Source organism: Streptomyces rectiviolaceus (genome assembly GCF_039533825.1).
Lineage (GTDB): Bacteria > Actinomycetota > Actinomycetes > Streptomycetales > Streptomycetaceae > Streptomyces > Streptomyces rectiviolaceus.
This window is the reverse complement of sequence record NZ_BAAAUG010000077.1, coordinates 71,496-129,166: the sequence shown is the minus strand read 5'-3', so window position 1 is coordinate 129,166 and position 57,671 is coordinate 71,496. Positions and strand designations below refer to the sequence as shown.

Here is a 57,671-nt window from a genome sequence, read left to right as displayed (position 1 = left end):
ACCCCGCGCAGTACCTCAAGGAGGACAAGCCGCGGATCGAGGGCCGTTCCGGAAAGCTGGAACTCCTCGACGAGCTGCTCGACACGATCCTCTCCGAAGACGCGAGCGTGCTCATCTTCACGCAGTACGTCCAGATGGCGCGCCTCATCGAGAAACACCTGGCAGCCCGCGGCACCCCGTCCCAGTTCCTGCACGGCGGGACGCCCATCGCGACGCGCGAGGCGATGGTGGAGCGCTTCCAGGACGGCGAAGTGCCCGTCTTCCTGCTGTCGTTGAAGGCGGCGGGGACCGGGCTGAATCTGACGCGGGCCGAGCACGTCGTGCACTACGACCGCTGGTGGAACCCCGCCGTCGAGGCGCAGGCCACCGACCGGGCGTACCGCATCGGGCAGACGCAGCCGGTACAGGTGCACCGGCTGATCGCGGAGGGGACGATCGAGGACCGCATCGCCGACATGCTGCTGCGCAAGCGGGAGTTGGCGGACGCGGTCCTCGGTTCCGGCGAGGCGGCACTGACGGAACTCACCGACGCCGAACTGTCGGATCTGGTGGAGCTGCGAGGGGGGACGCGATGAGCGACATGTACGACGAGTCGAACGGCGAGACACACACGGACGACGGTCACCGGGAGGGCGCGTACGAGCACGAGCGCACCTTCGCCGCGCTGCCGGCCACGCACGGGCGGGGGTTCGCGCAGAGCTGGTGGGGCCAGGCCTGGCTGAAAGCACTTGAGGACACGGCGCTGGACCTCCAGCAGTTGAAGGCCGGACGCAGGCTCGCGCGCGCGGGAGCCGTGGGCGCGGTCTCGGTGCGCCCCGGGCGGATCACCGCGGTCGTCCAGGACCGTGACGGCACCCCGCGCCGCTCCGACGTACTGCTGCAGCAGCTCAGCGAGGACGAGTGGGACCGCTTCCTGGGCATGGCCGTCGAGCGGGCCGGGCACATCGCGGCACTGCTCGACCGCGAGATGCCGCCGCACTTGGTGGAGGACGCGGCGGCAGCGGGTGTCGAACTCCTGCCCGGCATCGGAGACCTGGAGCCGGAGTGCGACTGCGACGCGTGGGACCACTGCGGGCACACCGCCGCGCTCTGCTACCAAGTGGCCCGGCTGCTCGACCAGGATCCTTTCGTGCTGTTCCTGATGCGTGGCCGTGCCGAGCGCGAACTGCTGGACGAGCTGCAAGTACGCAGCGTGACACAGGCGGAGGCCGAGGAGGCACCCGCGGAGGAGCAGGAGGGGCCCCAGGAGGGCGTGGACGCCGACGAGGCGTACGCGGAGGGAGCCATCCTGCCGCCGCTTCCCGGCCTCCCTCCGCTGCCGCCTGAGCCGGGCCTGCCGCCCTCCCTCGACACAGAGGCGGAGCCCGCGCCCGGTCTCGATGTGGCGGCACTCGAGTTCCTGGCAGCGCAGGCGGCCGTCGAGGCGCGCCGGATGCTGGCCGAGGCGCTCTCCCCCGGACACGAACGGCAGTCGGTCGAGCAGGAATTGACGCTGGACGAGGATGCCGTACGCCTGGCCGCCACGGCTCACGAGGCGGTGGCCGCGCGTCTCGCGACCGCCGCAGGCCGCGGCAGGGACGGGCTCGCGCTGGCCGTGCGGGCCTGGGAGTACGGAGGTCCGGCCGCGCTCTCCGTCCTGGAGGAGGAGTGGACTCCTGAGGCGGACGCGATGGCACGCGCGCGTGCGGCGTTGGACGCGGCATGGGACGAGGGCGAGCGGCCACGGCTGCGCGCCGCCCGCAATCGCTGGACGGTGGTCGGGAGCGATGCCCAGCTGCGGCACGGGACCGACGGCCGCTGGTGGCCCTACCGCAAGGAGCGCGGACGCTGGGCCCCGGCGGGCCCGCCGGCCCACGACCCCGCGACGGCACTGGCCGTCGTGACCAACGGCGAATAGGTCAGGCCGACTTGGTGCGGGCCGTTCCGCGCGCCCGCACCAAGCCAGAGGAGGCCCGGCCCCGACCGCGACCGCGACCGCGACCGCGCCCCGGAGGCGTTCACGCCCCATCGCGTTCACGCCACCCAGGCGCAGCCTCATGGCCCGAATGCGCTCGGCGGGCACCGGCGTATCCACGCCACTCGTACACACGCCGGGAACACTGGCGCGTGCACTCCCCCTGCCAAGCGATTGAGCGCGGGCATGACATCCGAGAGTGTGGATCACGCCGGTTCGAGTGTGGATCACGCCGGTTCAGGGGGCGCCGACCGCGACTGGCCACCCCCTCCCGCAGGGCCCCGGAGTCATCGACCGTCAGCGCGATCTACGCGAAGGGGGACGACAAGGGCAACGAGCCCAACTGCTGCTGACCGGCCTGCGGGTGACGGCGGCGCCTCCTGCCCCTCGCGGGAGGCGCCGTCAGCATGCCCCCTCACGTTCACCTTTCCGCCTCCCTGTGTTCGCGGCGACGGCAAAGTCTGATCGCTGTCACCGATCACTCGCGCCCCAGGAGGCACTCATGTCCCCGCACGCCGCCCGTCAGCGTCGCGTCCGCCGTTCCCTCGCCGTGGGTGTGCCGTTCGCCGTGCTCGCCGCGATCGCGGTGACCGGGACCGCCACGGGCGCTCAGACCGGCGGCAAGGAGAAGGCGCCCCGGATCACCTCGACCGCGACACTGGGCGACATCCCTCTGGGCACGTTCAGCGACTCCCTGCTGCCCGGGACGGTGGGCGACGACCGCGGTGTGGATCTCGGCGGCATCGGCAGCGACATCTATCCGGCTGGACGCAAGGGCGAGTTCTGGACGGTCACCGACCGCGGGCCCAACGGCCAGATCAAGGTGGACGGCAAGAAGCGGCGCACCTTCCCTGTGCCCGGTTTCGATCCGGCGATCGTGAAGGTCCGCGTCTCCGGTGACACCGTGAAGGTCATCGACGCGCGCCCGCTGACGACCTCCTCCGGGAAGCCCGTCACCGGACTGTCCAACCAGAAGGGGCGCGATGAGGCGCCGTACACCTACGACGCGAAGACGGCGCTGACGTACGACCCGAACGGCCTGGACACCGAGGGCATCGTGCGGGCGCCCGACGGCAGCTTCTGGCTGGTCGACGAGTACGGGCCCTCGCTCGTCCACGTCTCCGCGCGCGGGAAGGTGCTCAAGCGCTACGTCCCCCAGGGGCTGAAGCCGGCAGGCGCCGACTACCCGGTCGTCGAGTCGCTGCCGGGCATCCTGCTGCACCGCAAGGGCAATCGCGGCTTCGAAGGGCTCGCCCAACTCCCCGGCGGAGACCTGGTCATGGCGGTCCAGAGCCCGCTGTCCCTCCCTGACGAGGACGCGGGTGACGCATCGCGGACGACGCGGCTGCTGCGCTTCTCACCGAAGAAGCAGGCGGTCACCGCCGAGTACGCGTACCGCTTCGACGCGGTGGGGGTCGTCGACCCGGGCGAGGACGACACGTCCGAGCTGAAGATCTCCTCCGTGGTGGCCGTCGGCCGTGACCGGCTCCTCGTCGAGGAGCGCACCGACAAGGCCGCGCGCCTGCAGACGGTGAAGCTGGACCGCGGCGCCGACATCCTCGGCGAGCGGTGGGACGACGACGCCACGAAGCCCTCCTTGGAGCAGCTCGACGATCCGGCGGCCTCCGGAGTGCCCGTCCTGAAGAAGCGTCTCCTGGTCGACCTGGGCGGCATCGACGGCGTACCCGACAAGATCGAAGGCGTGGCCCGCGTGAACGGTCACACCCTCGCCCTGATCAACGACAACGACTTCGGGATGACGGACGGGGCGGAGGCGTTCGACAAGGACGGTCGGCTGGTGGACAGCGACGTGGAGACCACGGTGACGTACGTGCGGCTGCCGAAGGGCCTCTGATCCCGCACCCGACGCCGCCTCCGGCCCTTCAGGGCCGGGGCAGGTCGACGAGGTAGTAGGGCACTTCGTTGTAGTAGGGCACTCCATTGTCCGCGACTGACGGGACCAGGGAGTCCAAGTCGCTCGGCAGGTCACTGGGCAAGTCCGAGGGCAGACCGCTGGGCAGGTTCGACGGCACCTCCGTCGGAAGCTCGGAGGGGATCTCCGACGGGATGCTCAGCGACGGGGTGGGCTTGCCGTCCGAACTCTCACTGCTCTCGGACGGGCCCTTCTTGTCACCGGAGCCATCACCACTGGTGGCGACCAGGACCACCGCGACGACGGCTCCGATCGCGACGATCACGGCAAGCAGGATGAACAGCCCGCCCCGCCGCCCTGACGGCCCTCCTGGCGGCGGCTGAGGCGGCCACCCGCCTCCGCCAGGGGGCACACCGCCGCCGCCCGGTGGTGGTCCGTACCCGTCACCCGGAGGACCCGGAGGCGGGCCATACCCTCCTCCAGGCGGGCCGAAGCCGCCATCGCCCGGAGGGGGTGCGTCACCCGGCGGAGGGGGAGGCGGCGGCGGTACGGGCGGCATGGCCATACCGTCAAGAGTCGCCTCGAAAGGGTCAAGATGCGACCCCTGTGCGGAAGTTGATGCGTCCGGAGTTGGAGCTTCCGGTCAGCCCCGCGCCCCCAGGAGGTGATCCATGGCCAGCTGGTCGAGGTGCTCGAAGGCCATGCCACGGTCCGCGGCGGCCGCCACGTCGAAGTCCTCGAAGGCCCCACGGTCGGCGAGCAGACCGGAGAGACCGTCCTCCGCGGTCGGCAGGGCCAGCTCGTCCAGACGGGAAGCACGCAGGGCTTCCTGGACCTCCGGGTCGGCACGGAACGCGGCCGCACGCTCCCGAAGGATCAGATAGTTGCGCATGCATCCGGACGCCGACGCCCACACGCCCGCGTAGTCCTCCGTACGCGGCGGCTTGAAATCGAAGTGGCGCGGCCCCACATAACCGCCCCTCTCCAGGAGGTCGACCAGCCAGAAGGCGCTCCGCAGGTCGCCCGCCCCGAAGCGCAGGTCCTGGTCGTACTTGATGCCGGTCTGGCCATTGAGGTCGATGTGGAAGAGCTTGCCCGCCCACAGGGCTTGGGCGATGGAGTGCGGGAAGTTGAGGCCGGCCATCTGCTCATGGCCCACTTCGGGGTTGACGCCGAACAGTTCGGGGCGCTCCAGGCGCTCGATAAAGGCCAGGGCGTGCCCGACGGTGGGCAGCAGGATGTCTCCGCGCGGCTCGTTCGGCTTGGGCTCGATCGCGAAACGCAGGTCGTATCCCTGCTCCGTGACGTAGTCGCCGAGCAGGTCGAAGGCTTCCTTCATGCGGTCGAGAGCGACGCGTACATCCTTCGCCGCACCGGACTCCGCACCTTCCCTTCCGCCCCACGCGACGTAGGTGCGCGCGCCCAGTTCCACCGCGAGGTCGATGTTGCGGATCGTCTTGCGCAGCGCGTAGCGGCGCACGTCCCGGTCGTTGGCGGTGAACGCGCCGTCCTTGAAGACGGGGTGCGTGAAGAGGTTCGTGGTCGCCATCGGCACGACGAGGCCCGTCGCGTCGAGCGCCTGGCGGAAGCGCTTGATGTGCGACTCGCGCGCGGTGTCCGAGGCACCGAAGGGGATCAGGTCGTCGTCGTGGAAAGTCACTCCGTAGGCACCCAGTTCGGCCAGGTGGCGTACGGAGTCGGCCGGGTCGATGGCCGCCCTGGTCGCGTCGCCGAACGGGTCCCTTCCCTGCCAGCCGACGGTCCACAGGCCGAAGGTGAACTTGTCCTCAGGAGTGGGCTGGTACGTCATGTGCGGCTCCCTGGGTGACTGGTGCACGGCTGCGCGGCCGACCCGGGCACGGTCGTGTGCCCGTTGAGGTGCGACTGCCGCGACTATTTCGTCATGGCGCTTAACAAATTAGTATCCGGAGGCATCCCTGGGAAGGTCGGACGGAAAGAAGTCCGGGCGTGCCCGGAAAGAGCCGCGGGAACGGAGACCCCCGATGTCATCAGCGCCAGCAGCCGACGGACCCCTCGTCGTCGGCGTGGACAGCTCCACGCAGTCCACCAAGGTCCTGGTCGTCGACGCCGCCACGGGCAGAGTGGTGGCCAGCGGTCAGGCCCCGCACAGCGTCAGCTCGGGGGCCGCCCGCGAGAGCGACCCCGAGGAGTGGTGGAACGCGCTGCGCACGGCCCTCGACCAGTGCGGCGAAGCGGCACGCGAGGCCGCCGCGGTGTCGGTCGGCGGCCAGCAGCACGGGCTCGTCACGCTGGATGCGCAGTCCAGGCCGGTGCGGCCCGCGCTGCTGTGGAACGACGTCCGCTCGGCGACGCAGGCCCGCTCGCTGGTGGACCGCCTGGGGGGCCCAAAAGCGTGGGCCGAACGCGTCGGCATCGTGCCGGGGCCCTCCTTCACGGTGACCAAGTGGGCCTGGCTCAACGAGCACGAACCCGAGGCGGCCCGGGCCACAGCGGCCGTACGACTCCCCCACGACTACCTCACCGAACGCCTCACCGGATCCGGCACGACCGACCGGGGTGACGCCTCCGGTACGGGCTGGTGGGCGTCAGGGACGGAGGCGTACGACGAAGAGATCCTGGGACTCGTAGGCCTGGACCCCGAGCTCCTTCCACGCGTGGTCCGCCCCGGTGAGGTCGCCGGCACCGTGCGCGGAAGCGGCGAACTGCCCTTCTCCAAAGGCACGCTGGTCGCCCCCGGAACCGGCGACAACGCGGCGGCGGCGCTCGGGCTAGGGCTGCGCCCCGGCACCCCGGTGCTCAGCCTGGGCACGTCGGGCACCGTGTACGCGGTCTCCAGGCGGCGCCCAGCGGATCCGACGGGGACGGTGGCCGGCTTCGCCGACGCGCGCGGCGACTGGCTGCCGCTGGCCTGCACTCTCAACTGCACGCTGGCCGTGGACCGGGTGGCCGCCCTGTTGAGCCTCGATCGTGAGGCGGTGGAGCCGGGCGGCGCTGTCACCCTGCTGCCCTATCTGGACGGCGAGCGCACCCCTGACCTGCCGCACGCCTCGGGGCTGCTGCACGGGCTGCGGCACGACACGACTCCCGGGCAGCTGCTGCAGGCGGCCTACGACGGAGCCGTGCACTCGCTGCTCGGCGCCCTTGATCTGGTCCTGGACGCGGACGCGGACCGCTCGGTCCCACTTCTGCTCATCGGCGGCGGGGCGCGGGGCACGGCCTGGCAGGACACCGTGCGGCGACTGTCCGGACGTCCCGTTCAGGTGCCCGAGGCCCGGGAACTGGTCGCGCTCGGCGCCGCCGCACAGGCGGCGGGCCTCCTCACGGGCGAGGACCCGGCGGCTGTCGCGCGCCGCTGGGGTACGGCGGAGGGGCCCGTGCTGCCCCCTGTGGAGCGGGATGAATCGGCGCTCGCCCGCATCGCCGAGGTAGTCTCCGACGCGGCGCCGCTGCTCGGAAGCGCGGGCCACGAGGACGCACGGCCATGAGGACGGAAGAACGGGGGCTGGCGGCGGCATGACCGCACCACCGCACGATGCGCGCCGGGGCACGTCCGGAGCCCCGCTGCCCGACACCCAGCGGGGGATGCGCCGCCGCAACCTGTCGCGCGTCATGCACGCCGTAGCGGCGCACGGGCCACTGTCCCGTGCCGCCGTGGCCACCCGGATCGGTCTGACGCGGGCCGCCGTCTCCACCCTGGTGGACGAGTTGATCCGCTCCGGGCTCCTGGACGAGCTTGGCCCCGAGCGCCCCGGCAAGGTGGGACGCCCCGGCTCCGCGCTGGCGGTCAGCAGAAGCGGCCCGGCCGGCATCGGCGCCGAAGTGGGCGTGGACCATCTCTCGGTGTGCGCGGTCGACCTGCGCGGAGAGGTACGCGCGCGTGCCGTGCGACAGGGCGACAACCGGGGGCGCGCCCCCGAGCCGGTCCTCAAGGAACTCATCGCGCTGGTGCGGCAGGTGAGCAGCGAGGCCCGTCTGGCAGGACTCCGTCCGGCGGGACTGGCCGTCGCTGTCCCCGGGCTCGTCGCCCGCGGCACAGGGACAGTGGTCCGTGCTCCCAACCTCGACTGGAACGACGTCGACCTCAGTGCACTTCTGCCGGACAGGCTGCCGCTGACGGTGGACAACGAAGCCAACTTCGGCGCACTGGCCGAGCTGTGGCTCGGCGACGAGGTGCCGCAGGACTTCCTCCACGTCTCGGCGGAGATCGGCATCGGTGCGGCTCTGGTCGTCGACGGACGGCTGCTGCGCGGGACGCGTGGCTTCGCCGGCGAGCTGGGGCATGTGCCGGTGTGGCCGGACGGCCCTGCGTGCCCGTGTGGCGGCCGTGGCTGCCTGGAGCAGTACGCGGGCGAGGAGGCGGTGTTGCGCGCGGCCGGCCTTGACCCTGGTGCGGACCGCGTCGGACTGCTCGCGGAGCGCGCCGCGCAGGCCGACGAGCACGTACGAAGGGCGCTGCACGGCGCCGGGGCCGCCCTGGGCATCGCGCTCACCGGTGCGGTGAATCTGCTGGATCCGCGCTCGGTGGTGCTCGGCGGCGCCCTGTCGCGGCTCGCGCCGTGGCTGCTCCCGTCACTGGAAGTCGAGTTGGGGCGCCGCACGGCGGGCACGGGGTGCGATGTCGCTGCCTCCGGGCTGGGGTCCGACGGCCCCTTGCTGGGGGCCGCGCACTCGGTCGTACGGGCGGTGCTCGATGATCCTGCGGGTGCGGCCGCGTAGCGTCGGCCTTCCACTCGGAGCGCACTACGTAGCTGCTCGGCCGCCTCCTTGCGGCCCGTTTTCGTGCGGCCCGTCCTCTTGCAGCACCTCCTTCCGGACCGACTCTTCCCGGCCATACGGACCGACTCTTCCCGGCCGCCTCCTTGTCAGCGCCACTGGGGTCCCCCGACGAAATGCACGTCGTACCTCTCGTGCAGCGCATCCATGCTGTCCCACCCCGCCTCACCTCGCGCAATGCGCCCCAACTGCCGGAAGTACCCGAACCGTTCAATCCCCGGGGTGAGCACGGCGAAGAACTCCGCCGGGCCGTCGGCCACCGCCCCGAAACCGTGCACCACGCCGGGCGGCACCACGATCAGACCGCCCTTGCCGACGGCCGTCAGGGTTCCGTCGAGCAGGAACTCCATCGTGCCGCCGAGCACGTAGAAGAGCTCGGTGGACAGGCGGTGGTGGTGCGGGCGCGTGCCGTCGGCGCCGGCGGGCAGGACGAGCCTGTTGGCCCCCAGGAGTCCGCAGGTCGCTCGGCTGTCCTCGAGCAACCGGAACTGGCCGCCTCCGGGGAGGGGCACTTCCTCCGCGTCTCGTTCGTGGACGATCAATGCTTGCGGGCTGCTGGGCACGTCGTACTCCTTCGGGCGCCGTGGTGGTCGTGAGCATCAGTTCATCGCGGGAACACGGCGCGTCCAAGAAGACGTTCATGAAGGCATTGATCACTTGCGCTGATGAATGCGCGGGGTCTGGTCCGGGTGTGGGAGGGGCGGGGACGACTGTGGAGCTACGGCAGCTCGAGTACTTCGTAGCGGTCGCGGACGAGGGCGGCTTCGGCCGGGCGGCCGCGCGGCTGCACGTCGTACAGGCTTCGGTGAGCCAGCAGATCGCCCGTCTCGAGCGGGAGTTGTGCGTACGCCTCTTCGATCGGACCACCCGTCGAGTGGGTCTGACAGCGGCCGGGGAGCGGCTGCTGCCGGAGGCGCGGGCCGCGCTCGCAGCCGCTGCCCACGTGGGTCACGTGGCCGCGGAGATCGTCTCCGGTGGGGAGGGTGTGCTGCGGCTTGGCACTGCCCGGGCGTTCGCGGAGCGCGTGCACCCGGCCCTCGACGTGCTGGCGGAGCGCGTTCCGAGCCTTCGGGTCCGGTTGGTCCAGGATGCCCGGGAGCGGCGTATCGAAGCACTACGGAGCGGCGAGTTGGATGCCGCGCTCGTCCGGGGCGACGGACCGATCCCGGGCCTTGCGGTGGTGCCGGTTTGGGACGATCCGCTGTTCGTTGCGTTGCCCGCGACGCATTCGCTGGCAACTCTCCCCCGACTCAAGTCGGCCGATCTCGCGGGCCTACCGCTGCGGTTGGCGCCGCGAGAGCGCAATCCCGCGTTTCACGACCTGGTGACGGGGTTGCTGCGGGACTCCGGCATCGATATCCCGGCCGGTCCGCACTTCACCACCTTGCAGGAGACTCTGACGGCGATCGCTACGGACTCCGCGAGCGGCGCGGAGTCCTGGACCGTCTTCGACCTCGTGGGTGAGCTGCCCCCGGCCCGCCGCATCGCCTTCCGGCCGCTGCTCGGCGCGCGCTCGACCGTCAGCCTCGCCATGCGGCCGGGGCCGCTGTCCCCCGCGATCCGGCAACTGCTCACGGCCCTGGAGCCCGCGCCGCGTGCCCAGTAGATCCTGCACTCCGTCCCCGTGGGTGACGGGGCTTGAGTCTCCAGTAGGGGGAGACGTGAAGGTGGGGGCATGAACGGCGACACGCTCTACTCGATCGGTGATCTGGCGCGGCGGACCGGACTGACGGTCAAGACCGTCCGGTTCTATTCCGACGCGGGGATCGTGCCGCCCGCCGACCGCAGCCCGGCCGGCTACCGCCTGTACGGCACCGATGCCGTCGCCCGCCTTGATCTCGTACGCACCCTGCGCGAACTGGGTCTTGACCTCTCCACGATCCGAAAGGTCGTGAACCGGGAGGTCTCGCTCCCCGAAGTCGCCGCTGCGCACGCGGACGCACTGGAGGTGCAGATCCGTGTGCTGCGCCTGAGGCGCGCGGTCCTGACGGCGGTGGCCAAGCGCGGGTCCACACCTGAGGAGTTGGATCTCATGCACAAACTGGCCAAGCTCTCCGAGGACGAACGTCAACATCTGATCGACGACTTCCTGGGCACCGTCTTCGACGTCCTGCATGACCACCCTGCCTTCGCGGCGGTCACGCGCTCCCTCACCCCCGAGCTCCCCGACGACCCCGACGCCGAGCAGGTCGAGGCATGGGTGGAGCTGGCCGAGCTGTTCCAGGATCCGGGGTTCCGCTCCACCATGCACGGCATGGCCAGAGATCTGGCGGCCGACCGCGCCCCGGACGACAGCACCGGTCTGCCCCGCACCCTCGCCGAGGCCTTCCGCGCGCAGGTCACCCCGGCCCTGGCGGCAGGCACCAGCCCCGGGTCGCCCGAAGCCGAGCGCATCGTCACAGCGCTCGCGACGCACTACGCACACATCCTCGGCCTCCCCGACGATGCCGACCTCCGGCGACGCCTGGTGACCCGCCTGGAGACCATGGACGACCCACGAAGAGACCGCTACCTGACGCTGCTCGCGGTGATCAACGGGTGGCCCGCGCCGGAGAGTCTGGCGCCGGTGCTCCACTGGACCATCCGGGCTCTGCACGCCCGAATGCCTCAGTAGCGGGCCGGTCAAGCCCGACCCGCTCCGCCGACCTCACCGAACCGACCGATGCCGTTCCGCGTCGATTTCTCTCCAGCTACGTGTTCCGGTATGTCGTTCCGGTGAACCGAGGGTCGCGATCGTGTGCCGCGGGCAGAATCGCGAGACTGTTCAGACCGGACAGAAACGACGGGAGAGGGGACAGCGATGGAGATGGACCGGCATGCCCACGTCCTGAGTGGCACCAGCGACGAAGCCGCGCGCCACTACGAGCAGGCGCTCGACGCGCTGTTGTTCTTCCGTGCGGAGGTTGCCGACGAGACGCAGGCGATGGTGGCGGCCTCACCGGATTCGGCGATGGCGCACATCTTCAGCGCCTATCTCGGGCTTCTCGGCACCGAGGAGAAGGACGCGGCCGACGCCCGGCGGTCCTTCGGGGCATTCCGGAGCGCTGTCGATCTTGCCGGGCTCTCACCGCGCGAGAAGATGCACGCGGCGGCTGCCGAGGCGTGGCTGGATGGGGACATGCTGCGTGCCGGCGGCATCCTCGGCGACATCAACACCGAGTTCCCTCGCGACGCCCTCGCCCTGGCCGTCGGTCACCAGATCGACTTCTTCACGGGCGACGCGCAGCGGCTGCGCGATCGGGTCGGTGGCGCGCTCTCCGCTTGGGACAGCGACGACCCGCACTTCGGCCCGCTCCTTGGGATGTACGCCTTCGGGCTTGAAGAGGCCGGGCACTACGGCCAGGCCGAGGAGATCGGGCTGAGGGCGGTCGAACGCCATCCGCGGGACGTGTGGGGCATCCATGCGGTCGTCCACACGTACGAGATGCGGGGGCTGTTCGGCGAGGGGATCCGCTATCTGGACGCGCGGACCGAGGACTGGGCCGACGGCAACTACCTGTCCGTGCACAACGCGTGGCACTACGCCCTGTACGCGTTGGAGGCGGGAAGCATCGAACGGGTCCTCGGCGTCTACGACAACACCCTCCACAACGAGGCGTCGCAGGCAATCGCCATGGAACTACTGGATGCCTCCGCCCTGTTGTGGCGGCTGCTCCTGTCCGACGTCGACGTCGAGCTCCGCTGGGCGGCGCTCGCCCAGGCGTGGGCCGGGCGCGAGGACGGCGCCCACTACGCTTTCAACGACGTCCATGCCGTGATGGCGTACGCCGGGGCCGGGCGACTCTCCGACGCCGAACGGCTGGTGAAGGACCGCGAGCAATGGCTCACCCGGACCGACCCCGCCGTGTCGAACCACGCCATGACACGCGACATCGGGATCCCGGTGTGCCGCGCCCTCATCGCCTACCGGCAGCGGCGGTACGCCCGCGTGGTCGAGTTGCTCGCCCCGATCCGGTACCACCTCAACTCCTTCGGCGGAAGCCACGCACAGCGCGACGCCATCCAGCGCACGCTGGTGGAGGCGGCCATCCGCTCCGGCCGGCACGACCTCGCGCGCACCTTGCTCAGCGAACGCATCAACCTGCGTCCCATCTGCCCCTACAACTGGCGGGCCCGCTCCCGACTGGCGGACCGGCTCGGAGACACGGCACAGGCTGCGACCGCCCGTGCCCGCGCCGAGGAACAGGCGGCTGTGGGTGCGGCTGCGTTGGAGGGCTGAGTACGGCTCGGCCGCCATTCCGACGTCCCCCACGCCCACGCCCCACACCCCACGCCACCCCCCGGGTCCCCCTCAAGGGTGGCCGCGTTATCCACAGTCACGGTGCTGTACACAGATTCAGCTCGCACCCTTCCGACTCAACCTGCCGTAGCCGTAACGTAATTGAGGCGGGACACCACCGCCCCGGCGGCGGTTTCGTGTCCACGTGGATCGGGGGATTCAGGTGTCGGGGGCAAGCCGTCCTGGGCTGCGTCGTGGGCGCGGGGCCTCCGGTCGCCATCGGGCCGCAAAGGCCCCCAAGTTCCCCATGGAGCGACAGAGGAGAGCAGTCCTGCCATGAACCAGCCTCGGATCCTGATCGTGCGGCCCGAACCGGGCGAGTACGCCTGGACGTTCGGCGGTGCGCCACCCGTGGCGCGGATCGCTCCGGGTACGGTCCTCGACCTGTACACGGAGGACTGTTTCGCGGGGAACGTGCGCTCCGAGAAGGATCTGGTCTCCGAGGTCTGCCAGTTCCCGTTCCTCAATCCGCAGACCGGCCCCTTCCATGTCGAGGGTGCGGAGCCTGGCGACACCGTCGCCGTGCACTTCGTGTCGATCGAACCGGCCCGCGACTGGGCGGCGTCCACCACAGTCCCCCTCTTCGGAGCGCTCACCTCTACCCACACCACCGCATCGCTCCAGCCGCCGCTGCCCGAGACCGTGTGGATATGGCAACTCGACAGGGACCGGCGGACGGCCCAATTCAGCGCCCATGACGGTGACTTCGAGATCGCACTGCCGATGGACCCGATGCACGGCACGGTCGGCGTCGCACCGGCCAATCTTGAGGTGCGCTCGGCACTCGTGCCCGACGCGCACGGCGGCAATATGGACACCCCTGAGATGAGGGCCGGGGTCACCTGTTACCTCGGGGTGAATGTGGAGGGCGCGCTCCTCAGCCTGGGCGACGGACACGCACGGCAGGGGGAGGGAGAGACCTGCGGAGTCGCCGTCGAGTGCGCCATGAACACAGTCGTGATCGTCGAACTCCTGAAGGGGATCACAACGCCCTGGCCTCGCCTGGAGTCCGACACCCACATCATCTCCACCGGCTCGGCACGCCCCCTTGAGGACGCCTTCCGAATATCCCAACTCGACCTCGTGCACTGGCTGGTACGCGATTACGGCTTCAGCGAGCTCGACGCCTACCAGTTCGCGACGCAGACCGTCGAGTCGCCGCTCGCCAACGTCTGCGACACCAACTACACGTGCGTGGCCAAGATCCGCAAGGAGTGGTTGCCCGCGAGCGAGACTCACCGGGGGCTGCACACGCGGCTGCGAGAGACGGCCAAGGTGCTGCCCCACTGAGAAAGCCCAGCTGTTCCCCCCCCCACCGAGAGGTAGGCCGGCCATGGATCGAGCAAGACGGTTCCCCAGCAGGCGCAGGCTGTTGCAGGGAGCGGCCCTCGCCGCCCTCCCTGCCGCGCTCCTCCCCGCCACCCGCGCCTCTGCCCGGCCTCGGGCGGTCGACTATCCGCTCGCCGAGTGGGTTCCGGCAAGCACCTCCAACTACACGGCCGCCAACCGCCCCAGCACCTACCCCGTCGACTACGTGATCGTCCACGTCACCCAGGAGACCTACGCCGACACGCTCGCCATCTTCCAGAATCCGGCGAAGAAGGTGTCGGCCCACTATGTGGTGCGCTCCGAGGACGGTCACATCGCCCAGTGCGTCCGCGAGCGCAACGTCGGCTGGCACGCGGGCAACTGGAACTACAACACCCGCAGCATCGGCATCGAGCACGAAGGATGGGTGGATCAGCCCGAGTATTTCACCGACGCGATGTACGAACAGTCCGCACTGCTGACCTCGGCCATCTGCGAAACGTACGACATCCCCAAGGACCGCAAGCACATCATTGGGCACGTCGAAGTGCCCGGGACCGACCACACCGATCCAGGGCCGCACTGGGACTGGCCGCGCTACATCCGCCTGGTCAACTCTGCCTGACGTCGGGCGGCTCATGCTGTAACACGCCTGTCGCGGCGCTTGTCGGGGCACGCTCGCGGGGCGACGATGGCAGCACCGCATCGCCGTCCCGGGAGGCCGAGTTGACCGAACCATGGGTGGCGCTGGAGGCCGGTGCCGATCCTGCCGAGCGGGTGCGGGTGTTGCGGCGCGCCCATGAGAGGTTCACCGAGGCGGGCACGGTTACGCGGCCGGTGCGTTCCGTGGTGGCCGACTCTTGGCGGCGTTCGGCGAGGGCCAGGGTCAGCCCGGAGGACACCGGCGCGGCGGTGGAGCTCACCGACGGGGACCTCGGCTCGTATCGGTCCGAGCATCCGCTGGCCGGGGTGATGCCGCTGTTCCGTGAGCTGATGGGCACGTTCGCGATGGACGGTGAGCATCTCCTCGCGGTGTGCGACGCGCACGGCAGGCTGCTGTGGGTCGAGGGTCACTCCGCGACCCGGCAGCAGGCGGGGCGGATGAACTTCGTGCCGGGCGCGCGGTGGGCGGAGTCCGCGATGGGGACGAATGCTCCCGGTACGGCGGTGGCGTTGGACCGTCCGGTGCAGGTGTTCGCCGCCGAGCATTTCATCCGACGCGTCCAGCCGTGGACGTGCGCGGCGGCTCCAGTGCATGATCCGCGGACCGGGCGGTTGCTCGGGGCGGTGGACATCACCGGGGGTGACGGTCTCGCGCATCCACACAGCCTGGCTTTCGTGCAGGCGGTCGCACGGGCGGCGGAGTCCCAGCTGGCGCTGCTGGCAGCGCCCGTGGAGTCCAAGGACACGGTGGGTCTCACCGCGCTCGGCCGTGACGAGGCGCTGCTGCTTACCGGCGGTCGCAAGGTGCGGCTGAGCCGGAGGCACAGCGAGATCCTCGTCCTGCTCGCCCGCCACCCGGAGGGGCTGACCGGCGACGAGCTGCAGTGCGCGTTGTACGAGGACGAGACGGTGACGCCAGTGACACTGCGGGCCGAACTGGCCCGACTACGAAGGCTTCTGGGGCCGGAGCTGCTGAGGTCGCGCCCGTATCGGCTCGCGGTGCCGGTCGAGTCGGATGTCGACGCCGTCGAGCGACGGCTCGGTTCGGGGGCGGTCACCGCGGCGGCCGCCGCGTACGCGGGTCCGCTCCTGCCCGCTTCGCAGGCACCTGCCGTGGCGCGGCTGCGGCGCAGGCTCGCCGATCAGCTGCGGGCAGCGCTCATCGCACGCCGTGACCCCGATCTCCTGGCCGACTGGGTGCACGCCCCGTGGGGCGAGGAGGACCTTGCAGTGTGGCGCGCGCTGGCGCAGGTACGGGCGACCCCACCGGTGCTGGCACGCCTCCGCGAGCTGGACGCGGAGCTGGCTGACGCGAGGTAGGAGAGCTGAACCCGCCGTGCGCGCTTGCGCCATGCCCGGGCTGAACGCAGCATCGCCGCCCAAGTGCAGGCGCGGATGCCGGCCAGCTGCCGGCCAGCTGCCGGCCAGCTGCCGCAACGTACCTGCAACGTCCGCCCTCCTAGCCTCCGGGCGAGAGCTGCCCAACGGCGGGCAGCCTTCCCCGGGAGGCCACCAAGATGACCCGTTACGCAGCGCCCGGCACCGACGGCGCAGTTGTCTCCTACCAGGCACGCTACGACCACTTCATCGGCGGCGAGTACGTCCCGCCCGCCCGCGGCCAGTACTTCGAGAACCCGAGCCCGGTCAACGGGCAGCCCTTCACGGAGATCGCCCGCGGCACGGCCGAGGACGTGGAGCGCGCCCTGGACGCGGCGCACGCCGCCGCGCCCGCCTGGGGCCGCACCTCCGTGACCGAACGTGCAGACGTCCTACGGAAGATCGCCGACCGTATGGAGGCGAACCTCGAAAGCCTCGCGGTGGCCGAGAGCTGGGAGAACGGCAAGCCGGTCCGAGAGACGCTGGCCGCCGACATCCCGCTCGCCATCGACCACTTCCGCTACTTCGCGGGGGTCATCCGCGCGCAGGAAGGGTCGCTCAGCGAGGTGGACGAGGACACCATCGCGTACCACTTCCACGAGCCGCTCGGGGTCGTCGCGCAGATCATCCCGTGGAACTTCCCCATCCTGATGGCGACATGGAAGCTCGCGCCCGCCCTCGCCGCCGGCAACGCGGTCGTCCTCAAGCCCGCCGAACAGACCCCGGCCTCCATCCACTACTGGATGAGCCTGGTCGCCGACCTGCTGCCGCCGGGTGTCGTCAACATCCTCAACGGCTTCGGCGTCGAGGCGGGCAAGCCCCTCGCCTCCAGCCCGCGCGTCGCGAAGGTCGCCTTCACCGGCGAGACCACGACGGGGCGGTTGATCATGCAGTACGCCTCGGAGAACATCAAACCGGTGACGCTGGAGCTGGGCGGGAAGTCGCCGAACATCTTCTTCGACGACGTGTGGGCCGCCAACGACGACTTCCGCGACAAGGCACTCGAGGGCTTCACGATGTTCGCCCTCAACAACGGCGAGGTCTGCACCTGCCCGTCGCGGGCCCTCGTACAGCGGGGTCACTACAGCGAGTTCATGGAAGCGGCGGTCGCCCGCACGGAGCAGATCGTGCCGGGGCACCCGCTGGACACCGACACGATGATCGGCGCCCAGGCCTCCAACGACCAGCTGGAGAAGATCCTCTCCTACCTGGACATCGGCCAGCAGGAGGGTGCCAAGGTCCTGACAGGCGGTCAGCGCGTCACGTACGACGGCGAGTTGTCCGGTGGCTACTACGTCCAGCCGACGATCTTCGAGGGCGACAACCGCATGCGGATCTTCCAGGAGGAGATCTTCGGCCCCGTCGTGTCGGTCGCGTCGTTCAGCGACTTCGACGACGCCATCAAGACCGCCAACGACACGCTGTACGGCCTGGGGGCCGGAGTGTGGACGCGCGACATGAACACCGCTTACCGGGCGGGCCGTGCGATCCAGGCGGGCCGGGTCTGGACGAACTGCTACCACGCGTACCCCGCGCACGCGGCGTTCGGCGGCTACAAGCAGTCCGGGATCGGGCGCGAGACGCACAAGATGATGCTGGAGCACTATCAGCAGACGAAGAACCTGCTGGTGTCCTACTCGCCAAAGAAGCTCGGCTTCTTCTAGAGGCACGAGAAAAGGCGCCTGACCTGGGCTTTCGCCCGTCAGGCGCCGACGTGCGTGGCGCCCTCGGTGGCCGTGGCTCCCTCGAGTGCGTACAGCGGCAGGAGCGCCGTGTCGCAGATGCCGGGGTGGAGGGAGACCGCGGTGACGCGGAGGTTGGCGGCGAAGACGGTGAGGGCGAGCTGCGACTGGGCGTAGGTGGCGAGCCGGGAGTAACTCCGGGCGCGGTTGGGGTCGTTCCAGGCGATGGAGGCGGATCGGTGGAGAGTCGAGGACACATTGACCACGCGGCCGCCGGGCTCGCTGGTGAGCGTCTGTTCCAGCAGATGGGTGAGCAGGTAGTGGGAGAGGAAGTTGACCTGAAAGGCGATCTCGTTGCCGTCGGCGGTGACGGTGTGCCGCTCGGGGGTTGCGATGCCCGCGTTGTTCACGAGCACGTCCAGGTGTGGGTGTTCGGCGATGATCCGCGCTGCCATCTGCTCGACTTCTTCGAAGCGGGCGAAGTCGGCGGAGAAGGCGCGCAGCCGCGCGGCGGGAAGGCCCGCGATGGCGACCAGCGCATCGGTTGCGGCCTGTGCCTCCTCGGGGGTGCGACCGTGTACGAGGACGGTGGCGCCGCGTTCGGCGAGCTGCTTGGCGGTTTCGTAGCCGATGCCGGAGGTTGCTCCGGTCACCAGGACGGTGTGGGAGGAAAAGTCGGATGCGGACATGGTCCATCCAAGGTTGAGGGCAGGCCGTTCGCAGGCGTGTACGCGGGTATGGACAAGGGGGCGCCGGACGAGGTCGCGGCGCCCCCTGGGCTACTGAGTGCGCGTCAGCGGTGGGCGGACGGCTCCGGGCAGCGGGGCTCGCGACGGGGCGCATGATGAGACGGCCGGTCGAGAAGGAGCCACTCGCCGTTCACGCTCTCCGTCAAAGCCGGGCCGGGCAGTGGGAGCCAGGGCAACCGGCGTTCCCTGACGCACCCCTGATGTGGGTCAGCCGGGGCTCGGGATCATCGACACCACCGCGTCAATGACCTTGATTCCGACGAAGGGCAGCAAAGGAAGTCCTGGCGTCGGCGACGCTGCACACGGGCCTTGACCGGCCCGGGCCGCTCTCTCCTCCCCCGAGGCGTTGGACGAGATCCTGACCGTGGCGCTCAGGACCGCACGCGCGGGCTGACGAGACGGCTCCGAGCAGCGCGCCTGGAGGCGTTCGCCGAAGCGCACCGCGAGCGCCTGGAAGGCCGACTCCTGAGGGTCGGCCCTCCAGGGGTCATCCCGCCCGCTTCACAACGGCATGTCGATCCGATGAGTGCTTTGCTGTTCTCCGCACGTCAGCGAGAGAGCTAGGGCAAGTGATCCGGCTCCGGGTGCTGGCCCTGGCTGCAGCGAGAGCGAGCCTTCGGTGAACCGGCCTTCTGGGTCGGTACCGAACGCACCCCCGCCGTCCGTGTATTCCCCTCCGAGATCGTCCTTCGCTTCCAACGACAGATAGATCGGCGGCCCGGCCTCCGTCATCGAACCGTCGGGCTCGTCCGCCCACCTCTCGGGAAGCGCAGGCGTGATGCGGTAGAAGAGTTCGATCTGCTCAGACGTCCACGTGAGGCTCCGTACCTCCAGTTCGTGGCGGCCACCCAGGACAGCGAACGTCCTGCCCGCACCGCCTCCCTTCTTGCGCTTACCTTTGCCCATGCCTGCTCCCTACGGTGTACCGGCGCCTCAGGCTCATCCCGACCCCTTGGGCGGCACCTGACAGGTGATGTACCGCGTGGCACCCGCTCGCGGGTTGCTGTGGCTCGTGACGAGCCAGTAGAAAGTGATCTTGTTCTTTGTGCGGATGGTGTGCTTCGTACTGCTCCCCTTGCGGTTGTACTTCTTCATGCTGCCGTGGAAGTTGTATGTGCTCGCCCGGGGATGAGGGCCGTACGGTGCATTGATGGCGTGGTTGTTCACCCAGGCGTTGGGCATGGACACCGTCACGGCCGGGCCGAGCTTGGCACGCGTCCGCGCCGTCAGTTTGAAGTTCCAGCGGACAGTACCTGCGCGCGTCCTGTCCCAGTCGACATTGGCCACGCTGTGCTTCCACACCCCAGTGCACTTCTTGTCCGCCGCGGTGCGGGCATGTATCTCTTCGGCACGCTGTTCGACGCGCGCGTACGTGACAGCCGGAGCTTCCCCCTCCGCAATGCTGATCAACTCCCCCGCATCCGCCTCGCTGTGCGACTCAGCCGCGTGCGCGGGAACAGCGCCGCCAGCAAGAAGAGAGGCTCCGAGCACGGAACAGATCAGCAGCGAGTGCTGCCTCTTCTGAGGCATTTCTGGCTCCCCGTTCAGTCATGCTCACCGCAACATCTACGGCGAGCTCATATTGGTCACGGAGACAGATGGGGCCTGCCGAGCACCCGTTCCCCCGATCGGCATCAAGAGATCGTTAAGCCCCCGTACCCTCCTTCACTCGCTGGAAGCCGAGGGCGGCGACATCCGTCCTACTGAAGGGCTGGAGCCGCGGCGGTGCGCGAACAGGTCGTCCTCGCCACCAAGTTCGGCTGGCGCATCGTCACCGCTGTCCAGCGAGTATTCGCTGTGGACCCGCGATCCTGAGTCCGAGGTCTTGCCCACGCTTGCGGAACTCGGCATCGGATTCGTGCCGTTCAGCCCGCTCGGCAAACTGCAATCGTCGGTAGCGGTCGGCACCTGCCGTTGTCGGTGAACGCGTCGCCGCATTTCAGGAACCTGGTTCGTCCTGCCCAACGATCGGTGCCCCAGACGCCGCTAGGGAGGACATCCCCTCCGCACGCGCGACGCTCCGCGTCGCCGAACTGGCACGGGAGGCGGTGGACGCCGTACAGGGGGCAGCTTCGCGGGCGGGTGACGGTCGGCACGATGCAGGGGGTCTGGGCGGGTCTCCACCACCCTGGCCGCGCTGCGCGAGGGCACGGTGGATCTGGCCGTGGTGGCACTCGACCGCCAATAGCAGCGAGGGCTGACGACCCGGCTGCTGTCCCGCGAAGAGATGGTGCTGGTGGTGTCGTCCCGGCGGGTCATCGCCGGGACGACACCGAACGGCGAGGTCCGGCTCGCCGACATCGCGCACTTGCCCACTTGCCCACTTGCCATCGTGGACTTCACACCCGGCTGGGTCATCCGCCACGCCGTCGATCAGGCCTTCCGTCCCGCAGGCGTCGACCGCAGCACGACATTCGAGGTGAGCGACATCGTCGCGGCGGCCGAGCTGGTCCGCAACGACTTGGGCATCTGCATCATGCCCAAGTCGATCGCGGCCCGCTTCCCCGATCTGCCCCAGTACCGGTTCGACCGGCACGCGCCGAACTGGAAGATCATGGTGGTGAGACCTCCCGGCGAGGCACCCCCGGCAGTCGCCGCGCTGCTGGCGCGAGCGTTACCGCCTCCGTTGCGGTCCACCGTTGTCGCTCGGCTGGTACCCGGGTGTCCGGGTGCCCAGGCGGTATCACCGGGGCCAATAATGACTGCCTCGGGCGCTCAGTGCGCGGATCGGTCCGATCAGTGCCCGGTAGAACGGCCGCACCACACGGCCGGGCAGGTGCCGGTGCCGTTCCTCCTGCCAGACCCTCGCCCTGTGGTGCGAGGCGATGGGCGACCACCCGTCGGTATCCGGGGGTTGGGATGTGTGGAGTTCGATGCGGCATAGGTGCTTCGTACTGACGAAGCCGTACTGGCCGGGGCTGACCAGCCGAACCGGAGCGCCATGGTCGCTGTCGAGCGAACTCCCGTCGAGACGGTCGGCGATGAGCACGTCGTCGGCCAAGGCGTCCTCGAGCACCACGATCGACCGGTAGCCGTCGAGACCTTCGAAGACGACATGGCTGATCGACGCGTCAGGCTTGAGCCGCGGTTCGACCTGCGTGCGGTAGAGGGCCTCGAACGCGACTCCTTCCCACAGCAGGTCCGTTGCCGACCAGCCGGCGACACAGTGGAAGTCGGCCCCGAGCTCTTGTCGTGGCAGCTTTGCGAGGTCGCTCACGGACAGGGTGATGGCCTCGGTCAGAGCTCCGCCGATCTCGATCACCGGGTCGGCGGGGACGGGCGGAGGCGGGTGATGGAGATGTGTGCCGAAGCGTGGGAATCCGGCGACGGCACGTTGGCCTGGGGGGAGCGTCATGTCGATCCTCCATTGGGTGCTGCTCGGGCTCCGGTGAACTCCCCCCGTAGTTCACCGGAGCCCGGGCATCCGGCCCCTGCCTAGTGCCGTTGGGCCGAACGCTTCGTACGCTAGGACCTCCACCGCACGGGAGATTCAAGGGGCTGAGATGCAAGTCACTTGGACGATCGGGGAACTTGCCACACGTACGGGTCTTTCGGTGAAGGCTATCCGCTACTACACCGACATCGGCCTGCTGCCGACGGCGCCGCGCAGCCAGGGAGGCCATCGCCGCTACCCACCACAGGCGCTGGAACAGCTGTGGCTGGTAAGGCAGTTGCGTGCGCTGGATGTGCCGATCGCGGCCATCACCGACGTCGCGACCGGAGCGCACCGTCTCGGCGACCTGGTGGCCGAGCAGTTGGAGAGTACACAGACGCGATTGGCGGAACTGCGGTGGCGTGAGGCGGCGTTGCTGGCACTGGAGGAGTGCTCAGGACCGGAGCGGTTGCGTCGGCTGCGCGTGCTGGCCACGGTTCAGTGCCGACCACAGGCCACCGCGGACTTCACCCGGGCGTGGCAGCGCGTCCTGCCCCCGAGTCTGCCGGCGCGCCTGGCCGATGCCATCACCGCACAGGCCGTTCCCGAGCTGCCGCGCGAGCCCACACCCGATGCCGTACTGGCCTACGCCGAGCTCCACTCCCTCGTGGCGGAGCCCGCGTTCCTGGGCTACTGGGCCGTGCCCCACGTACGGGACAAGGCATCGCTGTACGCGGCGTTGCTCGACGCCTCGGACGGTGCCGCACCCTCCGTCGCCGCCGGGCGTGCACCGCACAGGTGCGAGGCGCTGGACGCCCTCTGCCGTGCCTGTGCCCGTGCCTACGAAACGGATGACACACCCGGCTTCCGTGCGTTCATGGCCACGAACATGCAGACCACCGTTCCTCTGCTCCGTCGCTACTGGCAGCATCTGGACGCCCTCACCGTCGGCCCCGGGCCGAGCCTGGGAAGGACACACTGCTGGCTCGTGGAGGGGGTCATCGCCGAGTACGACCCCGCGCGGTGAACCGGCTGCCGCACCCATCCAGCTCCGGCGAACGCTCGAAGGCCGCAACCACCGGGAGCGGCGGCCTCCTCGCCGCCGCTCCCGGTCGTCACCGGCCGCTACCGGGCCGGCAGTTGGCCGCAGTCGCCGGCGGCGCACTTGCTCAGCCAGTCGGCGAAGTCGGCGTCGTACTTGGTGCCGATGGTGTCGCGGAGCAGGCTGTGGGCCGCGTCGTACTCGCCTGCGCGGTAGTGGCCGAGCAGGGTGGCCACGTCCTCGGGGTGCGACTGGAGCATGTAACGGACGCCCAGGTAGCCCCACTGGTAGATACGGGTGGTGTCCGCGTTGTCGTACGTGGTCCCGAAGAGCTGGCTGAGCTTGTAGGTCTTCTTGCCCGCTTCCTCGATCGCCCTGTCGTAGGTGATGCCGCGGTACGAGTAGGAGACGTACTCGGCGAAGCCCTCGATCCACATCACTGTCGGGGTGGTCTGCCCTGCCGCGAAGTCGCCGTACATGTCGTAGCGGCCGTCGAGGTAGTGGGTGTACTCGTGGTTGAGGTTCCAGATCTGGAAGGCGCCGTCCTGGGCCGGCTGCTCGTAGGCGATGAAGCGCGGTTGGTTGCCCTCGGCGGCCGGGTCACCCTCCAGGTACATGCCGCCGTTGTTGGTGTCGATGCCGAAGACGACACCGGCGTACGTCTTGTAGTCGGTGCTGGAGTTGAAGGCGACGATCTCGATGTTGGTGTTGTTGTCGTCCTTGACCGGGCCGTTGTCCTTGACGATGTCGTGGAACACCGGGTCCTGCTCGAGGATGCTGTCGCACGTGGCCGACAGTTCGGACGCGGTCAGCTCCTGTGCGAGGATCTTCGCGCTCGGACCGCATGCGTGCTTGACCGTCAGCACGGCGTCGCGCACGCGGTTCTGTAGGCCACAGGTGTCGTACTCGGCGCAGTTCTCCTTGTCGAACTCGTCCGTCATCTCGGCGAGGCCTACCCAGAGCGGGGCGGTTCGTCCCGTGATCTCGCTGCGGCCGAGCAGCTCCTTGACCAACGGCTTGACGGTGTCCTTGATGTCGGTGTGCTGCAGGAAGCGGCCGAGTTCGCGTCCGGCGTTGCTGGCCAGGTAGGACTTGTCGGTGCCGAGGAGATCGTCGTGGGCGACGGCGAAGTCACGCAGTCCGGTGAGGACGCTCGGGTCGGCCTTCACGGCTTCCACGAACTCCGGCACCTGGTGGCCGCGGAAGAGCACGGTGTAGGTGTTGTTGACCGCCGCGAGCATTCCGTAGAACTCGTCGTACGACGCGTCGTAGTCCTTCTGCAGACGCTTGACCACGTCGAGGAAGCGGGCGTTCTCTTCGGAGCTGTCGATCAGGATGACCGCCTCGGACAGGGTCTCTCCGTTGGCCTCAGTGACGTCGAAGGCGTGGGAGGAACCGAAGAAGCCGTCCAGGGCGCCCTGAATGGCGCTCTTCAGCGTCGGGCCGTATTCGCCGACGTTCTCCGGCTGGTTGTACTGGATGTAGTAGCCGGCGCGCAGGTACAGAACCACTTGGGCTGCGGATGTGCTGTTGTTCCCCGGGTAGTTGGTCGCGACGTCCTTGAGTGCGTTCGCCACCGTGACCATCTGTTCCTCGCGGAAGAGGGCCTTGGAGTCCTCACCGGTCACGCTGAACAGCGTGTTGATACAGGTGGTTTCCGACTGCTTGATCTGCTCGACCAGGGCAGCGCCGGTCTTCGAGGTGAAGTCGCTGACGTTGCAGTCCGCCGCGGCCTTCGCCGCAGAGCGGGCTCGCTTGCGCTCTGCGGCGTTCTGGGCCGCGGGGAGCGGAGGGCGCTCCGCGGAGTTCGAGGCCTTCGTGGCCGATCGCGCGGGGTCGGCGGCGTGGCCGGGGGCGAGGTCGGCGGCAAGCACGGTGGCGGAGGCGGGCTGCGGGGCGAGGGCCGACCTCGGTGCGGGCTTGGGTGCCCCGGCGTCGGCCGGGGCCGCCGCGCCATGAGGGGCGAGCATGGTGAACGCCAGGCCGGCGGCGGCCACGGTAGGTATCAGCAGTTGGGCGAGGTTCCTGCGGGTGGGGGGTCTGCGCATGGCGATGGCCTCCAGGCCAGTCGGCAGCCGTGCGCGGGGCACGGCGGTGGGGGGTGCGGACCATGACGGCAGCGGAGGTTGAGCACCCCCGGAACTGTCATGTCCGCCGAAAGTGTGACCGTACAATTTCACAGTTCACATCACAGTGAAAAGAGGGTTGCAAGCAGGAGAAGAAATTGATGAGCCGTCAAAGGGAGGCCGCGCCAAGGGACTTGAGTTCCCCATGGGTGCGGGCCAGCGGGACCTGCCGTGGAGTGGCGAGGACTTCGCCGCCCGACGGGGTCACTGACCGTCGGCTTACGCGCGGCCCGCGGCCAGGTCCATCAGGCGCGCGAGGACGCTGCCGCCCGAGGCGGTGACGCCGTCGTGCTCCCACTCATTGGTGACCCAGACTCGGGTGGCGCCGACTTCGCGTGCCGTGCGCAGGGAGAGGCCTGCGTCGACGTACATGTCGTCGTGGTAGACCGCCGCGGCCAGGGGGATCTGATTGGCGGCCAGGCGGCGAGGGTCGTAGAGCGGGGGCCAGTCGCTTCTGTGGGCCAGGAGGTCTGCCGCGTCCGCGAACGGGCGCAGGCCCCTGATCTCCTGGAACATCCAGGGGTAGATCATTTCGCCGGTGAGGAGGAGAGGATCCGCGTCCTCGGCGAACTCGGGGAAGCCGGCGAGCGAGCGGGACGCCGCCCAGGCGCTCGGGGAAGAGCCTTGCCCGTACAGCGTCTCCTGCATGACGGCGAACAGCGGGTTGTCGGTGAAGCCGGTCAGGGCCTCGACCTGATGGAGGAAGGTGTCCGTCAACTCGCCGTCCGTGTCCAGGGATTCGTCGAGCAGCCAGTGGATCCGCTCGAAGCCGTCGCCCATGCCGAGCACGAGGCCGAGGGTACGCAGACGGCCGGAGGTGAGGCGGTCCCCGCCGGGCAGCCGGATGTCATCGACCGCGAGGAGGTCGGCGATCTTGCGGAGGCGTGGGGCGTCGTGCGGGTAGCGGGCGTAGAAGTCGAGGACCCGCTCCCGCACCCGCGGGTAGGTGCGGGCGTACACGTCGTCGGCGGTCGCGGTGAGACCCGGCAGGCCGCCGGTGACGTAGCAGGCCCGCAGGCCCTCCGGGGAGTGCGAGAGATACGTCAGGGTGATGAAGCCGCCATAGCTCTGGCCGAGCGTCTCCCAGGGTTCCCCGCCGCACAGTTGACGGCGTATCAGCTCTGCGTCGGCCACGATCGCGTCGGCGCGGAAGTGGGCCAGATACACGGCCAGTTGGGCGGCGGAGGCGAACCGGGATGCCGTGCGCGCGGTGACCGGGGTGGAGCGGCCGGTGCCTCGCTGGTCGAGGAGCAGCACCCTGTGCGTCTTCAGCGCCTGGGGCAGCCAGCCCGGCGTACCGGCCGAAGGACGCGGCGACTTGCCGCCGGGGCCGCCCTGCAGATAGAGCAGCCACGGCAGTTGTTCCCCGCGGCGGGTCGGGTCGACGACCTCGCGCGCGAACACCTCGATGGTCGGGCCGTGCGGGACCGAGTGGTCCAGCGGGACGGTGAAGCAGTGGTCGGTGGTGGCGTACGCCGGGTTCATCGGTCCCTTTCACAGCGGGGCACGTAATGGTGTGTGACATTGCATGCGCCGGCGTGGCTGAGCCGCCCTCCTTCCGGGGAGCCCCCACCAGTGCCTAGCGCCAAGTAATGGGGGTCGTCCCGCGTCACGACCCCAGGGCCTCAGGGCCTCAGGGCCTCAGAGCCTCAGGCGGAACGCTTCCGGGCGCGCCCCGCCGCCGATTTGGCCTCGGGCGAGGAGGAACTGCCGCTGCTGGCCCACAAGGAGCGGACATGGCCCAGGTGCTTGGACATGCACTTCTCCGCCGCCTTCGCGTTGCCCGCGAGCATCAGGTCGAGGAGCTCCAAGTGCTCCTCGGCCGAAGGGATCAGCTCGCCGCGCTCGTCCAGGGTGGAGAGCCCGTACAGGCGGGAGCGCTTGCGCAGGTCGCCGACCGTCTCGACCAGGCGGTCGTTGCCCGAGAGGGCGAGGAGCGAGAGGTGGAACTGCCGGTCGGCGTCCAGGTAGCCGATGAGGTCGTGGTCCCGCGCCGCCCGGACGATTTCCTCGGCGACCGGGCGCAGCGCCTCCAGTTCCTCGCGCGCCGCGCTGCGGGTGATCCGGCCGATCATGGGGACTTCGATCAAGGCGCGGATCTCCGTGTACTGGTCGAGGTCACGCTCATTGACCTCGGTGACCCGGAAGCCTTTGTTGCGGACGGGCTCGACCAGTCCCTCGCGGGCCAGGTCGAGCATCGCCTCACGTACGGGCGTCGCCGAGATGCCGAAGTCCTCGGCGAGCGTGGGCGCCGAGTACACCTCGCCAGGGCGCAGTTCACCGGAGATCAGAGCGGCCCGCAGGGCGTGGGCCACCTGGTCACGCAGCCGCTCCCGGGTGGCGTTGAGGTCGTGGTGCTTCAGGTGCCCCATGCGGTGGTGGTCCCTTCGATCTGGTACAGACCACTACCATACAATGTCACGTTGCTCCTGTCGGCGACAGGGTGTAGGTCCGGCTCGAGGTGTAGAACTCCGGTGCGGCACGGCCCTGTTCGCGCGGCCCGTGACTGGACGCCTTGGCTCCGCCGAACGGCAAGTGGAAGTCGACGCCGGTGGACGGGGCGTTGATCCGGATCATTCCGGTGTCGAGTCGGTCGAGGCCGTTCAGCGCCGTGTTCAGATCGGCGGTGTGGACGGAGGTGACCAGGCCGTACGGCACGGAGTTGGTGATCCGCACCGCGTGGGCCAGGTCTTCGGCGGGCAGCAGGGCCGCGATGGGGCCGAAGACCTCTTCGCGCAGCAGCCGGTGGCCCGCCGGGACTTTCTCGACCAGGGTCGGGGCCGCGTACCAGCCGGGTTTGTCGGGCACGGTGCCGCCGGCCAACGCGCACAGGCCGTGCCAGGCGTCGCCCACCTGGCCTCGGGCGTGCTCGTCGATGAGCGGCCCGCACACGGTCGCCGGGTCGGTCGGGTCGCCCACGGGCACGGCCCGCAGCGCTTCGGCGAGCGCTTCGCGCAGGGGCTCAAGGGCCGCGCCGACCGCGATGACGCGGCTGGTGGCGGTGCACTTCTGGCCCGCGTACCCGGCGATGGAGGCGGCGATGTGGGCCGCGGCCTGCCCGATGTCGGCGTCCGCGAGGACGACTGCCGCGTTCAGGCCGCCCATCTCGGCCTGGACCGGCACGCCGCGGGCCGTGGCGGTGCGGACGACGGCTTGACCGACGGCGGTCGAGCCTGTGAACGAGACCACGTCGGCGGCGGAGACGAGCGCGTTGCCCTCCGTCGGCCCGCCCGGCAGGACGGTGAACACCCCGGCGGGTACGGCGTGTTGGACGATCTCGGACAGGCGCCGCGCACACGCGGTGGCTTCGGGTGCGGGCTTGAGGACGACCGTATTGCCCGCCGCGAGCGCCGGGGCGGACTTCCAACTCGGAATGGCGAAGGGGAAGTTCCAGGGCGTGATCAGACCGGCAACGCCATACGGGCGGCGGCGGGAGAACAGCAGTCCGGGCCCCGCGGCCGTCTCGTGGACCGCACCGACGGGTTCGTACGGGGCCTGGGCGTAGTAGCGCCAGATCGCGGCGGTGCGCGCGACTTCGGCGCGGGCTTCGGTGAGCGGCTTGCCCACCTCGCGGACGGCGAGTGAGGCCAGCTCGGCGCGTGCGGCATCGATGCCATCGGCGACCGCACCGAGGGCGGCCGAGCGGGCCGCGGCCCCGCCGAGCAGCCAGCCCGGCTGGGCGGCGCGGGCCCGCTCCACGGTGTCGACCGTCTCGAAGGCGCCGGGCGCCGGGATCCGCAGAAGTACGTCGGATGGATCGGCCGGGTTGTGTGAGGTGAGGACGGGTCCGACGGCGGTCACAGGAGAAATCCTCCGGGGAAGGGGTCGTCCGGGTCGAGGAAGTACTGGGCGGTGCCGGTGATCCATGCCCGCCCGGTGACGGTCGGCACGACGGCGGGCACTCCGCAGCCCACGGTGGTCCCTTCGATCAGACGGCCGGTGAAGCGGGAGCCGATGAAGGACTCGTTGACGAAGTCACGGCCGAGGGGCAGTTGACCGCGCGCGTGCAGCTGCGCCAGCCGGGCCGAGGTGCCCGTGCCGCACGGGGAGCGGTCGAACCAGCCGGGGTGGACGACCATCGCGTGCCGCGAGTGGTGGGCGTCGAAGCCGGGAGCGGCCAGGTAGACGTGCTTGACTCCGGCGATCTCAGGGCGCTCGGGGTGCACGGGCCGCTGCGGCGATGCGTTGATCGCGTCCATGACGGCGAGCCCGGCGGCCAGCAGGTCGTCCTTGCGCTCGCGGTCGAACGGCAGCCCCAGGGCGTCGAGTTCGACGAAGGCGATGAAGTTCCCGCCGAACGCGAGGTCGTGCGTGACCGTGCCGTAGCCGGGCACGGTGACCTTGCTGTCCAGAGCGGTACAGAACGCCGGTACGTTGGTGAACGTGACCGCCGTGGCCGCGCCGTCCGACACCTGGACCTCGACGGTCACGAGCCCCGCGGGGGTGTCGAGCCGGACCGTGGTGACCGGTTCCGTCACCGGCACCATGCCTGTCTCGACGAGGACGGTGGCGACCCCGATGGTGCCGTGCCCGCACATCGGGAGCAGTCCGGAGACCTCGATGTAGAGGACCCCGTAGTCGGCGTCAGGGCGGGTGGGTGGTTGGAGGATCGCGCCGCTCATGGCGGCATGGCCGCGTGGCTCGTACATCAGGAGCGTCCGGAGATCGTCCATGTGCTCGATGAAGTGCAGCCGCCGCTCGGCCATGGTGGTGCCGGGGATGACCCCGACGCCACCGGTGATCACGCGCGTGGGCATGCCCTCGGTGTGCGAGTCGACTGCGTGGAAGACGTGGCGTGTACGCACGGGCTTCCTCCCTCTCGGTCAGCGGACAATGCGGTCAGCGGTGGCCGTCGGCGACGGCCTTCTCAGTGGCGGCGCGCACACCCTCTTCGATCTCCCCGGTCAGCGGGAAGCGCGGCGGGCGTGTGGGGCCGCCCCGGCGCCCGACGATGTCCATGGACAGCTTGATGGACTGAACGAACTCCGTTTTGGAGTCCCAACGCAGCAACGAGTGCAGAGACTTGTAGAGCGGCAGAGCCGTGTCCAGGTCTCCGGAGAGGGCGGAGTGGTACAGCTCCGCGCAGCTGGCGGGGAACGCGTTGGGGTAGCCGGCGATCCAGCCGACGGCACCGGCGACGGCGAGTTCGAGCAGGACGTCGTCGGCGCCGATCAACAGGTCAAGATCCGGGGCGAGTTCGGCGAGCTCGTACGCCCTGCGGACATCACCGGTGAACTCCTTCACGGCGACGACGCTGCCGTCCTGGTACAGCCGGGCGAGGAGATCCGGCGTGAGGTCGACCTTGGTGTCGATGGGGTTGTTGTACGCGACGACCGGCACCCCGGCGCGGGCGACCTCGGCGTAGTGGGCGCGTACGGCGGGCTCGTCGGCGCGGTAGGCGTTCGGGGGCAGCAGGAGCACGGAGCCGCAGCCCTCCTCGGCCGCGTGTTCCGCCCAGCGCCGGGCCTCGCCGCTGCCGTAGGCGGCGACGCCGGGCATGACCCGCGCCCCATCGCCCGCGGCCTCGACGGCGGTTCGCACCACGCGGGCCCGTTCCTCGTCGGTGAGGGTCTGGTACTCACCGAGCGAGCCGTTCGGCACGACACCGTCGCAGCCGTTGTCTAGCAGCCAGCGGACATGCTCGGCATAGGCGTTGTGGTCGACGGACAGATCGTCGCGCAGGGGCAAGGTGGTGGCGACCATGATGCCGCGCCATGGGCGGGTGCTGTTCCAGGTGTTGGCGGTCATGTCAGAGAGACCTCTCTTGAGAATGTGACACTCCTTGTCGTCAGTAATATTTCACATTGCACTGACCCCTGCCAAGGGGCTGCCGTGCTCAACGAGCCCTACCGGTCCCGCAGTTGAAGGGCCAACCGCTATGGACCTCTTGGGAACGGGTGGATAACGAAGCTCCTCACACCTTGTCAGTGCAATTTCACATTACTATGTTACGGGTCACATTCCAGCCAGCTCCAGCTCTGGCTGCTCTACCGCTCCGGAGTGACCACTCATGGACAAGCGCACCTGTACCGCCCTCGCCGCCACACTCGTGGCGGCCCTCACCCTCGGCACGGCCGGCTGCTCCGGCGGACAGAAGACGGGCGGCCCCCGCGGCAAGAACCTCGCAACGGCCAACATCGGCAAGGTGATCGGAGGGACGCCGCAGAAGGGCGGCACCCTCACCGTTCTGTCGAACACGGACTTCACGCACCTCGACCCGGCCCGCAACTGGGTCATGAGCGACATGAACTTCGGAACCCGTCTGCTCTACCGCACCCTGGTGTCGTACAAGGCAGCACCCGGAACCGCCGGCGGCGAGCTCACCCCCGACCTCGCGACCGACCTCGGCACCTCTTCCAACGGCGCCAAGACCTGGACGTTCCGCCTCAAGGCAGGGGTCAAGTACGAGGACGGAACACCGATCACCGCTCAGGACGTCAAGTACAACGTCGAGCGGTCCTTCTCCCCGGACCTGCCCGGCGGCGCCGACTACGCGGCCCGCTACCTCAAGGGCGCCAAGGGCTACCAGGGCCCCGCGGGCGGCAAGCACCTGGACTCCATCAGGACCCCGGACGACAGGACGATCGTCTTCGAACTGCGCAAGGCCTTCGCCGAGTTCCCCAACGTGACGGTGATGCCCACCTTCGCCCCGGTGCCGAAGGCGAAGGACAACGGGCCCAGGTACGACAACCGCCCCTTCTCCTCGGGCCCGTACAAGATCCAGACGTATCAGCGCAACAAGAAGATCGTCCTGGTCCGCAACCCCCACTGGGACCCGAAGACGGACGCGATACGCAAGGCGTACCCGGACAAGCTGGTCATGGTGATGGGGCTGCGGCCCAATCAGATCGACGACCGGATGATCGCCAGCCAGGGCGCGGACGCCTCCACCGTCCCGTGGTACGCGCTGCGGCCGGAGAGCGGGGTGAAGGCGCTGCCCAAGGCCGATGTCCGCAAGCGGCTGCTCGCCGAGTCGACCAACTGCACCGACATGCTGCAGATGCACACCGGACGGGCCCCGTTCGCCGACGTGAAGGTCCGTCAGGCCGTGCAGTACGCGCTCGACAGGGAAGCCGTGACCACCTCATCCGGCGGCCCCGCCTTCAATGACCCCTCCACCGCCTACATGCCCGCCGCCCTCTTCGGCGGCAAGCAGCCCGACACCCTGAAGATCCCCGTCAGCGGCGATGTGGACAAGGCGAAGGAGCTGCTCAAGGAGGCCGGAAAACCTGATGGCTTCAGCACCAAGATGACGGTCTCCAACGGCGACAAGGGGCGGGCGGAGGCGATCCAGCAGTCGCTCGCGAAGGCCGGCATCAAGGTCACCATCGAGACGGTCGACCCGTCCGCGTTCTACGCCACCATCGGCGACACCGAGAACCGCACCGACCTCGTCTACACCGGCTGGTGCCCGGACTACCCGTCCGGCTCCACCTTCCTGCCCTTCGTCTTCGACGGCCGCTTCATCAAGGAGAAGGGGAACACCGGCAACCACTCCCTCTTCCGCGACAAGGCGACCATGAAGCGGATCGACGAGATCGCCGCGATGACCGATGCCAAGAAGGCCGTCAAGGCCTGGCAGGAGCTGGACGGCGAGATCCTCGCCAAGTCGCCGACCGTGCCCGTGCTCGTCCGGCGCTGGCCGCTGGTGGTGGGGACCAACATCGCGGGTGCGTACGGGCAGACCTCCTTCGGCGGTCAGCTCGACTACGCATCGGTCGGTCTCAAGAACCCCGCCAAGAGCGAGGGTTGAGGAGCTCCGCCACCATGGCCACCACTGCCACCCCCTCCGTCTCCACGCCCGCACCGGCCGCCGAGACCGCTCCGGCGGGCAGCGGCCCCTGGCGGCTCGCCCGCCGGGAGCTCGGCCGCCGCACCTCCGTGCGGATCTCCCTCGTCGTGATCGCGCTCTTCGCGATCATGGCGGTGGCCGCACCACTGCTCAGCACGCTGGGCGGCTGGTCCCCCGAGGAGTTCGACAAGAACGCCGTCGACCCCTACCTCGGCGGACAGCCGATCGGCCCGCTCGGCGGCATCTCCGCCGAGCACTGGCTCGGCGTCGAACCCGTCACCGGGCGCGACCTGTTCGCCCGGGTCGTACACGGCGGCCAGGTCTCCCTGCTCATCGCCGTCTCCGCCACCGCCATCGTCGTGATCGCCGGCACGGCGGCCGGGATCGCGGCCGGCTACTTCGGTGGGCGCACCGACACGGTGCTCTCGCGCCTGATGGACCTGACGATGTCCTTCCCCTCCCTCATCTTCATGATCGCGATGATGTCCGTGGCACGGGACGTGAACCGGATCGCGCTGATGATCACCGTCATCGGGGTCTTCGGCTGGCCCGGCATCGCCCGGGTGGTGCGCGGTCAGACACTCTCGCTCAAGCACCGCGAGTACGTCGACGCCGCCCGCGTCGGCGGCTCCGGCCCCTGGCGCATCCTCACCCGCGACATCCTCCCGGGCGTCGCGGGGCCCGTCATCGCGTACACCACCCTGATCATCCCCGGGATGATCGCCACCGAGGCGGCCCTGAGCTACCTGGGCGTCGGCGTGCGCCCGCCCACCCCCTCCTGGGGCCAGATGATCGCCGAGAGCGTCGCCTTCTACGACACCGACCCCATGTACTTCGTCGTCCCCAGCATCTGCCTCTTCCTCACCGTGCTCGCCTTCACGCTGCTCGGCGACGCGCTGCGGGACGTGCTCGACCCGAGGGGGAGCCGCACATGACCGTCTACATCGGGCGACGGCTGCTCGCGATGATCGGTGTCCTGATCGCCGTCGCCGCCGTCACCTTCACCATCTTCTACGTTCTGCCGTCCGACCCGGCGGCCGCCGCCTGCGGCAAGTCGTGCAGCACCGAACGCCTGGCGGCGATCCGCGAGCACATGGGCCTGGACCAGCCGCTGTGGCGGCAGTTCGCGGACTTCGTCACTGGCATCTTCACCGGCCGCACCATGGGCACGGGACAGTACGCACTGCACTGCGACTTCCCGTGCCTGGGCTACTCGTACGAGAACAGCCAGGACGTGTGGGACCTGCTGATGGACCGCCTTCCGGTCTCCGCGTCGCTCGCGCTCGGCGCCGCGGCGCTCTGGCTGCTCCTCGGTCTGACCGCGGGCGTCACCGCCGCCCTGCACAAGGACACCCTCACCGACCGCGCCCTGATGGTCGGCGCGGTCGCCGCCGCGTCCCTACCCGTCTACTTCACCTCGATGATGCTCATCTACGGGCTGATCCGCACGGCCGGGCTCCTGCCCTACCCGAAGTACGTGGAGCTGACCTCGGACCCACTCAACTGGGCCTCGAACCTGCTCCTTCCCTGGCTGGCCCTGGCCATCCTGTACGCGGCCATGTACGCGCGCCAGAGCCGCAGTTCAATGATCGAGACGATGGCGGAGCCGTACATCCGCACCGCCCGCGCCAAGGGGTTGCCGCGCCGCAAGGTCGTGGTCAAACACGGTCTGAGGGCCGGGATGACGCCCATCCTCACCCTCTTCGGGATGGACCTGGGCGGGCTCCTCGCGGGCGCGGTGATCACCGAGTCCATCTTCGGACTTCCCGGCATCGGGCGGCTCTTCTACGGTGCGCTGTCCAGCGGCGACCAGCCGGTCATCCTCGGCGTCACGCTGCTCGCCGCCACCTTCATCGTCGTCGCCAACCTGGCGGTCGACCTGCTGTACGCCGTCGTCGATCCACGAGTGAGGTACTGATGAGCGCTTCCCACCCCGTGCTCTCCGTACGGGACTTGACGGTCACTTTCCGCACCTCGCGTGGTCCGGTGCGGGCCGTGGACCGCCTCGGCTTCGAGGTGCGGCAGGGCGAGACCCTCGGCATCGTAGGCGAGTCAGGATCCGGCAAGTCCGTCACGTCCATGGCGGTGATGGGCCTGCACACCGGCGCCGAGGTCACCGGCTCGGTCGCCCTCGACGGCCAGGAGCTGGTCGGCCGGTCCGAGCGTGAACTGAACCGGCTGCGCGGCCGGCGGATGGCCATGGTCTTCCAGGACCCGCTCTCCAGCCTGCACCCCTTCTACACGGTGGGCGAGCAGGTCGCCGAACACCACCGGGTGCACTTCGGGAGTCGGCGAAAGACCGCACGGGAGAGGGCCGTTGACGCCCTGGCCGAGGTCGGCATCCCCGAACCGCGCCGCCGCGCGGGCGAGTACCCGCATCAGTTCTCCGGCGGCATGCGGCAACGCGTGATGATCGCCATGGCGCTCGTCTGCGAGCCGGACCTGCTCATCGCCGACGAGCCGACCACCGCCCTCGACGTCACGGTCCAGGCCCAGATCCTGGAGCTGATCGCCCGGCTGCAGCAGGACCGGGGGCTCGCGGTCGTCCTGATCACCCACGACCTCGGGGTGGTGGCCCGGGTCGCCCACGACGTACTGGTGATGTACGGCGGCCGGGCCGTCGAACAGGCCGACGCGGACGCCCTGTTCGCGACACCGGCCCACCCCTACACGCGCGGCCTTCTCGACTCCCTGCCCCGTCTCGACGACAGCGACGACGCGCCGCTTCGGGTGATCCCCGGCAGCCCGCCGTCCCTGCTGACTCCGGCCATCGGCTGCGCGTTCGCGCCCCGCTGCCCCCAACTCGTCGGCGTCCTCGCCGGGGCGCGCTCCCGCTGCGAGACGGAACTCCCGCTCCTCGACGGACCGGCCCGGCATCCGGCCGCCTGTCACTTCCCCGCGTACGAAGGCATGGCCTCATGACATCTACTGAACCCCTGTTGTCCGTACAGGACTTGACGATGACGTTCCCAGGGAGGCGGCGCTCCGCCCCGGTCCGAGCCGTCGACGGCATCTCCTTCGATGTGGCGGCGGGCGAAACACTAGGCCTGGTCGGAGAGTCCGGCTGCGGCAAGTCCACCACCGGCCGCATGATCGTCCGACTCCTGGAACCCACCGCGGGAACCCTCACATACGACGGGCGCGACATCAGCCACCTGTCGCAGCGCGAACTGAAGCCGTTGCGCAAGGACCTCCAGATGGTCTTCCAGGACCCGCATTCCTCCCTCAACCCCCGCCAGACGGTGGCCCGGATCATCTCCGATCCGCTGCTCGTACAGGGGAGTTCGGCGGATGGTGCCCGCAGGCGCGCGGCCGAGCTGATGGAACTGGTGGGGCTCATCCCCGAGCACATCGACCGCTATCCGCACGAGTTCTCCGGCGGACAGGCCCAGCGCATCGGCATCGCCCGCTCACTCGCCACGAGCCCGCGCCTCGTCGTCGCCGACGAGCCGGTCTCCGCCCTCGACGTCTCCGTCCAGGCCCAGATCGTCAACCTGATGGAACGGCTCCAGGACGAACTCGGCCTCGCCTACCTCTTCATCGCCCACGACCTGTCCGTGGTCAAGCGGGTCTGCGACCGGGTCGCCGTGATGTACCTGGGCCGCATCGTCGAGATCGGCGAGAAGGAGCGGGTGTACGCGGCCCCCGCCCACCCGTACACCCGGGCGCTGCTGTCCGCCGTCCCGCTGCCGGACCCGGCGGCCGAGCGGGCCCGCGAGCGGATCACCCTGCTCGGTGATCCGCCGAGCCCGGCCGCTCCGCCTCCCGGCTGCACCTTCCACCCACGGTGCGCCAAGGCCCAGGAGATCTGCCGCACCGAGGCACCGTCACTGCGGACCACGGCGCCGGACACGGCGCGGCAGGTGTCGTGCCACTTCCCCGAAGCGGCCTGAACACGGCAGCGGCCTGAACACGGCTGTGCCCCGGCTCCTCGGCGGCAGATGCCAGGAACCGGGGCCCAACTGTGCGCGGGACGACCAGTCGCGGACCGACTCGGCGTCAGCTCGTCCTTACAGGCCGGTCAGCAGGCGCCCGGTGTAGCCCGCCATCACGGTCCAGAACAGGCCTGTATAGCCACGCTCGCCGATTCTGGTGTTGAAGCGCCTGCCGAAAAACGTCGCGACGAACATCAGTGGCAGACACGCCAAGGCGACGAGATAGTCCCCGCCCGTGAGGAGCGCGGAGTCCGTCCAGACGGCGGTCTTCGTGGCATCCCCGACGAGTGAGGCCATGGAAAGCGCGCCGACGAGGTGGAGGCGATCCAGGGCAAGGCCGCGGACCGCGAGCCCCTTGAGGGGTCCGGATGTGCCGCTGAATCCCGACGTCGCACCCGCGGCGAACGCCATCACCGGGGAACCGAACCGCCGCCAGCGGGTGAGGTCGAGCGTTTCGATCAGAAACGCGGCAGCGAAGCTGACGATGACCGCGAGGGTCACAGCCCGTTCGGGCGCGGACTCCAGCAACTTGGCTCCCAGGAATGACCCTGCGGCTACCAAGGCGATGACGACGGCGGCCTTGCGGAATGGGAGCGTCGTTCGGTAGGCGAATACCTTGACCAGGTTGTTGGCACCAAGAAGTAGCGCCGCCAACGCCACCCCGGACTTGGTACCAAGTACGAGCGCCAGCGTGGGTACAAGAATCAGGCTGCCACCGAACCCGGCCGAAGCGGACAAGGTGAATGCGGCAGCCACAGCCAAGAACACAACTGGAAGCAGAAATGGCTCCATCAGTGCTCCTCAGTCCGTCAGACCGCGAAGTGGCTCCAACACGACGACCGGGGCGCTCTATGGGACCGCCGACAGGTCGATCCGGAACATCCCGCGGCCGTGCGTCACACAGACCAGCGTCTCGTCCATCCAGAACAGGTCGTCGACCGAGCAGTTGGTCGGGCCTTCGTTCGTGGGCGACCAGCTCGCGCCGGCGTTCTCGCTGGCGAAAAGACCGACCTCGGTGCCGCAGTAGAGCAGCTTCGTCCGCCGCGGATGCACCGCCAGGGCCCGTATCGGGGCGGAGGGCAGCGCGGTGGCGAGGTTGGTCCACTGCGCGCCGCCGTCCGTGGTCACCCACAGGTTGCCGCTCTCGTATCCGCCGAACGCGACGTAGACGGTGTCGGGGTCCGTCGGGTGGACGGTGACGCAGGTACAGAAGCGCCGTGGCGTCAGCGGCTTCGGGCCCGTCACTCCGACCCGTGCCCAAGTGGGCGTCGTCGCGGTGCCGTTGATCGTGCGGAAGACCATGCCGTCCTCGTGGCCCACCCACACCACACCCGAGTCACCGCGCGCCACCGCGATCGCGCTGATCTTCGAGCCGGCATTGGGCTTGATCGCCTTCCAGGTCGGGCCGGTGGTGAAGGTGTTGGGCTGCTTGGCGTTGTTCGTCTGCCACAGTGAAAGACCGCCCGCGAGGATTCGGTTCTCGTTGTTCGGATCGAGCACGAACGGTGCGATGAAGAGCGCCTTCTCGTTCTTCGCGTCCGTGATGCGGAACGGCACCTGCTTCCAGTCCCAATCGCCTGTGGCGAAGTTGAAGAACTGGCCGCTGATGTAGCGATCACCCTGTGTGTCGTCGGTGGTGGCGCCATCGGTGTTGCGGTGAATGTTCAGGAAGACGTATTCGCCGTAGAAGACGTCGGGGTCGGTGGGGTCGGAGGCGCACCAGCCGCCGTCACCGCCGAAGAACGTCCGCCAGTCCTCGGTGCCGAGCGCCGGGTCGAAGATGAGCGAGCCGTTGTCCTGCGCTCCGCCGATGATCCTTCCGCTGCCGACGTGGCCCGCGCCGCTGTAGAACTGGGTGACACCGTAGTTGTTCACCAGCTCGGTCCAGCCGTTCACGAACGGAGGCTGCGGCTCGCTTCCGACATCCGCCAGATCCTCCGCCTTGAACACCCCACCATCGTTGCCGAAGAACACCGTTCGGTTGGTGACCCCGTCGTAGGAGGGGTGCGAGACGATGGCGTGCTGGTCGGCGTGGGCCGAGCCGGGATCCGACCAGGTGCTGATCTCGGAGAGGTGGTCGCCGCCGTCCGTGCTGCGCCACAGATTGATGCCGCCGACCAGTACCAGGTCCGCGTCGGTCGGGTCCCCGGCCCAGATCGTGTTGTCGTACCAGCCCTGCTCGCCCAGGTAGTCCGCCGGGAGTCCGCCCGGGGTCAGTATCGTCCTGCTCTGGTAGGTCGCGCCGCCGTCCTGCGACCTCCAGATCTGGCCGGTGGTCATCTGAACCGACGCGTAGACGATGTCCGGGTCCATCTCGGCGTAGGCGAGCTCGACCCGCCCGCTCCACTGGCCGTCGGCCGCGAGGTCCCAGGTGAGACCGCCGTCCCGGCTGAACCAGGCCGCACCGTCCCGCAGCGCCCCGGCGACCGCCTTGCTGCTGTCCTGCGGATCGAATCTGACGTCGCCGAGCGGGTTGTCCAGGACCCTGGTCCAGGTCGCCCGCGCGGGATCGGCACTGCGGAAGAGGCCGGTGGAGGTGGCCGCAAGGACGACCTTCCCGGACTGCGACACCGCGATCCGGCTCACGAACTGGAAGTCCGGGGTCTGGGTGGCCGCGATCGGATTCCAGCTGACCGCGTCGGTCGTGCTGAAGATGCCGTTGCCCCGGATGGCGTCGAGATTGTGGAACGCCTCACCGGTCCCCACGTACATCGTGGACATGTCGGAGGGGTCCATCGTGATGCAGGCGCAAGCGAGATTCTCCAGGAAGTCGTCGACGGGATCCCATTGGGCACCGCCGTCCTCGGTGTGCCACACGCCGCCCCCGGCGCTCACGGCCCACATCTTGTCCGGCTGCACCGGGTGGATCACGATGCCGCGTGTACGCCCGCCGATGTTTCCGGGGCCGAGCCACACCCAGTGGGCCGCCTGGACCCCGGCCGTCGGGGCCGGCCCTCCCCCGGGCCTTTGACCGTTCGATCCGGTCGGTATGCCCGCGGTCAACGGTGGGGCCTCGCCGGTCAGCAGCGCCTGCCCCTGCTCGTAGGCCGTGCCCAGGGCGTTCGGTCGGACACTTCCGTCGTCGCTCTGCTCCTGCTTGAGGCGGAAGAGTCCACGGGCCGTGGGCAGGTCGGGATAGTCGAGACGGAGAAGTGCCCGCCGAACTGCGGCTTCGGGCAGGGCCTCGAGGGTCTCGTTCGTCGTACCGCGGGCCGCACACAGCAACTGCACCTGCTCGACGCTGATGTGCTTCGACTGGGCCAGCTGTTCGTCCGAGATGGACATGATGCGCCCCTGTCTGAGATGAGGACGTGTAGGGGGTGGCTAGGGCGGAAGCCTGGGCGCCCGCCTCGTGGTCGCGTGGTCCAGTTCCACCTCCCACTTGACCGCGGCGGTGGGGGGATTCACTGCCCTCAGGACGATGGCGCCGGAGTCGGGGTGAAGGGCGAGTTCCACGCGTATGTCGCCGACTTGACTCTGGTCCAGCACATCGGCGGCCGGCTGTGGTGGGCGAGCCGCCTGCGCTACGGGGGGCACATCGGCGTCGGCGGACTCCGGCGGTTCCGCCGTCGGCAGCACCTCCACCGAAGGGCCCGCCGGATCGACCCGCAGGGCGCCGTGTGCCTCGCGCGTCGATTCCTTCAGGACCCGTTCGCTCGGTGCGGCACCACCGCCGTACCAGGTCCGGGCGACCCAGTGGATCATCACGGCGTCTTCGTCCGTCTGGGTGCGCAGGGTGAAACCACGGGTGTCGTCGAGGGTGCAACGAGCCCATGGCGGCAGGTCGACCGGCTCGGACGTCCAGCGGTCCGCACCGGTCGCAGCATCGAGCACCACGACCACCAGTGTCGGCGACGGACTGATCCGCAGGGCCACGACCGACCCGGCGAGCAGTGCACACGGCCGCAGACTTGGCCCGTGGCGCCATAGCGGCGCTCCGCTTTCCAGGTCCAATGCCATCAGAGCGCCTTGGTGATCGTGTACGACGGCTTGTCGACCACGCGCATCGACCACGCCGCGCGGGACTCTCGCCATCCGGCCCCCAGGTGGGACATCGCAGGAGTGCGAAACACGGATCACGGGTTCGGAGCCCTGCCGCGTGCGGGCCGCCCTACGGAACCCCTACCGAACCGAGCAGGACCGGGGCGCGGCCGTGGGCCGCAACTCCCTTCCATCGTCCCTCCGCACGGGGACGGCGGCAACTCGAACTGCCTTGCCCTCTACGTGGTTTGATTCCGTCGGCGCGTGGCCATCACGGCCTCCGAGGGACAGTTGCCCCCATTCCTCTCTATAATAGGAGCAATACCTCCCACCGGCCTGCCGGTGCGTCACAGGAGGTCCCATGGCCGCTTTCACGGTGCACCTGGACGAGAACGCGGGGCCCGCGTCCACTCACGCCCTCGTCATCGGGGTCGGGGCGTACACGCATCTGGACGGCGGCCCGTCGCCCACGGACCACCCGGGTGCTGTGGGGATGCGGCAGCTGTCCTCGCCACCCCTCTCGGCGCGCAAGTTCGCCACTTGGATGATCGACGAGTACCACGACACGGGGAGGCCGCTGGGGAGTCTGGCGCTCCTGCTGAGCGAGGCGGATCCCAGCCCATTCCTCGACTCGCGGGCTGGGGAGCCACGCGTTGTGGAAACGGCAACCATCGACAACATCGTGGCCGCCGTCAAGGAGTGGAAGATCCGGGGCGATCACGACCAGGCCCGGCTTGTCTTCTACTTCTGTGGCCACGGTGTCTCGCTGGGGGTCGACACGTCTCTTCTGGCGGCGGACATATTCGCAGACCTCAACAGCCCGCTGAACGGCGCATTGCACTTCGAGGCGCTGCGCCGGGGACTCGAAAGCTGTAAGGCCGCCCAGCAGGTCTTCTTCGTCGACGCCTGCCGTGCCGGCTCCGACAGACTCGTCAGGGAGGCAGGCACGGACAACCTCGGACAGGTCCCGATCTCCGGGAACGAACGGCCCGACGGGTTCCTGCCACGAGCGCACGCCGCCATCTACGCGACCCTGCACGGGGAGGAGTCCTTCGCACGCGCCGACGACGTCAGTCTGTTCACCAGCGCGCTGCTGCGGAGCTTCGACGGCGCCGGGAGCGAGAACACCGAAGACCGCGTGTGGCGGGTGACCATCGACACGCTGAAGCACGCGATCACCCGCTTCATGAAAGAGCCTTCCTTCGCGGGCACCCTCACGAGCGCCGCGACACCGGTCAGCTCCGAGTCGTTCGACTTCGACTTCCACGAGCTGAGGCGCGACCCGGTCGTCCCCGTGTACATCGGGTGCCGGCCCAAGGAGGACAACGCGCTCGCCGAATTCATCTGCCGACGTGATGGGCAAGAGGAGCTGCGACGCCCGCCGCCAGGACCCGGCGAAGAGCCCGACGTCCGCGAGTGGGCCCTGTTCCTGCCGTTCGGCCGATACGAGGTCGAGGCCGTCCTCGGAATCGGAGACGTACGCGAGGACCAACTCGACGCCCGCCCACCGTTGTTCCGCATCGGACTGGCCAAGCCATGAGCGCCACACTCGCGGTCAGGCTCTACCTCTCCTCCGCGGGAGAGTCCAACGACGCGATGATCGTCGGTGACATTTACTCGGCCGACCTCGAAGCCAAGGACCGGCGCAACATCCTGATCCCCTGCGGGAGTCCGCCTCAGCCCACGCTGTACTCGGTGGCACCTGGCCGCTATGTCGTGTCGGCGACCCTGCCGTCCGGCCTTGTGCTGACGGAGCACGCCGTGGCGGTGGAGGGCGAGGAGACTTCGGTGGAGTTCCACATGACGGACTCGCCGTACGAGACGCACTCCTGGCAGTACCTCATGGGCAACATCGAGCCGGGCCGGGTCTACCACAGTTCCTCCGAGGCCCCGCTCACCGAGTCGGTCGCCTCACGGTCCATGGTCGCCCCCTCCCCCTCGCCCTCCCTCTCCCCCACGGCCGCGGCCGTAGCCCTGAGCGGGCTCGCCACCTGGGTCGGTGACGCCGACCCCACGAGTTGTACCTTCGCGTCGATGCTTGCGCAGGCGGAGAACCCGACGGATCGCCCGGTTGCCCGGCTGATCGCCCGAGGCAAGCCCCGCGTCCTGAAGGCGCCCGACGTGCGCGGGGAGGCGGTCACACCGCTCTACCGCTTCGGTCCGGACGGGCCTGTCGGAGCCCACGGCGAGCCCCCTGGCGCGCGGCAGTTCCTGGTCGTCGAGGCCGCCGGATCCGTACGTCTTGTCACCCTCCCTCTGCCCTGGGGCACGAGCGAGGTCGAGGTCCTGGTCAATCTGCGGCAGAGCCCGACCGGAAGCGCGGCCTCCGTGGCCGTCCGCGACCCGGCGGTCGGCGCGGGGCTCGCGTACATGGCGCAAGGAGCCCTGGACATGGCGGCCCAGCTCTTCACCGATGTCGAGGCGCTCTACTCCAAGTTCCAGAACCCGCTCGCGGCGGCGGCCGGCGCCTACGTCCTCATCGGTACCGACCACTCGACGGGCGAGGCGTACTGGGACCCGTGGCTGGAGCGGCTCGCCGACTCCTTCCCCTGGCTCAGCGACGGGGCGATCCTGCGGGCGGTGCGGCTGCTGCGTCGTGCCTCACCGGACAGGGAGGGGGCCCGGAAGGGGCTGATCGAGGCCTTCGACCGCGGCATCCCGTTCTATACGCTCGGCCTGGTCTGGCTCGTCGAAGGGCTCTCCGCTTTCCCCGACGACCCCGAGTGCGTGGAACGCCTCGGCCAGGCGCGCCGGCTGTCCTGGCTGGCCGACATGCGCGAGCCGTTCCTGATTCTCGACCTGCGGCAAGGGAGTGCGTGATGATACGGCTCAGGATGCTGCCCGCGGAGGACGGCGACTGCCTGCTCCTCGAATACGGTGACGACGACTTCGTCCGGAGGATCCTCTTCGACGGCGGACGGCGCGGCACCTACGAGCGGATCAAGCCGCTGCTCGCCGAACTGGACGGCCGGATCGACGTGCTCGTGGTGACCCATGTCGACCAGGACCACGTCCTCGGCGTACTGGCGCTGCTCGAAGACCTCGACCGACCGGTCGAGTTCGGGGACGTGTGGTTCAACGGCTTCGACCATCTTCACGACCGCGAGATTTTCGGCGCGGTGGAAGGGGAGGAGCTCACCACCGCGCTCATCACCCAACAACTCCCCTGGAACGAGGCCTTCGAGGGCCGCAGCATCGAAGTGGGCCATCCGCTGACCTGGTTCGACGACGGATCCTCGATGGAGGTGCTCGCGCCGGACCGCCGTCTGCTGGAGTCGCTGATTCCCACGTGGAAGACGAAGTGCAAGGAGGCCGGGCTGATCCCGGGCGTGGACCCCATGGAGAGGGAGGAGGTGCCCGGCATCGAACGTTTCGGCGTGATCGACGTCGACGAGCTGGCCGCCGCGCCGTTCAAGCGGGACTCCTCACCGACGAATCCGACCAGCATCGGCCTGCTTTTCGAGTTCGAGGGCACCCGGATCGTCTTCACCGGCGACGCCGACGACCCGCGTCTGGTGGCCTCGATCCGGCCGCGCGCCGAGGACGAGGGCGGGCGCCTGCGGATCGACGCCATGAAGGTCGCCCACCACGGCAGCGCCAAGAACCTCTCGAACGAGCTCCTCGGCCTCCTCGACTGCGGGCGCTACCTGATCTCCACCAACGGAAAGGTCCACGGCCATCCGGACGACATCGCCATCGCCCGGATCCTGAAGAACGGCGGGGCGACCAAGGACCTCGTCTTCAACTACCGGGGGCGGGCGGCGAACTGGAATCTCGGCAGCCTGAAGCAGGAGTTCGGCTACCGCGTGCTGGCACCCGCACCGGCCGACGAGGACGGCTTTGTCACCGTGGAGTTCTGACCGCAGGCCCGGTCGCAGGATTCCCGTGGCCTACGTCGCCACGGGGGGGCGCAGGCTGGTCTAGCGACTGACCGCGGGCAGCGGCGGGGTGTGGTGACGCGGGAGGCTTGGGCTGATCTGGCAGATGAGCTCGTAGGGGGTGGTGCCGGCGGCCTGTGCCCACTCGCCGAGGGTGGGCTCACCCTGGGTGCCGGGCCCGAAGACGATGACGTCGCTCCCGGACGGCGGATGGTCGCCATGCAGGTCGATGACCAGTTGATCCATGGAGATCGCACCAACGACGGGCCGCCGGCGCCCCGCGGCCCAGACTTCCGCGCCATTTGACGCTCGCCAGGGCAGTCCGTCGGCGTAGCCCACCGGCACCAGTCCGAGCGTCGTCCTGGTCCCGGAGCGATAGGTGAGGCCGTACCCCACAGCACCGCCCGCGGGAAGCTGCTTGACCCCACACAGACGTGAGCGGAACGTCAGCGCGCCGCGTGTGGCGCAGTGCGGCGGGGCGAACCGCAGATGCGAAGAAGACAGACCGTAAAGGGCCGAGCCCGTCCGGACGGCGTCGAGCCGGGTATCGGGCAAGGCGGCGTTCGCCGCCGAGGCCGCCAGATGGCGAACCGCTCCCTGGATACCCACGCCGGCCGTGAGCGCCAGAGCCCGCGAGAACTGCGCGCACTGCTCCGCGACCGAGGGATGATCCGGTGCGTGAGCCATGGCCAGGTGCGACCACAACCCGGCCACCACCACCGATCCCGCGGCCCGGGCACGGACCATGGCATCGGCCAACGCCCCCCACTGGCCGCGCGCACTACCGCCCCGGGCCATCCCGGTGTCGAACTCCAAGTGCACCCGCGCCGGGCGCCCGACGCGCCGCGCAGCGCCTACCACCTCCGACAACTGATGGAGATCACTCACCGAGATGTCGACATCGGCTGCCACGGCTTCCTCGAACGGATCACCAGGCGCCCACAGCCAAGCCAGCAACCGACCGGTATCACCTGCCTGACGCAGGGACAGGGCGTCCGAGGGATGGGCGGTGGCCAGCCACGGCACGCCCGCGCGTCGGAACGTCTTGGCACACGGCAGCAGCCCATGACCGTAGGCGTTGCCTCGCCGCACGCCTTCATCTGCCGCCTCGCTTTCGGAGTGTCTTTGCAGACGGGGCCGGAATACGGCTCCTTCACCGGTCACTCAGAGGGGGCTCGTCGCACGGCATGCGCTGGGCGCCGGGTGGCCGGTGAGCGCGGTGCTGGGGTTGGTGACAAGGAGTGTGTGGAGTTCTTCCTCGGTGACGCCTGCGGCTTTGAGTTGGGCGGCGAATTCGGTGGGGATGTAGGCGTAGCCGACGCCGCCGTAGGCTTTGAGGTGGGCCCGCTTGCATACGTCGTGTGAGAGCAGGAGCCGATTGAGATGGCCGCGGGCGAGGAACTCGCACACATTGCGTACGGCCTTCTCGCTCTCCCAGGCGTTCTTGTGGTGGATCAGGTCGAACTGCACCCACGCCCCGCGCCGGGCGAGGAGGTCGTGGTACTCGGCGTCGGGGTACTGGTCGCAGTGGCCGATGATGATCCGTGAAGGGTCGGCGCCTTCCTCGGTGAGGAGGTCGAGCTGGGCCAGGCCCACGCGGCCCTGAGAGGCGTGAGTGGTGATCGTCAGGCCGGTCTGCAGGTGCGCGCGGGCGGCCGCACGGAAGGATTTCTCCTCCACTGGGGAGATGTAGTCGCGGTGGGAGCCGATCTCTCCGATGATGCCGGGCCTGGTCCGGCCGGCGCCGATCCCCTCGGTGATCTCGGCGACGATGTCCTCGGCCAAGCGGCTGGTGGGATGTGTCCACACCTCGTCGTCGAAGTACGGCTCCCGGTACCAGCCGCAGCCCATGACGATGTTCAACCCGGTCGCTTGAGCCACCTCCACCAAGCGGTCCGGCTGGCGGCCGAGGTTGCGGTTGGTGACATCTACGACCGTGGCGCCACCGGCGGCGGTGAAGTCGGCGAGTTCCTTCACCGCGAGGGGAAGTTCGAACAACTTCTGCGTCTTGTCGCCGGTGACGCGGGCGAGGTCGATGAAGACGTGCTCGTGCATCAGCGTCATGCCCAGCGTGGCCGCCGGAACCGGTCCGAGCACCGTCATCACCGGGGGTGTCTGTGCTGTCCGCAGTGCCATCGACCGCCTCCTTGGATCTCCCAAAGATGATCTTGACATCCATCCGGTGACCACTTGCCCAGACACGCCGCCCTCAGCCTCTCCAAGGCCAGGGGGGGCGGGTCTGTGAGTTACGGCGGCCAGTTGGCCACTCGGACGGGGGTGTGGCGTGTCCTCCTCGGCAGGCCGGGCGTGCCTACGCTGCCGGTCACGTCCATGAACCCCCACCCGAAAGGGGCCGTTCGGTATGAATGAGTCCGGTCTTCGCGCCAAGTATGTCCGTCGATTCCACATCCTTGACTCCGGAGGCGACGGCTACGTCGACCGAGGGGATGTCGAGGTGCGGGCCCAGCGACTGCTCGAGGGGCTGGCTGAACCGGCAGCGACGCCCCGGGCCGCAGCGGTACGGGAGGGGGCGGCGGCGTTCTGGCTGGGGTTGGCCAAGCACGCAGGAGTCCAGGACGGCGACCGGCTGGACCAGGAGGCATTCGTGGGCGCCCTGCTGCGCGCGCGTGAGCTCGGCACCATCGGTGATCTCGTGGGGCCGTCAGTCGAGGCGCACGTCGCCCTGGTCGACAGTGACGGGGACGGCAGCGTCAGCCTGGAGGAGTTCCTGCGCTCGCAGAGCGTGTCCGGGATGCCCGAGGCGGACTCCCGGCAGGCATTTGAGCGACTCGACCGGAACGGCGATGGCCGTCTGGACGTCGAGGAGTGGCAGCGTGCCGTGGTCGACTTCTACATCAGCGACGAGGAGGACATGCCGGGCGCGCTCATCATGGGTGCGCGGGCCTGAAGACTCCGAGCGGCGCACGCGGCCTCCGCCATGTCTCCGCTGCGTTTCCTGGGGGCGGACTGTCGGACTGTCCTGCGGCCTTCACGAGCACAGCGAGCCTTCGTCCGGGACCCGGCGCACGCCCACTGGCTCCGTGCCTCCAGGCGCCCCCCGCCTCTGTCTGGACCGCCCTCGCCGCGTCCACGAGCGTAGAAACACACCCCGTCTCAACGGTTCAGCTGTGAGGGAGCACCATGATTCACATCAGTGAAACTCTGGCATTACACACCGCCGAAGGCTTTCTGACGGACAGTGAGCTTGGCCAGCTCCGCAAGATCATGCGCGTCGCCCTCGACGAGAGCGGTTGGCAGCCTCGTCACCAGGCCGAGATCCTTCTCGCCCCGCCCGCGGCCCAGGACATCCTCCAGGACGCCACCCGCCGGGCCCTGCCCGCGATCCGCCGCACAATGCCGTCCATTGCGGCTGCGGCTCCCTGGTCCTACACCGAACTCAGCCCAGGCCAGGAGGTTCCCACTCATCTCGACGGCATCCCCGAACCCGCAATGGCCCCGCGCCGCCTCGGCCGAATCGGCGTCGTACTCGACGGCGCCGAGGCAGGCGGCGACTTCTACATCGAGACCTCCTCCAGCCCCGGCATCTGGTCCGGCGAGAATGTCGGCGAAACCGAGGGGTTCCTGCCCCACACCCCCCTGACACATCGTCTGCCCCACGCCCCGGAGCCGGACGCCCACCCGCATGATGGCGTTCCCGCGTGGCTCGAGGGGGCTCGCCGTACCCGCTGGACCACCGACGCCCGGGCAGGCACCGCCGTCGCCTACGGATCGCAAGTCATCCACGGCGTCAGCCCCGTCCGCACCGGTAACCTGCGAAAATTCGTCACCGACCTGCTTGACGAAGCCATCCCAGTGCTGCCTTGACCCTCACCCCAGGCAGGCGTGCAGCGGAGCTGCGCGGTGTCGCAGGGTGGGAGATCCAGGATGGGTTCGCGCCATCGGGAGGTCGTCCGTGGAGATGAGTCTGCGTCCCTCCGAGGAAGCCGTGGGGATCGACGGACGGTACCAATGGGCGCTGCCGCTGCCCTCCGCACGCCGTCCAGAGCGCCGGCTGCGCTCGGTCTGGTACTTCGCTCTGCCTTTGACTTCGGCGCACCGCGGGGGCGCTTCCGGCGGCGGTGCCGAAGTTGAAGGGGTGGACGGGCAGGAAAGGTACCGCAATGAGAGCTGTGTCTACCCGCATGCGGCCCTTGTGGAAATGATGACCTACCAGCATCGCTGCTTCCCCGGCGTCGGCGCGCGCTACATCGACATGAGTCACGTGCAGTGGCCCGAGGTACGGGCCATGATCGCGGCGGATCCGCCGGAGGTGGCCGCTTTCACCGCCTACACGGCCACCGCGCTGTGGGCCTTCATCGTGGCCGCCGAGATCAAGCGGGTGAACCCGGACGCCGTCGTGGTGTTCGGCAACGACCATGCCGGAATCCTGCACCGGGAAATCCTCACCGGCACCTACGGCAGCCGCGTCGTCGACTACATCTCCACCGGCAACAACGGTCCGTTCACCATGATGGGCCTGCTGTATGCCCTGCAGGGACAATTGGATCTGACGCGAGTGCCGTCTCTCGCCTACCGCGCCAACGGGGGGCAGGTGGTGAATCAGAGCGCCTCCAGCTATCCCCTGGACCGCCGCATGCTGCCCGACTACCGGCTGATCGAGGATCAGCTGGCAAACCACTACGACAAGGCCTTCGACCTCTGGTACGCCCAGCACTACGAGCTGAGGCGAATGGTCACGATGCCACTGGACGGCGGCTGCACCTGGGGAAGCAGAGCCAGCCGGCGCTGCCGGCACTGCTCCATCCAGGGCCTCACCCCCAAGACCACCACCCCACAAAACATCGTCCCTGTGCTGGAGACCGTCGTAGGCCGCCTCGGCGCCAACGTCTACGCGGCCGGCGATTCCACCTTCGGCTTCTCCCGCGAGCAATGGTCGGGAGAGATCAGCTACCTCGACGAACTGGCCGAGGCATGCGCCGGCTCGCCAGTGCTCCGCGACCGCCGGTTCATGCTCGCCTACGGGCTCGTCTACGAGTTCCTGCAGTCCGCCGAGCTGTGCCAAGGCTTCATCCGCACCTGGAATGTCGGCCTGGAAGCGTTCAATCCCAAGCTGCTGCGCGGCGACTCCAAGGGCATCAACAAAGGACCGGAGCGCGTGACGGAGGCTTTGGACCTGGCACAGCGGCTGGACTACAGGCTCTACATCTCCGGCATCATGGGCCTGCCCGGCACGACGCTGAAGATGCTGCGCACCGAGGTCGACCACTGGCTTGCGCTGGCCGAGACATACCGCGACTGCATCACCACCATCTCCGTGTCCTCCCCCGGTGTGATCCCCGGCTCGCGGATGTACTACGACTCCTACCGCTCGGACCCGACGGTGCGCGCCGTGCACGGCGAGATCATCCCCGCGCGGCGGCTGACAGAGCGGTATGTGCGCCTGAACACCGAGGTGGAGCTCGCCGACGTGGAGGCAGCCATCGCCGAGGTCGGGCGGGGCGTCATCACCCTCGGCAAGCAGGGAAACCATATGAAGTTCGGCGGCTACATGCTGGGCGGGAAGGACCATGAGGAAGAACGGGAGCGACGCCTGCTGAACGACATCTGTGCCGAGCTGTGATGGAGCGTCCGGTCTGACGGTCAGAGCGGAGGTACGGGGCGGTGTCCGGGTTCATCCGCCGTGCTGCGGAGACAGCCTCGCGCCGACCCGCGCCGCCGTATCCCGCAGCCAGATGTGGGCGGCGTCGTGCGTGTGCACCGGATGCCACCACAGGGCCTCCTGCAAGGAAACCGCCTCGTAGGGAGGTTCCACGACCCGCACCGGGGCGATAGGCGCCAGCAGCCGGGCGAGCCGGGCCTGGACCATGGCGATGCGCCGGGTGCCGGCCACCAGCAGCGGCAGCAGCTGGAAGCTGTCGACGGACACCTCCACGCGCGGCTCCACCCCGAGCATCCCGAGCTGGCGCACGGCCGGCGCGTCGTAGGTCCGCTGGTAGGTGACCCACGGCAGGTCCGCCAAGTCCTGCCGGGTGAGCCGGTCCGTGACGGTGGGGTGGTCGTCGGCGACCACGAAGATCCACCGGTCGTCGTAGAGGTCGGTGGCGGGGAAGTCGCTGATGACGCCGTGCGGCATGAGCAGTCCGTCGACGGTGCTGAGCAAGGTGGCGGTGTCGTCGACCACGGTGGGCGGGGTTTGCGCGAAGCGCAGCCGGATCCCGGGGGCCTCTTCGTGGACGACGCGGGCGAGTTCGGCGCCGAAGACGGAGACGGCGTAATCGGAGGCCACCAGCTTGAACTCACGGCTCTCCACGGCCGGGTCGAACTCGGCCTGGCTGGAGAAGAGCCGTTCGAGGACGTCATAGGCGGTGGAGGTGCGGTCGAGGAGGACCTGCCCGAGGGCGGTGAGCTCGTAGTGGCCGCCGACGCGGGCGAGCAGGTCGTCGTCGAAGTGACGGCGCAGCCGGGAGAGCGCGGCGCTCATGGCGGGCTGACTCAGTCCGACGCGCTGCCCGGCACGGGTGACGTTGCGCTCCTCGAGGAGGGCGCGCAGGGCGACGACGAGGTTGAGGTCCAGGCGGGCCAGATTCACGGGCTTTCCCTTGCTGTACGGCGTGTTAGGCGTCGCTGACCAGCGGACATCCTTCTCGTGGATGACTGGCATCCATACAATCTATTTCCCTGATCGCTGGTGGCGGGTCCAGATTAGTCCCACCGCAAATCAGGAGGACATGTCCGTGAAACCCGCTCCCTCATCCGCGCCCTCATCCGCGCCCTTCGCGGGCCCCTTCGCCCTCGCGACGCTCTCGGCCTCGGACGGCCCGGCGTTCCCCGCGCTGGTCACCCACGAGGAGCGCGTCGTCGATCTGCGCGACGCCCTCGGCGACGAGCGGTTGACCGTCCGCCGTCTCCTGGAGGACTGGCCGGCGGTGCTGCCACGGCTGCGGTCCCTGGCCGGCAACAGTGCCGTGGAGCGACTGCCGTTGGCGGAGTTCCAGGTGCACGCGCCGGTCGAGCCGCGCCAGGTGTTCCAGTCCGGCGCCAACTACCGGCAGCACGTCATCGATCTGCACGTCGCCCACAAGGCTCCGGGGGACGACCGGCCCGAGGACGAGCGGCGCGCGGAGGCGGCGGAGATCATGGACCGGCGGGCGGCCGAGGACCTGCCGTACGTGTTCATCGGCCTGCCGAGTGCGATCACCGGCCCCTACGACGATGTCGTGCTGCCCGCCTGGGCCGAGAAGCCGGACTGGGAACTGGAGCTGGCCGCCGTCATCGGCCGCCCCACACACAAGGTGTCCGTCGATGAGGCCCTGGAGCACGTCGCCGGGTACACGATCGCCAACGACCTCACCGACCGCGCCACCGTGTTCCGCCGCGACATGCCGCAGATCGGCACGGACTGGCTGCGCAGCAAGAACGCCCCCGGCTTCACCCCTCTCGGCCCCTGGGTCGTGCCCGCCGAGTCGATCGCCGACCCCGACGATCTGCGGCTGGTCCTGAAGCTGAACGGCGAGACCATGCAGGACGAGTCCACCAAGGACATGATCTTCAACGTCGCCCGCATGGTGTCCTACGCGTCCCAGACCGCCCAACTCCTGCCCGGTGACCTGGTGTTGACGGGATCGCCTGCCGGGAACGGCATGCACTGGGGGCGGCTGCTGCGCGACGGCGACGTGATGGACGCCGCGATCACCGGCCTCGGTGCACAGCGCACCCCATGTGTGGCGGAGGCGGCATCGTGACCACCGAGTCCTTGCAACGGAACGACCCCGAGGGCTCGATCGCCGAGGCCGCCAAGGCGTACTCGAACTGGGGGCGTTGGGGCGAGGACGACCGGCTCGGCACCCTCAACTTCCTGGACGAGGCCAAGCGCCGCGAGGGCGCCGCGCTCGTGCGCCGGGGCATCAGCTTCTCCCTCTCGCAGCGGTTCGACATGGACGGGCCGCAGAAGGGCTGGCGGCGGCGCACCAATCCGGTGCACACGATGCTCGACACCGGAACCGACGCCGCCCTCGGCAACCAGGGCTTCCCGCACGGGCTCGGCGGCGCCGACGATGTCATCGCGATGCCGTTGCAGTGCTCCACGCAGTGGGACGGCCTCGGCCACATCTTCGACCACGGCAAGGCGTGGAACGGCCGCCCCGCCGAGCAGGTCGTCACCTCCGACGGTGACCTCGTCACCGGCATCGAGCACATGGCCCCGTACGTGGCCGGGCGCGGCGTCCTCCTCGACGTGGGCCAAGTGGTCGGCGAGGGCGGCGAACTGCCCGACGGCTTCGCGATCACCGAGGAGCATCTGACCGCGACCGCCGCGGCGCACGGTGTGACGGTCGGCCGTGGCGACATCGTGCTGGTGCGCACCGGACGGCTCGCGCGGGCCCGCCGTGAGGGCTGGGGCGAGTACGCCGGAGGCCCGGCCCCCGGCCTCTCGTTCACGTCGGCCGGCTGGCTGCACCGCGCCGAGATCGCCGCGATCACCACCGACACCTGGGGCTTCGAGGTCCGCCCCAACGAGTTCGAGCACGCCTTCCAGCCACTGCACCAGGTCGCGATCCCCAACATGGGCCTGCTGATCGGCGAGATGTGGGACCTGGACGCGCTCGCCGCCGACTGCGCGGCCGACGGCGTGTACGAGTTCTGGCTCACCGCCGCTCCCCTGCCCATCACCGGAGCCGTCGGCTCGCCCGTCAGCCCGATCGCCGTCAAGTAGTCCTCAACCTCCTTGAGGGACAAAGGAGTTCCCGTATGAGCACACCCCGCACGGTCCTCGTCATCGGCGGTGGCGCAGCCGGCAACGCCGCGACGATCCTGCTGCGTCGCGCCGGGATCGCGGTCGATCTGATCGAGGCGAAGGACGACTGGAACGCCACCGCAGGCTCCGGCATCACGCTCCAGGGCAACGCCCTTCGCGTGCTGCGCGAACTCGGCGTGTGGGAGCAGGTGGAGAAGTCCGGTCACGGCTTTGGCGCGGTCGGCATCACCGCCCCGGACGGCACCGTCCTGCACGTCGCGGAAGACCTGCGCACGGGCGGCGACGACCTGCCCGCCACCGTCGGCATGCAGCGCCCCAAGCTCCAGCGCATCCTGATCGACGCGGTCCGCGCCAGTGGCGCCACCGTCCGGCTCGGCGTCCGAGCGACGTCGCTGGACCAGTCCGCCGACGGGGCCGGCGTCACCGCCCGCTTCACCGACGGCACCGAATCCCGCTACGACCTGGTGATCGCCGCCGACGGCCTGGGCTCCACCACCCGCGCGGCCATCGGCATCACGGACAAGCCCGAGCCCACCGGCATGGCCATCTGGCGCGTCGCCGCGCCCCGCCCGGCCGGAGTGACCCGCACCGACCTCGCCTACGGCGGCCCCGCCTACATCGCCGGCTACTGCCCCACCAGCGACAGCACCCTGTACGCGTACGTCGTCGAGGCCAACCGCGACCGCGCCTCCATACCCACGGAGACCTACGCGGACGAGATGCGGTCCCTGGCACGGCACTACGGCGGGTTCTGGCCGGAGATCACCGCGCAGATCACCGACCCTGAGCAGGTCAACTACACATGGTTCGACCGGCTGCTGGTCGAAGGTTCCTGGCACCGCGGCCGGGTCGTCCTCGTCGGCGACGCGGCCCACTGCTGCCCGCCCACCCTCGCCCAGGGCGCGGCGCTGTCCATGGAGGACGCCTGGGTGCTCACCCAGATGCTGTCCGCCACCGACGCCTGGGACGACGCGCTCCTCCAGGCGTACTACGAGCGGCGCGTCTCGCGCGTGCGCCCCGTCGTCGAAGCCTCCGTCCAGATCGGCCGGTGGCAGCTGGACGGTGTGCGCGACGCCGACGTCCCGGGCCTGATGGGCCGCACCATGACCACGCTGCGGGAGCTGCCGTGACGACGACACCGCCCACCGTCGACGTGCACGCCCACGTCCTGCTGCCCGAGATCGAGGCGCTGGTCGACGGGCTGCCGGGCCTTGCCGATGCGAAGGCCCTGGACGCGCGTCGCAACGGCCCGGCCGCGCTGCAGGTCAACGGCCCGATGGTCGGCGAACGCATCCCGCGCCTCACCGATCCGGCGGTCCGCCTCGCGGCGATGGACGCCCAGGGCGTGGACGTCCAGCTGGTCAGCCCCTCCCCCTCGCACTACCACTACTGGGCGGACGAGGAGACGGCCGAGAAGGTGTACCGGCTCGCCAACGAGGCCACCGCCGCGCACTGTTCGGCCGCGCCCGACCGGCTGCGCGGTCTCGGCCTCGTACCGCTCCAACATCCAGAAGCCGCCGTGCGGGCGCTTGAACACGCTCTGGAGCAAGGGCTGTCGGGGGTCGAGATCTCCAGCCACGCTCCCGGTCGGGAGATCTCCGATCCGGCGTACGAACCGCTGTGGGCTCGGGCCGATGAGAGTGGCGCGATCATCTTCCTGCACCCCTTCGGCTGCACCCTCGACGAGCGCCTCGACCAGTGGTACCTGTCCAACACCGTCGGCCAACCCGCCGAGAACGCCGTCGCCCTCTCCCACCTGATCTTCTCCGGCGTCCTGGACCGCCATCCCGGCCTGAAGATCATCGCGGCACACGGCGGCGGCTACCTCCCCACCCACATCGGCCGCTCCGACCACGCCTGGACGACCCGCTCCGACGCCGGGTCCGGCTGTGCCCACCTGCCAAGCAGCTACCTCAAGCGCCTCTACTTCGACTCACTCGTCCACGACCCGTACGTACTGCGGGAGTTGGTGCGGGCGGCCGGGGCGGACCGGGTGCTGCTCGGTTCCGACTTCCCCTTCGACATGGGAGTCGATGACCCGCTCGGCGCGCTGCGCGCCGCACGCCTGTCCGACGCCGACTTCGACGCGGTGCGCGGCGGCAACGCGGCCACCCTCCTCCGGAAGGACTGATCCCCATGAACGGACGTCTGCTCACCCACCTGCGGCACGTCGACCTGGCCGTGCCCGACTACGACAAGCAGCTCGACTTCTACTCCGGCGTCTGGGGCCTGACCAAGGTCGCCGAGGACTCCGACATCTCGTTCCTCGCCGCCGAGGGCAGCCCGGAGCAGTACGTCGTGCGACTGCGCAAGGCCGACGAGAAGCGCCTCGACCTCGTCTCCTACGGAGCCGCGTCCCCCACCGACGTCGACACACTCGCCGAGCAACTCCTCACCGGCGACGTGCGGTTGATCTCGCAGCCTGGAAAGGTGGACACGCCCGGCGGCGGGTACGGCTTCCGCTTCTTCGACGTCGACGGGCGCACCATCGAGGTCTCGGCCGATGTCGGGGTGCGGCAGCACCGCAAGATCGAGGAGAAGGAGGCCATCCCGGTCAAGCTCTCCCACGTCGTCCTCAACTCCCCCGATCTGAACCGGACCAGGCAGTGGTACGAGCGCCACCTCGGCTTCGCCCTGTCCGACACGCTGAGCTCGCCCCACATGGGCGAGGTCATGCACTTCATGCGCATCAGCAACCAGCACCACTCCATGGCCATCGCCCAGGGCCCGCACACCGCCCTGCACCACGTCTCCTTCGAGATGCGCGGCATCGACGAGTACATGCGCGGCTCCGGCCGGGTGATGCGCTCCGGGTACCAGAAGATCTGGGGTCCCGGCCGGCACATGGCGGGCGACAACACCTTCACCTACTTCCTCGACCCGCACGGCAACACCGTTGAATACACGACGGAGTTGGAGATGCTCGACGAGGACACCTGGCACCCGCACGTCTACGACTTCTCGCAGCCCGAGGTCACCGACCAGTGGGGCACCGCCAACCCGATGAACGAGCTCGTCGCCAAGGAGTCGTTCAACGACGTCGACCGCGGCGTGTTCGTCGCCCCGCCGGTCTGATCCCACCCGAGTTCCGGGGGCGCGGTGGCCCTGTCCATGCCTGCCCTGGCTCACCCGCCGCGCCCCCGGTGCCGTCTCGCCAGGAGTCCCCATGCGATTCGCCACCTACGCATACCAGCACCGCACCCGCGTCGCCGTCGTCGAGGAGGACGGCACCCTCTACCCGCTGCCCGGCGTCGTGTCGCTCGCCGAGTTGATCCGTTCCGGCGGCGGCCTGGCCGGCCTTCTCGACGCCGGTGCCGCCGCGCTCGACGTGCCGTCCGGTCCGCACGTCTCCCAGGTGCGGCTGCTGCCTCCGCTCCAGCCGTCCTCCGTACGGGACTTCGTCGCATTCGAGGAGCACGTGGAGGGCGTGCGCCGTTCGGTGGACGGTGTCAGTGGCATCCCCGGCCAGTGGTACGCCGCGCCCACCTTCTACTTCACCAACCCGCACGCGATCTACGGGCCCGACGACGCCATCCCGATGCCGCCCGGCTCGGCCGTCCTCGACTACGAGCTCGAAGTCGCCGCCGTCATCGGCCGCGAGGGCCGCGACCTCACCCCCGAGCAGGCTCGCGACCACATCATCGGCTACACGGTCTTCAACGACTGGTCGGCCCGGGACCTCCAGTCCGCCGAGATGAAGGTGGGCCTCGGCCCCTGCAAGGGCAAGGACACCGCCACCACCCTCGGCCCTTGTCTCGTCACCGCCGACGAACTCGACCCGTACCGCGACGGCGAAGGCTTCCTGCGCCTCGCCCTGACCGCCGAGGTCAACGGTCAGGTGATCGGCAAGGACCTGCTGTCCAACATGAGCTGGACCTTCGAGGAGATGGTCGCCTACGCCTCACGCGGCACCCGCGTCGTCCCCGGCGACGTCCTCGGCTCCGGCACCTGCGGCAACGGCGGCTGCCTCGCCGAACTGTGGGGCCTGCGCGGCGAACAGACCCCGCCGCCCCTCAAGCCCGGCGACACCGTCACCCTCACCGTCGAAGGCATCGGCACCCTCTCCAACACCGTCGTCGCCGGTGCGGACCCGGTCGCGCTCCCGGCGGGACGCCGTCGCAGCCGGGAGCGTCCGTGAATCCGAGGCGCCTGCTGGGCAAGGTGGCAGTCCCCCCCCCGCCGCTCGCCTCG

At 69.4% G+C, this 57,671-nt stretch carries 48 protein-coding genes and 3 pseudogenes (1 of these 51 only partly in view); 32 read left to right on the top strand and 19 right to left on the bottom strand.

All coding sequences use genetic code 11. The features are described 5' to 3' along the window. From ABD378_RS22090 to ABD378_RS22080, 3 genes are all read left to right on the top strand, one after another. Positions 1–575, top strand: the final stretch of a protein-coding gene (locus tag ABD378_RS22090; protein ID WP_344522778.1) for a DEAD/DEAH box helicase. 2,293 nt of this gene lie to the left of the window's left edge; 575 of the gene's 2,868 nt are visible here — the last part of the coding sequence; its start codon lies off the left edge, out of view; the stop codon is at positions 573–575. Continuing rightward, positions 572–1,897: an SWIM zinc finger family protein gene (locus ABD378_RS22085; RefSeq protein ID WP_344522776.1), complete on the top strand. Its 1,326-nt coding sequence runs from the start codon at positions 572–574 to the stop codon at positions 1,895–1,897. The genes ABD378_RS22090 and ABD378_RS22085 overlap by 4 nt, the downstream gene beginning before the upstream one ends. 559 nt (positions 1,898–2,456) lie before the next feature. Continuing rightward, a complete protein-coding gene (locus ABD378_RS22080; protein ID WP_344522774.1) occupies positions 2,457–3,809 on the top strand; it encodes an esterase-like activity of phytase family protein in 1,353 nt (450 codons plus the stop codon). A gap of 28 nt (positions 3,810–3,837) precedes the next feature. On the opposite strand, the gene ABD378_RS22075 is transcribed toward ABD378_RS22080, so the two are convergent. Next, complete coding sequence (locus ABD378_RS22075) at positions 3,838–4,152, bottom strand: hypothetical protein (RefSeq protein ID WP_344522772.1); 315 nt, start codon at positions 4,150–4,152, stop codon at positions 3,838–3,840. A gap of 318 nt (positions 4,153–4,470) precedes the next feature. Beyond that, entirely contained in the window at positions 4,471–5,637 is a 1,167-nt protein-coding gene (gene xylA, locus ABD378_RS22070) for a xylose isomerase (RefSeq protein WP_344522770.1), read from the bottom strand. Positions 5,638–5,830: 193 nt separating this feature from the next. Here xylA and xylB point away from each other — a divergent pair, with 193 nt between their 5' ends. Both xylB and ABD378_RS22060 read left to right on the top strand, forming a co-directional pair. Further along, positions 5,831–7,294 (top strand): xylulokinase, encoded by a 1,464-nt coding sequence (xylB, locus tag ABD378_RS22065; protein WP_344522768.1) that lies wholly within the window; start codon positions 5,831–5,833, stop codon positions 7,292–7,294. Positions 7,295–7,322: 28 nt separating this feature from the next. Next, positions 7,323–8,525: an ROK family protein gene (locus tag ABD378_RS22060; RefSeq protein WP_344522766.1), complete on the top strand. Its 1,203-nt coding sequence runs from the start codon at positions 7,323–7,325 to the stop codon at positions 8,523–8,525. Positions 8,526–8,671: 146 nt separating this feature from the next. Here ABD378_RS22060 and ABD378_RS22055 read toward each other — a convergent pair whose 3' ends face one another. Further along, positions 8,672–9,145 carry a cupin domain-containing protein gene (locus ABD378_RS22055; RefSeq protein WP_344522764.1) on the bottom strand — a complete coding sequence of 158 codons (474 nt, stop codon included), beginning with the start codon at positions 9,143–9,145 and terminating at the stop codon, positions 8,672–8,674. 149 nt (positions 9,146–9,294) lie between these two features. On the opposite strand from ABD378_RS22055, the gene ABD378_RS22050 reads away from it, so the two are divergent. The 7 genes from ABD378_RS22050 to exaC all read left to right on the top strand — a co-directional run bounded on the left by ABD378_RS22050 (position 9,295) and on the right by exaC (position 17,873). Then, positions 9,295–10,188: a LysR family transcriptional regulator gene (locus ABD378_RS22050; RefSeq protein WP_344522762.1), complete on the top strand. Its 894-nt coding sequence runs from the start codon at positions 9,295–9,297 to the stop codon at positions 10,186–10,188. 69 nt (positions 10,189–10,257) lie between these two features. Beyond that, the gene (locus ABD378_RS22045; RefSeq protein ID WP_344522760.1) at positions 10,258–11,196 is read left to right on the top strand and encodes a MerR family transcriptional regulator; all 939 of its coding nucleotides are present in this window, start codon (positions 10,258–10,260) and stop codon (positions 11,194–11,196) included. A gap of 186 nt (positions 11,197–11,382) precedes the next feature. Continuing rightward, complete coding sequence (locus ABD378_RS22040) at positions 11,383–12,801, top strand: tetratricopeptide repeat protein (protein WP_344522758.1); 1,419 nt, start codon at positions 11,383–11,385, stop codon at positions 12,799–12,801. A 336-nt stretch (positions 12,802–13,137) separates the two neighbouring features. Then, entirely contained in the window at positions 13,138–14,151 is a 1,014-nt protein-coding gene (locus ABD378_RS22035) for an acetamidase/formamidase family protein (protein WP_344522756.1), read from the top strand. A 43-nt stretch (positions 14,152–14,194) separates the two neighbouring features. Continuing rightward, positions 14,195–14,794 carry an N-acetylmuramoyl-L-alanine amidase gene (locus ABD378_RS22030; RefSeq protein ID WP_344522754.1) on the top strand — a complete coding sequence of 200 codons (600 nt, stop codon included), beginning with the start codon at positions 14,195–14,197 and terminating at the stop codon, positions 14,792–14,794. Positions 14,795–14,895: 101 nt separating this feature from the next. Further along, on the top strand, positions 14,896–16,152 hold the full coding sequence (locus ABD378_RS22025) for a GAF domain-containing protein (protein WP_344522752.1): 1,257 nt from the start codon (positions 14,896–14,898) through the stop codon (positions 16,150–16,152). Positions 16,153–16,349: 197 nt separating this feature from the next. Next, on the top strand, positions 16,350–17,873 hold the full coding sequence (gene exaC / locus ABD378_RS22020; RefSeq protein ID WP_344522750.1) for an acetaldehyde dehydrogenase ExaC: 1,524 nt from the start codon (positions 16,350–16,352) through the stop codon (positions 17,871–17,873). Positions 17,874–17,920: 47 nt separating this feature from the next. Here exaC and ABD378_RS22015 read toward each other — a convergent pair. From ABD378_RS22015 to ABD378_RS22005, 3 genes and pseudogenes are all read right to left on the bottom strand, one after another. Next, positions 17,921–18,580: pseudogene (locus tag ABD378_RS22015) on the bottom strand (SDR family NAD(P)-dependent oxidoreductase); the annotation flags it as partial. A 561-nt stretch (positions 18,581–19,141) separates the two neighbouring features. Next, positions 19,142–19,546 (bottom strand): hypothetical protein, encoded by a 405-nt coding sequence (locus ABD378_RS22010; RefSeq protein ID WP_344522748.1) that lies wholly within the window; start codon positions 19,544–19,546, stop codon positions 19,142–19,144. A gap of 33 nt (positions 19,547–19,579) precedes the next feature. Continuing rightward, positions 19,580–20,170 (bottom strand): hypothetical protein, encoded by a 591-nt coding sequence (locus ABD378_RS22005; protein ID WP_344522746.1) that lies wholly within the window; start codon positions 20,168–20,170, stop codon positions 19,580–19,582. A gap of 247 nt (positions 20,171–20,417) precedes the next feature. Between ABD378_RS22005 and ABD378_RS22000 the strand changes: the two are divergent. Next, positions 20,418–20,522 (top strand): annotated as a pseudogene (locus ABD378_RS22000) (aldo/keto reductase); the annotation flags it as partial. A 345-nt stretch (positions 20,523–20,867) separates the two neighbouring features. After that, positions 20,868–21,188, top strand: a pseudogene (locus ABD378_RS21995) (LysR substrate-binding domain-containing protein); the annotation flags it as partial. Between the two features lie 135 nt (positions 21,189–21,323). Here ABD378_RS21995 and ABD378_RS21990 read toward each other — a convergent pair. After that, entirely contained in the window at positions 21,324–21,995 is a 672-nt protein-coding gene (locus tag ABD378_RS21990) for a molybdopterin-dependent oxidoreductase (protein WP_344522744.1), read from the bottom strand. A gap of 148 nt (positions 21,996–22,143) precedes the next feature. On the opposite strand from ABD378_RS21990, the gene ABD378_RS21985 reads away from it, so the two are divergent. After that, a complete protein-coding gene (locus ABD378_RS21985; protein WP_344522742.1) occupies positions 22,144–23,040 on the top strand; it encodes a MerR family DNA-binding transcriptional regulator in 897 nt (298 codons plus the stop codon). A gap of 98 nt (positions 23,041–23,138) precedes the next feature. Here the strand turns inward: ABD378_RS21985 and ABD378_RS21980 are convergent, their stop codons facing one another. From ABD378_RS21980 to ABD378_RS21955, 6 genes are all read right to left on the bottom strand, one after another. After that, positions 23,139–25,103 carry a collagenase gene (locus ABD378_RS21980; protein ID WP_344522740.1) on the bottom strand — a complete coding sequence of 655 codons (1,965 nt, stop codon included), beginning with the start codon at positions 25,101–25,103 and terminating at the stop codon, positions 23,139–23,141. A 297-nt stretch (positions 25,104–25,400) separates the two neighbouring features. Then, entirely contained in the window at positions 25,401–26,666 is a 1,266-nt protein-coding gene (locus ABD378_RS21975) for an alpha/beta fold hydrolase (RefSeq protein WP_344522738.1), read from the bottom strand. A 164-nt stretch (positions 26,667–26,830) separates the two neighbouring features. Continuing rightward, a complete protein-coding gene (locus tag ABD378_RS21970; RefSeq protein ID WP_344522736.1) occupies positions 26,831–27,553 on the bottom strand; it encodes a GntR family transcriptional regulator in 723 nt (240 codons plus the stop codon). A gap of 46 nt (positions 27,554–27,599) precedes the next feature. Further along, a complete protein-coding gene (locus ABD378_RS21965; protein WP_344522734.1) occupies positions 27,600–28,982 on the bottom strand; it encodes an aldehyde dehydrogenase family protein in 1,383 nt (460 codons plus the stop codon). Then, entirely contained in the window at positions 28,979–29,986 is a 1,008-nt protein-coding gene (locus tag ABD378_RS21960; RefSeq protein WP_344522733.1) for a proline racemase family protein, read from the bottom strand. Before ABD378_RS21960 ends, ABD378_RS21965 begins: the two co-directional genes overlap by 4 nt. 34 nt (positions 29,987–30,020) lie before the next feature. Beyond that, positions 30,021–30,929, bottom strand: coding sequence for a dihydrodipicolinate synthase family protein (locus ABD378_RS21955; RefSeq protein WP_344522731.1), 909 nt, complete (start codon positions 30,927–30,929; stop codon positions 30,021–30,023). Positions 30,930–31,191: 262 nt separating this feature from the next. Here ABD378_RS21955 and ABD378_RS21950 point away from each other — a divergent pair, with 262 nt between their 5' ends. From ABD378_RS21950 to ABD378_RS21930, 5 genes are read left to right on the top strand one after another with little or no spacing between them, the layout of a single operon-like run. After that, the gene (locus ABD378_RS21950) at positions 31,192–32,934 is read left to right on the top strand and encodes an ABC transporter substrate-binding protein (protein WP_344522729.1); all 1,743 of its coding nucleotides are present in this window, start codon (positions 31,192–31,194) and stop codon (positions 32,932–32,934) included. A 14-nt stretch (positions 32,935–32,948) separates the two neighbouring features. After that, a complete protein-coding gene (locus ABD378_RS21945; protein WP_344522727.1) occupies positions 32,949–33,908 on the top strand; it encodes an ABC transporter permease in 960 nt (319 codons plus the stop codon). Beyond that, entirely contained in the window at positions 33,905–34,891 is a 987-nt protein-coding gene (locus ABD378_RS21940; RefSeq protein WP_344522725.1) for an ABC transporter permease, read from the top strand. Before ABD378_RS21945 ends, ABD378_RS21940 begins: the two co-directional genes overlap by 4 nt. Then, positions 34,891–35,895, top strand: a complete 1,005-nt coding sequence (locus ABD378_RS21935; protein WP_344522723.1) for an ABC transporter ATP-binding protein — start codon at positions 34,891–34,893, stop codon at positions 35,893–35,895. The genes ABD378_RS21940 and ABD378_RS21935 overlap by 1 nt, the downstream gene beginning before the upstream one ends. After that, on the top strand, positions 35,892–36,866 hold the full coding sequence (locus ABD378_RS21930) for an ABC transporter ATP-binding protein (RefSeq protein ID WP_344522721.1): 975 nt from the start codon (positions 35,892–35,894) through the stop codon (positions 36,864–36,866). The genes ABD378_RS21935 and ABD378_RS21930 overlap by 4 nt, the downstream gene beginning before the upstream one ends. A gap of 117 nt (positions 36,867–36,983) precedes the next feature. Here ABD378_RS21930 and ABD378_RS21925 read toward each other — a convergent pair whose 3' ends face one another. From ABD378_RS21925 to ABD378_RS21915, 3 genes are read right to left on the bottom strand one after another with little or no spacing between them, the layout of a single operon-like run. After that, positions 36,984–37,700 (bottom strand): TSUP family transporter, encoded by a 717-nt coding sequence (locus ABD378_RS21925; RefSeq protein ID WP_344522719.1) that lies wholly within the window; start codon positions 37,698–37,700, stop codon positions 36,984–36,986. Positions 37,701–37,757: 57 nt separating this feature from the next. Then, positions 37,758–40,193, bottom strand: coding sequence for a WD40/YVTN/BNR-like repeat-containing protein (locus ABD378_RS21920; RefSeq protein WP_344522717.1), 2,436 nt, complete (start codon positions 40,191–40,193; stop codon positions 37,758–37,760). A 39-nt stretch (positions 40,194–40,232) separates the two neighbouring features. Continuing rightward, a complete protein-coding gene (locus tag ABD378_RS21915) occupies positions 40,233–40,745 on the bottom strand; it encodes a hypothetical protein (protein ID WP_344522715.1) in 513 nt (170 codons plus the stop codon). A gap of 505 nt (positions 40,746–41,250) precedes the next feature. Between ABD378_RS21915 and ABD378_RS21910 the strand changes: the two genes are divergently transcribed. The 3 genes from ABD378_RS21910 to ABD378_RS21900 are packed head-to-tail and all read left to right on the top strand — an operon-like array spanning position 41,251 to position 44,749. Continuing rightward, the gene (locus ABD378_RS21910) at positions 41,251–42,429 is read left to right on the top strand and encodes a caspase family protein (protein WP_344522713.1); all 1,179 of its coding nucleotides are present in this window, start codon (positions 41,251–41,253) and stop codon (positions 42,427–42,429) included. Beyond that, the gene (locus tag ABD378_RS21905) at positions 42,426–43,709 is read left to right on the top strand and encodes a hypothetical protein (protein WP_344522711.1); all 1,284 of its coding nucleotides are present in this window, start codon (positions 42,426–42,428) and stop codon (positions 43,707–43,709) included. Before ABD378_RS21910 ends, ABD378_RS21905 begins: the two co-directional genes overlap by 4 nt. Next, complete coding sequence (locus ABD378_RS21900; protein ID WP_344522709.1) at positions 43,709–44,749, top strand: ComEC/Rec2 family competence protein; 1,041 nt, start codon at positions 43,709–43,711, stop codon at positions 44,747–44,749. The genes ABD378_RS21905 and ABD378_RS21900 overlap by 1 nt, the downstream gene beginning before the upstream one ends. Before the next feature lie 60 nt (positions 44,750–44,809). Here ABD378_RS21900 and alr read toward each other — a convergent pair whose 3' ends face one another. Further along, complete coding sequence (gene alr, locus ABD378_RS21895; RefSeq protein WP_344522707.1) at positions 44,810–45,931, bottom strand: alanine racemase; 1,122 nt, start codon at positions 45,929–45,931, stop codon at positions 44,810–44,812. Then, complete coding sequence (locus tag ABD378_RS21890; protein ID WP_344522705.1) at positions 45,932–46,903, bottom strand: phosphotriesterase family protein; 972 nt, start codon at positions 46,901–46,903, stop codon at positions 45,932–45,934. A gap of 226 nt (positions 46,904–47,129) precedes the next feature. Here ABD378_RS21890 and ABD378_RS21885 point away from each other — a divergent pair, with 226 nt between their 5' ends. The 3 genes from ABD378_RS21885 (at position 47,130) to ABD378_RS21875 (ending at position 50,348) form a co-directional block, all read left to right on the top strand. After that, on the top strand, positions 47,130–47,675 hold the full coding sequence (locus ABD378_RS21885) for an EF-hand domain-containing protein (RefSeq protein WP_344522703.1): 546 nt from the start codon (positions 47,130–47,132) through the stop codon (positions 47,673–47,675). A gap of 233 nt (positions 47,676–47,908) precedes the next feature. Next, the gene (locus ABD378_RS21880; RefSeq protein ID WP_344522701.1) at positions 47,909–48,592 is read left to right on the top strand and encodes a hypothetical protein; all 684 of its coding nucleotides are present in this window, start codon (positions 47,909–47,911) and stop codon (positions 48,590–48,592) included. 88 nt (positions 48,593–48,680) lie between these two features. Then, entirely contained in the window at positions 48,681–50,348 is a 1,668-nt protein-coding gene (locus tag ABD378_RS21875) for a radical SAM protein (protein WP_344522699.1), read from the top strand. A 51-nt stretch (positions 50,349–50,399) separates the two neighbouring features. Here the strand turns inward: ABD378_RS21875 and ABD378_RS21870 are convergent, their stop codons facing one another. Further along, the gene (locus ABD378_RS21870) at positions 50,400–51,317 is read right to left on the bottom strand and encodes a LysR family transcriptional regulator (RefSeq protein WP_344522942.1); all 918 of its coding nucleotides are present in this window, start codon (positions 51,315–51,317) and stop codon (positions 50,400–50,402) included. Positions 51,318–51,456: 139 nt separating this feature from the next. On the opposite strand from ABD378_RS21870, the gene ABD378_RS21865 reads away from it, so the two are divergent. From ABD378_RS21865 to ABD378_RS21840, 6 genes are all read left to right on the top strand, one after another. Further along, positions 51,457–52,470: a fumarylacetoacetate hydrolase family protein gene (locus tag ABD378_RS21865; RefSeq protein ID WP_344522697.1), complete on the top strand. Its 1,014-nt coding sequence runs from the start codon at positions 51,457–51,459 to the stop codon at positions 52,468–52,470. A gap of 11 nt (positions 52,471–52,481) precedes the next feature. Next, complete coding sequence (locus ABD378_RS21860; protein WP_344522940.1) at positions 52,482–53,438, top strand: cyclase family protein; 957 nt, start codon at positions 52,482–52,484, stop codon at positions 53,436–53,438. Positions 53,439–53,473: 35 nt separating this feature from the next. Next, a complete protein-coding gene (locus ABD378_RS21855; protein WP_344522695.1) occupies positions 53,474–54,610 on the top strand; it encodes an FAD-dependent oxidoreductase in 1,137 nt (378 codons plus the stop codon). Continuing rightward, a complete protein-coding gene (locus tag ABD378_RS21850) occupies positions 54,607–55,611 on the top strand; it encodes an amidohydrolase family protein (protein WP_344522693.1) in 1,005 nt (334 codons plus the stop codon). The genes ABD378_RS21855 and ABD378_RS21850 overlap by 4 nt, the downstream gene beginning before the upstream one ends. A 5-nt stretch (positions 55,612–55,616) precedes the next feature. Next, positions 55,617–56,555, top strand: coding sequence for a VOC family protein (locus ABD378_RS21845; RefSeq protein WP_344522691.1), 939 nt, complete (start codon positions 55,617–55,619; stop codon positions 56,553–56,555). A 91-nt stretch (positions 56,556–56,646) separates the two neighbouring features. Continuing rightward, positions 56,647–57,618, top strand: coding sequence for a fumarylacetoacetate hydrolase family protein (locus ABD378_RS21840; RefSeq protein WP_344522689.1), 972 nt, complete (start codon positions 56,647–56,649; stop codon positions 57,616–57,618). Positions 57,619–57,671 lie beyond the last annotated feature (53 nt).

Coding starts and splice junctions, on each gene's coding strand:
- ABD378_RS22085 (WP_344522776.1), top strand. CDS start 572: ATGAGCGACATGTACGACGAGTCGAACGGCGAGACACACACGGACGAC.
- ABD378_RS22080 (WP_344522774.1), top strand. CDS start 2,457: ATGTCCCCGCACGCCGCCCGTCAGCGTCGCGTCCGCCGTTCCCTCGCC.
- xylA (WP_344522770.1), bottom strand. CDS start 5,637: ATGACGTACCAGCCCACTCCTGAGGACAAGTTCACCTTCGGCCTGTGG.
- xylB (WP_344522768.1), top strand. CDS start 5,831: ATGTCATCAGCGCCAGCAGCCGACGGACCCCTCGTCGTCGGCGTGGAC.
- ABD378_RS22060 (WP_344522766.1), top strand. CDS start 7,323: ATGACCGCACCACCGCACGATGCGCGCCGGGGCACGTCCGGAGCCCCG.
- ABD378_RS22045 (WP_344522760.1), top strand. CDS start 10,258: ATGAACGGCGACACGCTCTACTCGATCGGTGATCTGGCGCGGCGGACC.
- ABD378_RS22040 (WP_344522758.1), top strand. CDS start 11,383: ATGGAGATGGACCGGCATGCCCACGTCCTGAGTGGCACCAGCGACGAA.
- ABD378_RS22035 (WP_344522756.1), top strand. CDS start 13,138: ATGAACCAGCCTCGGATCCTGATCGTGCGGCCCGAACCGGGCGAGTAC.
- ABD378_RS22030 (WP_344522754.1), top strand. CDS start 14,195: ATGGATCGAGCAAGACGGTTCCCCAGCAGGCGCAGGCTGTTGCAGGGA.
- exaC (WP_344522750.1), top strand. CDS start 16,350: ATGACCCGTTACGCAGCGCCCGGCACCGACGGCGCAGTTGTCTCCTAC.
- ABD378_RS22010 (WP_344522748.1), bottom strand. CDS start 19,546: ATGGGCAAAGGTAAGCGCAAGAAGGGAGGCGGTGCGGGCAGGACGTTC.
- ABD378_RS22005 (WP_344522746.1), bottom strand. CDS start 20,170: ATGCCTCAGAAGAGGCAGCACTCGCTGCTGATCTGTTCCGTGCTCGGA.
- ABD378_RS21990 (WP_344522744.1), bottom strand. CDS start 21,995: ATGACGCTCCCCCCAGGCCAACGTGCCGTCGCCGGATTCCCACGCTTC.
- ABD378_RS21985 (WP_344522742.1), top strand. CDS start 22,144: ATGCAAGTCACTTGGACGATCGGGGAACTTGCCACACGTACGGGTCTT.
- ABD378_RS21980 (WP_344522740.1), bottom strand. CDS start 25,103: ATGCGCAGACCCCCCACCCGCAGGAACCTCGCCCAACTGCTGATACCT.
- ABD378_RS21975 (WP_344522738.1), bottom strand. CDS start 26,666: ATGAACCCGGCGTACGCCACCACCGACCACTGCTTCACCGTCCCGCTG.
- ABD378_RS21970 (WP_344522736.1), bottom strand. CDS start 27,553: ATGGGGCACCTGAAGCACCACGACCTCAACGCCACCCGGGAGCGGCTG.
- ABD378_RS21955 (WP_344522731.1), bottom strand. CDS start 30,929: ATGACCGCCAACACCTGGAACAGCACCCGCCCATGGCGCGGCATCATG.
- ABD378_RS21950 (WP_344522729.1), top strand. CDS start 31,192: ATGGACAAGCGCACCTGTACCGCCCTCGCCGCCACACTCGTGGCGGCC.
- ABD378_RS21945 (WP_344522727.1), top strand. CDS start 32,949: ATGGCCACCACTGCCACCCCCTCCGTCTCCACGCCCGCACCGGCCGCC.
- ABD378_RS21940 (WP_344522725.1), top strand. CDS start 33,905: ATGACCGTCTACATCGGGCGACGGCTGCTCGCGATGATCGGTGTCCTG.
- ABD378_RS21935 (WP_344522723.1), top strand. CDS start 34,891: ATGAGCGCTTCCCACCCCGTGCTCTCCGTACGGGACTTGACGGTCACT.
- ABD378_RS21930 (WP_344522721.1), top strand. CDS start 35,892: ATGACATCTACTGAACCCCTGTTGTCCGTACAGGACTTGACGATGACG.
- ABD378_RS21925 (WP_344522719.1), bottom strand. CDS start 37,700: ATGGAGCCATTTCTGCTTCCAGTTGTGTTCTTGGCTGTGGCTGCCGCA.
- ABD378_RS21920 (WP_344522717.1), bottom strand. CDS start 40,193: ATGTCCATCTCGGACGAACAGCTGGCCCAGTCGAAGCACATCAGCGTC.
- ABD378_RS21910 (WP_344522713.1), top strand. CDS start 41,251: ATGGCCGCTTTCACGGTGCACCTGGACGAGAACGCGGGGCCCGCGTCC.
- ABD378_RS21905 (WP_344522711.1), top strand. CDS start 42,426: ATGAGCGCCACACTCGCGGTCAGGCTCTACCTCTCCTCCGCGGGAGAG.
- ABD378_RS21900 (WP_344522709.1), top strand. CDS start 43,709: ATGATACGGCTCAGGATGCTGCCCGCGGAGGACGGCGACTGCCTGCTC.
- ABD378_RS21890 (WP_344522705.1), bottom strand. CDS start 46,903: ATGGCACTGCGGACAGCACAGACACCCCCGGTGATGACGGTGCTCGGA.
- ABD378_RS21885 (WP_344522703.1), top strand. CDS start 47,130: ATGAATGAGTCCGGTCTTCGCGCCAAGTATGTCCGTCGATTCCACATC.
- ABD378_RS21880 (WP_344522701.1), top strand. CDS start 47,909: ATGATTCACATCAGTGAAACTCTGGCATTACACACCGCCGAAGGCTTT.
- ABD378_RS21865 (WP_344522697.1), top strand. CDS start 51,457: ATGTCCGTGAAACCCGCTCCCTCATCCGCGCCCTCATCCGCGCCCTTC.
- ABD378_RS21855 (WP_344522695.1), top strand. CDS start 53,474: ATGAGCACACCCCGCACGGTCCTCGTCATCGGCGGTGGCGCAGCCGGC.
- ABD378_RS21845 (WP_344522691.1), top strand. CDS start 55,617: ATGAACGGACGTCTGCTCACCCACCTGCGGCACGTCGACCTGGCCGTG.
- ABD378_RS21840 (WP_344522689.1), top strand. CDS start 56,647: ATGCGATTCGCCACCTACGCATACCAGCACCGCACCCGCGTCGCCGTC.